Origin of the sequence: Streptomyces sp. 2131.1 (assembly GCF_900105515.1) — a bacterium.
Classification (GTDB): domain Bacteria; phylum Actinomycetota; class Actinomycetes; order Streptomycetales; family Streptomycetaceae; genus Streptomyces; species Streptomyces drozdowiczii.
On record NZ_FNSY01000001.1, the window covers coordinates 449670 to 503870 of the forward strand.

58 protein-coding genes, 3 pseudogenes and 2 riboswitches (2 of these 63 running past the window's edge) are annotated in these 54201 nt (G+C 71.6%); of the genes and pseudogenes, 27 read left to right on the forward strand and 34 right to left on the reverse strand.

Annotated features, from left to right (window positions below; translation table 11 throughout):
• The 7 genes from BLW14_RS02205 to cobF form a co-directional block, all read right to left on the reverse strand.
• Positions 1-259: the 5' portion of an aromatic ring-hydroxylating oxygenase subunit alpha gene (locus BLW14_RS02205; RefSeq protein WP_093703750.1), read on the reverse strand. The gene continues 902 nt to the left of window position 1, outside the view; only the first 259 of its 1161 coding nucleotides appear in the window; the start codon lies at positions 257-259; its stop codon lies off the left edge, out of view.
• A gap of 180 nt (positions 260-439) precedes the next feature.
• Entirely contained in the window at positions 440-604 is a 165-nt protein-coding gene (locus tag BLW14_RS02210) for an aldolase/citrate lyase family protein (RefSeq protein WP_305613956.1), read from the reverse strand.
• 126 nt (positions 605-730) lie between these two features.
• The gene (locus BLW14_RS02215; RefSeq protein WP_093703752.1) at positions 731-2779 is read right to left on the reverse strand and encodes a phosphocholine-specific phospholipase C; all 2049 of its coding nucleotides are present in this window, start codon (positions 2777-2779) and stop codon (positions 731-733) included.
• A gap of 32 nt (positions 2780-2811) precedes the next feature.
• Positions 2812-4299, reverse strand: coding sequence for a right-handed parallel beta-helix repeat-containing protein (locus BLW14_RS02220; RefSeq protein WP_256332648.1), 1488 nt, complete (start codon positions 4297-4299; stop codon positions 2812-2814).
• Between the two features lie 139 nt (positions 4300-4438).
• Entirely contained in the window at positions 4439-4768 is a 330-nt protein-coding gene (locus BLW14_RS02225) for a substrate-binding domain-containing protein (protein ID WP_093703756.1), read from the reverse strand.
• 21 nt (positions 4769-4789) lie between these two features.
• Complete coding sequence (locus BLW14_RS02230; protein ID WP_093703758.1) at positions 4790-5455, reverse strand: deoxynucleoside kinase; 666 nt, start codon at positions 5453-5455, stop codon at positions 4790-4792.
• 224 nt (positions 5456-5679) lie between these two features.
• Positions 5680-6462 carry a precorrin-6A synthase (deacetylating) gene (gene cobF, locus BLW14_RS02235; protein ID WP_093703760.1) on the reverse strand — a complete coding sequence of 261 codons (783 nt, stop codon included), beginning with the start codon at positions 6460-6462 and terminating at the stop codon, positions 5680-5682.
• Between the two features lie 66 nt (positions 6463-6528).
• Positions 6529-6670: riboswitch (cobalamin riboswitch) on the forward strand.
• 29 nt (positions 6671-6699) lie between these two features.
• On the opposite strand from cobF, the gene BLW14_RS02240 reads away from it, so the two are divergent.
• From BLW14_RS02240 to BLW14_RS02250, 3 genes are read left to right on the forward strand one after another with little or no spacing between them, the layout of a single operon-like run.
• Positions 6700-7767, forward strand: a complete 1068-nt coding sequence (locus BLW14_RS02240; RefSeq protein WP_093703762.1) for an ABC transporter substrate-binding protein — start codon at positions 6700-6702, stop codon at positions 7765-7767.
• A complete protein-coding gene (locus BLW14_RS02245; protein ID WP_093703764.1) occupies positions 7764-8855 on the forward strand; it encodes a FecCD family ABC transporter permease in 1092 nt (363 codons plus the stop codon). The genes BLW14_RS02240 and BLW14_RS02245 overlap by 4 nt, the downstream gene beginning before the upstream one ends.
• Positions 8852-9652 carry an ABC transporter ATP-binding protein gene (locus tag BLW14_RS02250; protein WP_093703766.1) on the forward strand — a complete coding sequence of 267 codons (801 nt, stop codon included), beginning with the start codon at positions 8852-8854 and terminating at the stop codon, positions 9650-9652. Before BLW14_RS02245 ends, BLW14_RS02250 begins: the two co-directional genes overlap by 4 nt.
• A gap of 10 nt (positions 9653-9662) precedes the next feature.
• On the opposite strand, the gene BLW14_RS02255 is transcribed toward BLW14_RS02250, so the two are convergent.
• The 3 genes from BLW14_RS02255 to BLW14_RS02265 form a co-directional block, all read right to left on the reverse strand.
• Positions 9663-10439 carry a (2Fe-2S)-binding protein gene (locus BLW14_RS02255; protein WP_256332649.1) on the reverse strand — a complete coding sequence of 259 codons (777 nt, stop codon included), beginning with the start codon at positions 10437-10439 and terminating at the stop codon, positions 9663-9665.
• A 160-nt stretch (positions 10440-10599) separates the two neighbouring features.
• Entirely contained in the window at positions 10600-10878 is a 279-nt protein-coding gene (locus tag BLW14_RS02260) for a hypothetical protein (RefSeq protein ID WP_093703768.1), read from the reverse strand.
• Between the two features lie 140 nt (positions 10879-11018).
• Entirely contained in the window at positions 11019-11336 is a 318-nt protein-coding gene (locus BLW14_RS02265; protein ID WP_256332650.1) for a TetR-like C-terminal domain-containing protein, read from the reverse strand.
• Between the two features lie 50 nt (positions 11337-11386).
• Between BLW14_RS02265 and BLW14_RS02270 the strand changes: the two are divergent.
• The 3 genes and pseudogenes from BLW14_RS02270 to BLW14_RS02280 all read left to right on the forward strand — a co-directional run.
• Positions 11387-11740, forward strand: a pseudogene (locus tag BLW14_RS02270) (CatB-related O-acetyltransferase); the annotation flags it as partial.
• Positions 11741-11863: 123 nt separating this feature from the next.
• Positions 11864-12016 (forward strand): annotated as a pseudogene (locus BLW14_RS02275) (VOC family protein); the annotation flags it as partial.
• A gap of 91 nt (positions 12017-12107) precedes the next feature.
• Positions 12108-12611 (forward strand): GNAT family N-acetyltransferase, encoded by a 504-nt coding sequence (locus BLW14_RS02280; protein ID WP_093703772.1) that lies wholly within the window; start codon positions 12108-12110, stop codon positions 12609-12611.
• 36 nt (positions 12612-12647) lie between these two features.
• On the opposite strand, the gene BLW14_RS34965 is transcribed toward BLW14_RS02280, so the two are convergent.
• Both BLW14_RS34965 and BLW14_RS02290 read right to left on the reverse strand, forming a co-directional pair.
• Complete coding sequence (locus BLW14_RS34965; protein ID WP_256332651.1) at positions 12648-13199, reverse strand: hypothetical protein; 552 nt, start codon at positions 13197-13199, stop codon at positions 12648-12650.
• Between the two features lie 139 nt (positions 13200-13338).
• Positions 13339-14304 carry a pirin family protein gene (locus BLW14_RS02290; RefSeq protein ID WP_093703774.1) on the reverse strand — a complete coding sequence of 322 codons (966 nt, stop codon included), beginning with the start codon at positions 14302-14304 and terminating at the stop codon, positions 13339-13341.
• 121 nt (positions 14305-14425) lie between these two features.
• Here BLW14_RS02290 and BLW14_RS02295 point away from each other — a divergent pair, with 121 nt between their 5' ends.
• Both BLW14_RS02295 and BLW14_RS02300 read left to right on the forward strand, forming a co-directional pair.
• Positions 14426-14773 carry a tetratricopeptide repeat protein gene (locus BLW14_RS02295; RefSeq protein ID WP_018523125.1) on the forward strand — a complete coding sequence of 116 codons (348 nt, stop codon included), beginning with the start codon at positions 14426-14428 and terminating at the stop codon, positions 14771-14773.
• A 66-nt stretch (positions 14774-14839) separates the two neighbouring features.
• A complete protein-coding gene (locus tag BLW14_RS02300) occupies positions 14840-15334 on the forward strand; it encodes a GNAT family N-acetyltransferase (RefSeq protein ID WP_093703776.1) in 495 nt (164 codons plus the stop codon).
• 64 nt (positions 15335-15398) lie between these two features.
• On the opposite strand, the gene BLW14_RS02305 is transcribed toward BLW14_RS02300, so the two are convergent.
• Both BLW14_RS02305 and BLW14_RS02310 read right to left on the reverse strand, forming a co-directional pair.
• The gene (locus BLW14_RS02305) at positions 15399-16178 is read right to left on the reverse strand and encodes a CbtA family protein (protein WP_093703778.1); all 780 of its coding nucleotides are present in this window, start codon (positions 16176-16178) and stop codon (positions 15399-15401) included.
• Positions 16179-16210: 32 nt separating this feature from the next.
• Positions 16211-16426 carry a CbtB domain-containing protein gene (locus tag BLW14_RS02310; RefSeq protein WP_018523122.1) on the reverse strand — a complete coding sequence of 72 codons (216 nt, stop codon included), beginning with the start codon at positions 16424-16426 and terminating at the stop codon, positions 16211-16213.
• Between the two features lie 45 nt (positions 16427-16471).
• Positions 16472-16565, reverse strand: a riboswitch (adenosylcobalamin (AdoCbl) riboswitch).
• 124 nt (positions 16566-16689) lie between these two features.
• Here BLW14_RS02310 and BLW14_RS02315 point away from each other — a divergent pair.
• Together BLW14_RS02315 and BLW14_RS02320 are read left to right on the forward strand one after the other, a co-directional pair.
• Positions 16690-17292: a histidine phosphatase family protein gene (locus BLW14_RS02315; RefSeq protein ID WP_093703780.1), complete on the forward strand. Its 603-nt coding sequence runs from the start codon at positions 16690-16692 to the stop codon at positions 17290-17292.
• A gap of 172 nt (positions 17293-17464) precedes the next feature.
• A pseudogene (locus BLW14_RS02320) lies at positions 17465-18328 on the forward strand (family 16 glycosylhydrolase); the annotation flags it as partial.
• Between the two features lie 65 nt (positions 18329-18393).
• Here the strand turns inward: BLW14_RS02320 and BLW14_RS02325 are convergent.
• Positions 18394-19830 (reverse strand): dihydrolipoyl dehydrogenase family protein, encoded by a 1437-nt coding sequence (locus BLW14_RS02325; RefSeq protein ID WP_177153881.1) that lies wholly within the window; start codon positions 19828-19830, stop codon positions 18394-18396.
• A 118-nt stretch (positions 19831-19948) separates the two neighbouring features.
• Here BLW14_RS02325 and trxA point away from each other — a divergent pair, with 118 nt between their 5' ends.
• Positions 19949-20332 (forward strand): thioredoxin, encoded by a 384-nt coding sequence (trxA, locus tag BLW14_RS02330; RefSeq protein ID WP_093703786.1) that lies wholly within the window; start codon positions 19949-19951, stop codon positions 20330-20332.
• Between the two features lie 33 nt (positions 20333-20365).
• Here trxA and BLW14_RS02335 read toward each other — a convergent pair whose 3' ends face one another.
• Positions 20366-20701: a hypothetical protein gene (locus BLW14_RS02335; RefSeq protein WP_093703788.1), complete on the reverse strand. Its 336-nt coding sequence runs from the start codon at positions 20699-20701 to the stop codon at positions 20366-20368.
• 52 nt (positions 20702-20753) lie between these two features.
• Entirely contained in the window at positions 20754-21776 is a 1023-nt protein-coding gene (locus BLW14_RS02340; RefSeq protein ID WP_093703790.1) for a LacI family DNA-binding transcriptional regulator, read from the reverse strand.
• Positions 21777-21865: 89 nt separating this feature from the next.
• On the opposite strand from BLW14_RS02340, the gene BLW14_RS02345 reads away from it, so the two are divergent.
• Positions 21866-22327, forward strand: a complete 462-nt coding sequence (locus BLW14_RS02345) for a type II toxin-antitoxin system PemK/MazF family toxin (RefSeq protein WP_093703792.1) — start codon at positions 21866-21868, stop codon at positions 22325-22327.
• 47 nt (positions 22328-22374) lie between these two features.
• Here the strand turns inward: BLW14_RS02345 and BLW14_RS02350 are convergent, their stop codons facing one another.
• Positions 22375-23205, reverse strand: coding sequence for a TIGR02452 family protein (locus tag BLW14_RS02350; protein ID WP_093703794.1), 831 nt, complete (start codon positions 23203-23205; stop codon positions 22375-22377).
• Between the two features lie 147 nt (positions 23206-23352).
• On the opposite strand from BLW14_RS02350, the gene egtA reads away from it, so the two are divergent.
• The 4 genes from egtA to egtD are packed head-to-tail and all read left to right on the forward strand — an operon-like array spanning position 23353 to position 27702.
• Positions 23353-24666 carry an ergothioneine biosynthesis glutamate--cysteine ligase EgtA gene (gene egtA, locus BLW14_RS02355; RefSeq protein ID WP_093703796.1) on the forward strand — a complete coding sequence of 438 codons (1314 nt, stop codon included), beginning with the start codon at positions 23353-23355 and terminating at the stop codon, positions 24664-24666.
• Positions 24663-25988 (forward strand): ergothioneine biosynthesis protein EgtB, encoded by a 1326-nt coding sequence (egtB, locus tag BLW14_RS02360; protein WP_093703797.1) that lies wholly within the window; start codon positions 24663-24665, stop codon positions 25986-25988. The genes egtA and egtB overlap by 4 nt, the downstream gene beginning before the upstream one ends.
• Complete coding sequence (egtC, locus tag BLW14_RS02365) at positions 25988-26743, forward strand: ergothioneine biosynthesis protein EgtC (protein ID WP_093703799.1); 756 nt, start codon at positions 25988-25990, stop codon at positions 26741-26743. Before egtB ends, egtC begins: the two co-directional genes overlap by 1 nt.
• Positions 26740-27702, forward strand: a complete 963-nt coding sequence (gene egtD, locus BLW14_RS02370) for an L-histidine N(alpha)-methyltransferase (protein ID WP_093703801.1) — start codon at positions 26740-26742, stop codon at positions 27700-27702. Before egtC ends, egtD begins: the two co-directional genes overlap by 4 nt.
• A 50-nt stretch (positions 27703-27752) precedes the next feature.
• Here egtD and BLW14_RS02375 read toward each other — a convergent pair whose 3' ends face one another.
• Positions 27753-29009 carry an extracellular solute-binding protein gene (locus BLW14_RS02375; protein ID WP_093703803.1) on the reverse strand — a complete coding sequence of 419 codons (1257 nt, stop codon included), beginning with the start codon at positions 29007-29009 and terminating at the stop codon, positions 27753-27755.
• Between the two features lie 200 nt (positions 29010-29209).
• Here BLW14_RS02375 and BLW14_RS02380 point away from each other — a divergent pair, with 200 nt between their 5' ends.
• Positions 29210-29425 carry a dodecin gene (locus BLW14_RS02380; RefSeq protein ID WP_093703805.1) on the forward strand — a complete coding sequence of 72 codons (216 nt, stop codon included), beginning with the start codon at positions 29210-29212 and terminating at the stop codon, positions 29423-29425.
• 37 nt (positions 29426-29462) lie between these two features.
• Here BLW14_RS02380 and BLW14_RS02385 read toward each other — a convergent pair whose 3' ends face one another.
• Positions 29463-29948: a phosphatase domain-containing protein gene (locus BLW14_RS02385; protein WP_093703807.1), complete on the reverse strand. Its 486-nt coding sequence runs from the start codon at positions 29946-29948 to the stop codon at positions 29463-29465.
• A 74-nt stretch (positions 29949-30022) separates the two neighbouring features.
• Here BLW14_RS02385 and BLW14_RS02390 point away from each other — a divergent pair, with 74 nt between their 5' ends.
• The gene (locus BLW14_RS02390) at positions 30023-32437 is read left to right on the forward strand and encodes an excinuclease ABC subunit UvrA (RefSeq protein WP_093703809.1); all 2415 of its coding nucleotides are present in this window, start codon (positions 30023-30025) and stop codon (positions 32435-32437) included.
• Positions 32438-32684: 247 nt separating this feature from the next.
• The gene (locus BLW14_RS02395) at positions 32685-34454 is read left to right on the forward strand and encodes a glycosyl hydrolase family 18 protein (protein WP_256332655.1); all 1770 of its coding nucleotides are present in this window, start codon (positions 32685-32687) and stop codon (positions 34452-34454) included.
• A gap of 69 nt (positions 34455-34523) precedes the next feature.
• Here the strand turns inward: BLW14_RS02395 and BLW14_RS02400 are convergent, their stop codons facing one another.
• From BLW14_RS02400 to BLW14_RS02410, 3 genes are read right to left on the reverse strand one after another with little or no spacing between them, the layout of a single operon-like run.
• On the reverse strand, positions 34524-35270 hold the full coding sequence (locus tag BLW14_RS02400) for a succinate dehydrogenase/fumarate reductase iron-sulfur subunit (RefSeq protein WP_093703813.1): 747 nt from the start codon (positions 35268-35270) through the stop codon (positions 34524-34526).
• Complete coding sequence (locus BLW14_RS02405) at positions 35267-37216, reverse strand: fumarate reductase/succinate dehydrogenase flavoprotein subunit (RefSeq protein ID WP_093703815.1); 1950 nt, start codon at positions 37214-37216, stop codon at positions 35267-35269. Before BLW14_RS02405 ends, BLW14_RS02400 begins: the two co-directional genes overlap by 4 nt.
• A gap of 1 nt (position 37217) precedes the next feature.
• On the reverse strand, positions 37218-37925 hold the full coding sequence (locus tag BLW14_RS02410; RefSeq protein WP_093703817.1) for a succinate dehydrogenase: 708 nt from the start codon (positions 37923-37925) through the stop codon (positions 37218-37220).
• Positions 37926-38020: 95 nt separating this feature from the next.
• Here BLW14_RS02410 and BLW14_RS02415 point away from each other — a divergent pair, with 95 nt between their 5' ends.
• Positions 38021-38923 carry a LysR family transcriptional regulator gene (locus BLW14_RS02415; protein WP_093703819.1) on the forward strand — a complete coding sequence of 301 codons (903 nt, stop codon included), beginning with the start codon at positions 38021-38023 and terminating at the stop codon, positions 38921-38923.
• 22 nt (positions 38924-38945) lie between these two features.
• Here the strand turns inward: BLW14_RS02415 and BLW14_RS02420 are convergent, their stop codons facing one another.
• Together BLW14_RS02420 and BLW14_RS02425 are read right to left on the reverse strand one after the other, a co-directional pair.
• On the reverse strand, positions 38946-41120 hold the full coding sequence (locus tag BLW14_RS02420; protein WP_093703821.1) for a putative bifunctional diguanylate cyclase/phosphodiesterase: 2175 nt from the start codon (positions 41118-41120) through the stop codon (positions 38946-38948).
• Complete coding sequence (locus BLW14_RS02425) at positions 41117-41935, reverse strand: SAM-dependent methyltransferase (RefSeq protein ID WP_093703823.1); 819 nt, start codon at positions 41933-41935, stop codon at positions 41117-41119. The genes BLW14_RS02420 and BLW14_RS02425 overlap by 4 nt, the downstream gene beginning before the upstream one ends.
• 570 nt (positions 41936-42505) lie before the next feature.
• On the opposite strand from BLW14_RS02425, the gene BLW14_RS34205 reads away from it, so the two are divergent.
• The 3 genes from BLW14_RS34205 (at position 42506) to BLW14_RS02440 (ending at position 44538) form a co-directional block, all read left to right on the forward strand.
• On the forward strand, positions 42506-43036 hold the full coding sequence (locus BLW14_RS34205; RefSeq protein ID WP_143051990.1) for a hypothetical protein: 531 nt from the start codon (positions 42506-42508) through the stop codon (positions 43034-43036).
• 15 nt (positions 43037-43051) lie between these two features.
• Positions 43052-43819 (forward strand): bestrophin-like domain, encoded by a 768-nt coding sequence (locus BLW14_RS02435; RefSeq protein WP_093703825.1) that lies wholly within the window; start codon positions 43052-43054, stop codon positions 43817-43819.
• Between the two features lie 164 nt (positions 43820-43983).
• Positions 43984-44538 carry a hypothetical protein gene (locus BLW14_RS02440; protein ID WP_093703826.1) on the forward strand — a complete coding sequence of 185 codons (555 nt, stop codon included), beginning with the start codon at positions 43984-43986 and terminating at the stop codon, positions 44536-44538.
• 95 nt (positions 44539-44633) lie between these two features.
• Here BLW14_RS02440 and BLW14_RS02445 read toward each other — a convergent pair whose 3' ends face one another.
• On the reverse strand, positions 44634-45290 hold the full coding sequence (locus BLW14_RS02445) for a hypothetical protein (RefSeq protein ID WP_093703828.1): 657 nt from the start codon (positions 45288-45290) through the stop codon (positions 44634-44636).
• A gap of 313 nt (positions 45291-45603) precedes the next feature.
• Here BLW14_RS02445 and BLW14_RS02450 point away from each other — a divergent pair, with 313 nt between their 5' ends.
• Complete coding sequence (locus tag BLW14_RS02450) at positions 45604-46263, forward strand: class F sortase (RefSeq protein WP_093703830.1); 660 nt, start codon at positions 45604-45606, stop codon at positions 46261-46263.
• Between the two features lie 8 nt (positions 46264-46271).
• On the opposite strand, the gene BLW14_RS02455 is transcribed toward BLW14_RS02450, so the two are convergent.
• On the reverse strand, positions 46272-47102 hold the full coding sequence (locus BLW14_RS02455) for a polysaccharide deacetylase family protein (protein WP_093703832.1): 831 nt from the start codon (positions 47100-47102) through the stop codon (positions 46272-46274).
• 163 nt (positions 47103-47265) lie between these two features.
• Here BLW14_RS02455 and BLW14_RS02460 point away from each other — a divergent pair, with 163 nt between their 5' ends.
• Both BLW14_RS02460 and BLW14_RS02465 read left to right on the forward strand, forming a co-directional pair.
• Complete coding sequence (locus tag BLW14_RS02460) at positions 47266-47727, forward strand: universal stress protein (protein ID WP_026243150.1); 462 nt, start codon at positions 47266-47268, stop codon at positions 47725-47727.
• A gap of 166 nt (positions 47728-47893) precedes the next feature.
• Positions 47894-48463: a sigma-70 family RNA polymerase sigma factor gene (locus tag BLW14_RS02465; RefSeq protein WP_093703834.1), complete on the forward strand. Its 570-nt coding sequence runs from the start codon at positions 47894-47896 to the stop codon at positions 48461-48463.
• On the opposite strand, the gene BLW14_RS02470 is transcribed toward BLW14_RS02465, so the two are convergent.
• The gene (locus BLW14_RS02470; RefSeq protein WP_093703836.1) at positions 48397-48594 is read right to left on the reverse strand and encodes a zf-HC2 domain-containing protein; all 198 of its coding nucleotides are present in this window, start codon (positions 48592-48594) and stop codon (positions 48397-48399) included. The two genes, BLW14_RS02465 and BLW14_RS02470, sit on opposite strands and share 67 nt — an antisense overlap.
• Positions 48595-48722: 128 nt before the next feature.
• Here BLW14_RS02470 and BLW14_RS02475 point away from each other — a divergent pair, with 128 nt between their 5' ends.
• A complete protein-coding gene (locus tag BLW14_RS02475) occupies positions 48723-49214 on the forward strand; it encodes a hypothetical protein (protein WP_093703838.1) in 492 nt (163 codons plus the stop codon).
• 6 nt (positions 49215-49220) lie between these two features.
• Here BLW14_RS02475 and BLW14_RS02480 read toward each other — a convergent pair whose 3' ends face one another.
• The 6 genes from BLW14_RS02480 to BLW14_RS02505 form a co-directional block, all read right to left on the reverse strand.
• Complete coding sequence (locus BLW14_RS02480; RefSeq protein ID WP_093703840.1) at positions 49221-50411, reverse strand: sensor histidine kinase; 1191 nt, start codon at positions 50409-50411, stop codon at positions 49221-49223.
• Positions 50408-51889 (reverse strand): sodium/solute symporter, encoded by a 1482-nt coding sequence (locus tag BLW14_RS02485; protein WP_093703842.1) that lies wholly within the window; start codon positions 51887-51889, stop codon positions 50408-50410. Before BLW14_RS02485 ends, BLW14_RS02480 begins: the two co-directional genes overlap by 4 nt.
• Positions 51886-52248 carry a hypothetical protein gene (locus tag BLW14_RS02490; RefSeq protein ID WP_051093502.1) on the reverse strand — a complete coding sequence of 121 codons (363 nt, stop codon included), beginning with the start codon at positions 52246-52248 and terminating at the stop codon, positions 51886-51888. The genes BLW14_RS02485 and BLW14_RS02490 overlap by 4 nt, the downstream gene beginning before the upstream one ends.
• 64 nt (positions 52249-52312) lie before the next feature.
• On the reverse strand, positions 52313-53065 hold the full coding sequence (locus BLW14_RS02495) for a LytR/AlgR family response regulator transcription factor (protein WP_093703845.1): 753 nt from the start codon (positions 53063-53065) through the stop codon (positions 52313-52315).
• Between the two features lie 39 nt (positions 53066-53104).
• Positions 53105-53965, reverse strand: a complete 861-nt coding sequence (locus BLW14_RS02500) for an Fpg/Nei family DNA glycosylase (RefSeq protein ID WP_093703847.1) — start codon at positions 53963-53965, stop codon at positions 53105-53107.
• Positions 53966-53998: 33 nt separating this feature from the next.
• Positions 53999-54201, reverse strand: the end of a protein-coding gene (locus BLW14_RS02505; RefSeq protein ID WP_093703849.1) for an amidohydrolase family protein. Its footprint extends 655 nt past the window's final position; 203 of the gene's 858 nt are visible here — the last part of the coding sequence; its start codon lies beyond the right edge, outside the window; it ends in the stop codon at positions 53999-54001.

Sequence of the window (54201 nt, forward strand, 5' to 3'; positions counted from 1 at the left end):
CCATGCTCAGCGGAACCTGCCGGTGCGCACACCGGTCCTCAAGCGCGTGGACCGCCCCGCTCCTCCCCCGGTAGAGCGCGAGACGCTCACCGGCGAACGCGGCCGCGACCACCTTCCCAACGCGCACGTCCCTGGCCCGGGCGACGGGGTACCAGTAGTCCGGACCCGCGCCGACGCGGCGCAGGTCCACCGCGTCGGAGAGGTTCTGGCTCGTCGGCGCCCGACCGGTCTCGACCGTGCCCACGTCGGTCTCGTTCATGCTTCTCCCTCTCAGATAGGCCGCTCCCTCATCCTGGCCGCGCTCGCTCCGGCTGCCCCTTCAAGCGCGTCCGGTCAAGTGAAGGGGCCGGGAGTGGCCGTCGCCGCGAACCCGTACGTCCCGCGGGCCGGGGGCCCGGTCCGACGACGCGCCGACAGAGGTGCCGGCGGAGGCGCACCCTCACCTGCGGTTCCAGCGGGCGGACCGTGCGAGGGCCGGCCCGATCCCGCGGTCGCCGCGCGGCGGGTAGCGCACCGCCCGTACGGCGGCCTCGGCCTGCTCCGCGGTGTCGATCACCGGCATCAGGATGTTCTGGGCGCCGAGATCGAGGATGTGCTTGATCATGACGGGCAGCAGCCCGGGTGCGGGGACCGGGTGGAGGACGCCCACAGGGGGTGGACCGGGATCGTCCGCCGCGAGGGACGCGTCGGCGAGGAGAGCCGGCGGCCCTCCTCGCCGAGGCGGGCCCTGTCAGCCGCTGACGCTGGGCAGGCCGTTCTCCAGGTGGCCGACGAACCGCTGCGACCATGTGGTGTCCGAGGACGCGGTGACGGTGTGGTCGTACCAGCCGGCACCGTAGGTGAGCGGCGAGAAGTCGTCCGTCACGGTGTTGCCGGCGGGCACGGTGTACGTCCAGGGCCCGCCGGTGCGGTACGCGTTCGCCCTGATGGTGAACGTCACGGCGGACGCGCCGCGGTTGGTCAGGGTGAAACGCAGCTTGACGGTCCCCGAGACGCTGACGACGGAGGCGGCCACGAGGAGGTCCTTGCCTGCCTTGGTGGCGTTGCCCTTGAAGCGGCGCATGAACCGGTTGGGGCCGAGGACGGTCAGGTCGTAGAGGCCGTCGCCGTACCCGGGGCCGCAGTTGTAGAAGTCGGTGGCACTGCCGCCCGCGGCGACCGTGTACGGCCAGGGGCCTCCCGAACGCTGCGTGCCGTTGGTGTAGACGGCGAAGTGGCAGGTCGCGCCTCCCCCGTTGGCCGTCCTGATGTTGGCCTGGACGGAACTGCCGGAGGTGGTGAAGGCGGTCAGGTCGGCCGTGGGCTGGTAGGGCAGGGCTCGTGCCTTGCGGGTGCCGGCTTCCTGGGTGGGCGGTTCGTTGTCCACCGGCGCGGGGTTGGGCAGGCCGGCGCACTGGCCCATGTCGACGGTGGTGGTGGCGGTGGCCGGCAGGGCGGGCAGGCCGTATACAGGGCTGGCGAAGTCGAACATGGTGGTGAGGTCGCCGCACACCGCGCGTCTCCAGGCGCTGATGTTGGGACAGGTGGCCGGCTTGCCGATCGCGGCCGTCCACTCCTCCAGGAACCGCAGTACCGATGTGTGGTCGCTGGTCTGGGAGTTGACGTAGCCGCCCCGGCTCCATGGGGAGATCGCGATCATCGGCACGCGGAAGCCGAGGCCGATGCTCGTCCCGCCGATGAACTCGTCGGCCGTGCCGGCCGCCGGGGTGGGCGGCGGAACGTGGTCGAAGTAGCCGTCGTTCTCGTCGTAGTTGAGGAAGAGGATGGTGGAGTTGAAGACGTCCGGGTCGGCGTTGAGGGCGTCGATGACCTTGTGGACGAAGTGGGCGCCGTTGGCCGGCGTCGCCATGGGGTGCTCGGAGTAGTTCTGGTCGGGGACGATCCACGACACCTGCGGCAGCGTGCCCGCCCGTACGTCGGCGGCTATCGCGTCACAGATGTCGGCGGCCACGTCGCCGGGCTCGGTGGTGCCCCGGGGGACCGTCGACATGCCCTTGCTCCGCAGCGGGCTGCCGGCCGGGGCCGAGGTGAACTGTGCGAAGTAGGCGAGCCCGTTGTCACCGTAGTTGTCCGTCGACTGGTAGACCTTCCAGCTGACGGCAGCCTTCTCCAGCGCCTCCGCGTACGTCTCCCAGGTCAGCCCGGACTCGCTGCCGCCGTCCTTGGAGGACTCGCTGATCTTTCCGCTCCACAGAAAGGTGCGGTTGGGGCCGGTCGCGCTCATCCCGGAGGCGTGGTAGGCGTCGCAGACGGTCCAGTTGTCGGCCAGGGCGTAGTGGAAGGGGATGTCCTCACGGGTCAGGTAGCCCAGGGAGCGCAGGCCCTTGGCGGAGACCCAGGAATCCATCCTGCCGCGGTTCCACGCCGCGTGCTGGCTGGCCCAGTCGTGGGCCAGGTCCCCGCTGCACTGGGCGAGCCGTTCGGGGTCGGCGCCACCTGAGGCCTGCGTCGCGCTGAGTTGCCAGGGGTAGTGGCGGCCGGTGCCGTTCGGCTGGTCGAAGACGCCGCGGCCGCCCGGCAGTTCGACGGTGCTCCGGTCGGAGAAGCCCCGTACGCCCTTGAGCAGCCCGAAGTAATGGTCGAAGCTGCGGTTCTCCTGCATGAGGATCACGATGTGCTTCGCGTCCTTCAGCGTCCCGGTCGCGGCCGTCTCCCCGGCGGGGGCGTTCCGCGCCTCGGCGGCTGCCGCGCGGTCCGCCCGGGGTCCGCTCATCCCTGCCGCTGCCGCCGCCGTCGCCGCGCCGAGGGCGATGAAGTCACGTCGATTTGGCTTGCGCATGACACTCCTAGAACGTCGGTACCGGACGTTGGCTACAGACCCGGGCCCTGGTATGCGCCCCGGTTGGGCTTCGTGGCCGACGGAACAGCGCTGCCCCAGTAGTCGCGGCCACCGTTGTCGGTGATGACGGCACCGTTGCCGAGGGCGGGCGAGGTGGACCTGAGCTTGTAGCCGTCGGCCTCGTGGATCGAGCTGCCGCCGGTGCCGGGTGCGACGAACTGCGGATCACCGGCGATACCGTTGGAGGTGGGCCGGGGCACACCCTGGAAGACGTTCCAGTACCACTGGATACCGGACTTGGCGGGCAGTTGGGAGTCGGACGTGCCGACGAAGATGTTGTTCTCGACGACACTCGTGCCGGGGAGTGTGACGTTGAACTTCTTGTCCGTGCAGTAGAGGACGTTGTTGTACATGTGCAGCGCCGACCGGCCCGCGCTGTTGCTGCTCATACGGCAGTCGTTCTCGGAGATGTTGTAGCGGATGACCTGCTTGGCGCCGCCGATGGTGCCGCAGCCGTCGCAGTCGAGGAAGAAACCGCCGATGTTGTCGCGGCTGTAGTTGTACTGGATCGTGCAGTAGCCGGTGTTCCCCCAGTCGCAGTCGAATGCCTGGCTGTCGGCGGCGGACATCTTGGTGGTGTCGTACACGGCGTTCTTCTGGATGGTCGGGTTGTGGTCGCCGAGCACCCAGATCCCGGCGAAGTTGCCGCCCGAGAAGGGGTAGACGCCGTTCCCGATGCCGGACGCGTCGTTGTACTGGATCATCGGGGAGTCGGCGTAGCTGACGATGACGCCGTCACCGCCGACGTCCTTGACGGTGTTGTACTCCACGAGGACGCCGCTGCCCTTGGCGGCCATGGAACCGGTACGGATCTTCAGACCGCCGCCACCGGTGTTGCTCACGGTGTTGTGGTGCACGTGTACGTCGTTGAGCGTGGAGTTCGCCCCGGTGGCACCGGTGACCACGCTTCCCGACTGGACGTAGTCCTCGGTGACCGAACCGGTCTTGTTGGTCTGGCCGGCCACCCGGTCGATGATCAGGTTGCCCACGTCGAACCCGGTGTGGGCCATGCCGTCGGTGGCGGAGATCCGCAGGCCGGTGCGCCGGGCGAGGGAGCCGGCCGGGTTGGTGATCCTGAGGTAACTGATCGTCCAGTGGTCCTGGTCGGTCAGCGAGACGGCGTCCGCGGCTCCGTCGCCGTTCAGGACGGGCAGTTCACCCGAGCCGTAGCGGGTGAGCGTGATGGGCCGGCTCGCGGTGCCGCTGCCCTTGGGGGCGAGCGCGCCCTTGCAGGTGGTTCCGGAGGCGAAGGCGAGGGTGTCGCCGGCCGCATAGGTCTTGCCGTTGGCCTGGACGATGCTGTTGAAGGGGCTGGCCTGGGTGCCGGTCCCCGCGGTGGACCGCGAGCAGTCGACGTACGTGGTGGAGTCGGCTGCCGAAGCCGGCTGGCCGGGCAGGACAGCGGAGCCGACGAGGGCGACGGATGCGGCGAGGAGCACACGACTGGCTCTGATGCTCATGCGAGAACCTCCTGGGGTGGGTGGCCCGAAAGTAGAGGTCACGATTGATCAGGTCAAGAGATTCGCTCAACGCAATCGCTCATTGATCGAATGATCGATACAAGGGGCAGAAAAGCCCGGTTACGTTCATCCGACACCGTCAGCGGGCCGGTCCACCACAGGAGTCGCGGACGGTGAGCGTGGGCAACAGCTGCACGTGCCGCACGGGCGGGACGAGGGCGCCGCCGCCTCCCGTCCTGCGCAGGAGCAGCTCGGCCGCCTCGGCCCCGACCGCCTTCTTCGGCGGGGCGACCGGGGTGAGCGGCGGGGCTCCCAGGGCGGCGAAGACGTCGTCGTAACCGATCACGGACAGGTCCTCGGGCACCCTGAGTCCTCGGGCCCGCGTCGGGCGGCCCAGAGCGTCATGACACTCCTCCCCCGTCACCGCCGAAGCACCGTCGCCGACGCCGGTGGCCCGGGAAGCCGTCATCCGACCACAGCTTGGTCTATCTCAGTTCCGCCGCGTCCTTGCCACGGACAGGGCGCCGACAACCTCCCGGACGACGCGCTCCGCGTCCTCGGGGTTGTTCACGACGTCGGTCCTGTTCATGTCGATCACGAGGACGTCGCTGGCGGAGTAGTGCTCGCGCACCCAGTCGTCGTATCCGGACCACAGCGTCCGGTAGTACTCGACGAGGCCCGTGTCCTGCTCGAAGTCCCGCCCCCGCAGACCGATGCGGAGCAGCACCGTCTCGAAGTCCGCCTTGAGGTACACCATGAGATCCGGCGCCTTGCGGTACGGCAGGCCGTCGATCTCCCGCATCATCTCGGCGAGCAGCCCCTCGTACACCTGCATCTCCAGGGCACTGATCCTGCCGAGGTCGTGGTTGACCTTGGCGAAGTACCAGTCCTCGTAGATCGACCGGTCGAGGACGTTGTCGTCCTGCCGGTACGCCTCCTTGATCGCGGCGAACCGCGTCTGGAGGAAGTAGAGCTGGAGCAGGAAGGGGTAGCGTTTCGCCGCTATCTCCTCGGGGCCGGCCGTGTAGAAGAGCGGCAGGATCGGATTGTCCTCCACGCTCTCGTAGAAGACCTTGCTCCCCAGCTCCTTGGCGATCAGCTCGGCCACGCTCGTCTTGCCGATCCCGATCATGCCGCCGACGCAGATCACTGCCATACCTCGCTTCTTTCCCGGGCGCCGTCAGCGGGGCGCGAGGCGATCTGGCACTCCTCTCCCGGGACGTCCGAAGGGATCATATCGGCGCGGTGGCGGCTGCCGGTCCCGGGCGCGGCCGGCCGGCGGCCCGGTCGTCCCGGGCGGCGGGGTACGGCACGAAGGTGCTGCCGGTCGCGTCGGCCCCGGGCGATCCACTCCGCGTCCGGGGCCGCTGGAGCGACTCCCTACGGCTCCTCCGTGATCCGCAGCAGGTACGTGTCCATGATCCAGCCGTGCCGCTCGCGGGCCTCGGCCCGGATCTGCCGGATGCGGTCGGAGACCTCGTGGAGCGGGCCGGAGACGAGGAGTTCGTCCGGGGTGCCGAGGTAGGCGCCCCAATAGATCCACACGTCGTCGCCGTCGACCTGGGTGAACGACTCGTGCGCGTCGAGCATGACGACGATGTCACCGTCGTCGTTCCGGCCGACGTCCCCGAGGCGGCGGGCCGGGGTGATGTGCACCGGGCGGCCCACCTGGTTGAGCGGGATGCGGTGTCGGGCGGTCAGCGATGCGACGCTCGTGATGCCGGGAATCACCTCGACGCCCACACTGAACGCGCCGCGGTCCTCGATGTCGCCGAGGATGCCGAGTGTGCTGTCGTACAGGGACGGGTCTCCCCAGACGAGGAAGGCCCCCGTCTCGCCTGCCGTCATCTCCTCGCGCATCGCCCGCTCGAAGATCTCTCCGCGCCGCTCACGCCAGTCCTGGACGGCCGCCGCGTAGTCGGAGCGGTCCATCGGGCGCCGATCGCGGCCGGGGTCCTCGATCTCCACGACACGGTACGAGCCCTGCGCGTGCTCCTCGATCATCCGGTGGCGCAGGTCGGTCAGGGACGCCTTGTCGGGTCCCTTGCCCACGATGAAGAAGACGTCGGCGCGGCGGATCGCCTTCACGGCCTGGAGGGTCAGGTGGTCGGGATCACCGGCCCCGATGCCGATGACGAGGACCGTGCGCTGTTCCGTACTCATGCCGGCAGTCTTCCAGGGACCTCTCCCGCGTCGCCGCGCCCGCCCCGGTCTCCGGGTGTACCTGGTCATTACGTACGATCACCAGGTCAAAGCCGCGGCAGGAGCCAGGAAGCCGGTGCGAATCCGGCACGGTCCCGCCACTGTGACCGCGCATGCCCCCGGGGTGTCCGCGGAAGTCAGGTCACTGACCTGCCGCGGGCCCGATCCGAGGAGCGCGGACTCCGCAGGAGGCTTCCCATGCACGACGGTCACAGCCGTCCCCCTTTCTCGTCCCCCTCGTCCCCCTCGTCGCCCGCGGCTTCACGCGGACGCGGTCCGGCACGCCTCGTCGCCGCCGTCACCGCGCTGTCGGCGCTCGTGCTGACGGCCGGCTGCGGCTCGTCCGGCACCACCGCCGACTCCCCGGAGCCGGGTACCTCGGCGGCGAAGGGCTTCCCCGTCACCATCGACAACTGCGGGGTCACGACGACGTACACCGAACCGCCGTCCCGCGCGGTGACCATCCACCAGCATCCGGCCGAACTGATGCTCTCGCTGGGGCTGAAGGACCGGATGGCCGGTACGTCGTACCCCGACTCGGCGGTGCTGCCCGCTCTGCGCGAGGACTTCGCGTCGATCCCGCAGCTGTCGAAGCAGGCGCCGTCCTTCGAGAAGGTCCTCGACAGCGATCCCGACTTCGTCTACGGCGGGTACGCCAGCGCGTTCGCGGAGAAGGAGGGCCGTTCGCGCAAGGCGTTCCGGGACGCGGGCATCGACACCTACCTCAACCGGGAGAACTGCGCCGGGAAGAAGGGGGTGACCATGCGGGACACGTACACCGAGATACGTACGATCGGCAGGATCTTCGGTGTCTCCGACCGCGCGTCCGCCCTCGTCTCCGAGCTGCGCACCCGGGTCGACAAGGCGAGCGCGGCCGTGAAGGAAGCGCGTGACGTCTCCGTGTTCGTCTACGACAGCGGCGACAAGTCCGCTTTCACGGCCGGCGGCAAGGGCCTGGGCAACGAGCTGATCGACCTGGCGGGCGGCAGGAACGTCTTCTCCGACCTGGACGACGTGTTCGGCGACGTCTCGTGGGAGCAGGTCGTCGACCGCAAGCCGGACGTGATCGCCATCTACGACTACGCGGGCACCACCGTCGCGCAGAAGAAGAGGTTCCTGCTCTCCCAGCCCGCCCTGGCGGACGTGCCCGCGATCAGGAACAAGCGTTTCGTGGTCCTGCCGCTGACCGACACCCTCGTCGGCATCCGCTCGGCGGACGCGGTGGGGGATCTGGCGCGCGGTCTGCACCCGGAAAGCTTCAAGTGACGGCGCTCGCCAAGAGCTCCGAGAACACCGCCGTGGTGAAGCCGCGCAACCGGGCCACGTTCGCTGTCACCCTGGTGGCGCTCGCCGCGCTCCTGGTCGTCTGCTCGACCGCGGGACTCGCCCTCGGCTCGGTGCACGTACCGCCCGCCGAGGTGTGGGGCATCGTCACGCACGCGCTCGGCGCCGACTGGACGGAGCCCACCTGGACCCGTGCGCGGGAGACGATCGTGCTCGACGTACGCGGGCCCCGCGTCCTGCTCGGCGCGGTCACCGGCGCGGGCCTCGCCGTCGTCGGTACGGCGCTCCAGGCGCTGGTACGCAACCCGCTCGCCGAGCCGTACCTCCTCGGCGCGTCCTCCGGCGCCTCGCTCGGCGCGGTCGCGGTGATCGTGTTCGGGTCGAGCTTCTTCGGAACGGTCTCCCTGTCGGCGGCCGCGTTCGCGGGGGCGCTGGGCGCACTCGTACTCGTCTACGCCGCAGCCCGCACCGGTGGCCGCATCACCTCGATGCGGCTCGTCCTGGCGGGGGTGGCGGTGGCGTCGGTGCTCAACGCGCTGCTGAACCTGCTGCTCCTGACGACGGACAACGGCAACGAGGCGCGCACGGTCCTCGCCTGGACCATGGGCGGTCTCGGCGGTGTGTCCTGGGGATCGCTCCGGCTGCCCGGTCTCGCGCTGCTGCTCGGCATCGCTGTCCTCATGGTGCAGGCCCCGAACCTCAACCTCCTGCTGGCCGGGGAGGAGGCCGCCGCCACCATGGGCCTGGACGTCGCACGGTTCCGGGCCCGCATGTTCGTGCTCGTGTCGCTGGTCACCGGTGTGCTGGTCGCCGCGGCCGGACCCATCGGCTTCGTGGGCCTGATGCTGCCGCACATCGTGCGGCTGCTCGTCGGCGGCGACCATCGGCGCGTGCTGCCGGCCGCCGCGCTGGGCGGTGCGTCCTTCCTAATCCTGTCCGACATCGTGGCGCGGACCGTGACGGCGCCGGAGGAGATCCCGGTCGGCGTACTCACCGCCCTGTGCGGCGGCCCGTTCTTCCTGTGGCTGATGCGGCGTGATGCGCGCAAGAAGGCGGGAGGCCCGGCATGACGGGGGCCGAACTGCGCGTCGAGGGCGTCACCCTCACGGCGGGCACACGACGACTGGTCCACGACGTCACGCTCACGGCCCATCCCGGCGAGACAATAGGCCTCGTCGGTCCGAACGGCAGCGGCAAGTCCAGCCTGCTGCGCGCCGTCTACCGCGTCCTGCGCCCGGAGGCCGGGACCGTCCGCGTCGACGGTGCCGACGCCTGGTCCCTGCCCCCGCGCCGACTCGCGCGCACGCTGGCCGCGGTCGTGCAGGACGCTCCGTCCGGCCTCGATCTGAGTGTGCGGGAAGTCGTCGCGATGGGCCGGACCCCGCACAAGCGGCTCCTGTCGGGCGACACGTTCGAGGACGCTGCCGCGATCGAGGCCGCACTCGCCTCGGTCGACGCCGTCGCCCTGGCCGACCGCCCCTTCGACCGCCTCTCCGGCGGCGAACGCCGGCGGGTGCTGATCGCCCGCGCCCTGGCCCAGGATCCGTCGCTGCTCGTCCTGGACGAACCGACCAACCACCTGGACATCCGGCATCAGTTGGAGGTCCTGACCGTCCTGCGCCGACTGCCCGCGACGGTTCTCGTCGCCCTGCACGACCTGAACCTGGCCGCGCACTACTGCGATCGTCTGTACGTGCTGCGCGACGGCGGCGTCGTCGCGTCCGGGCCACCGCACGAGGTGCTCACTCCGCGCCTGCTCGCTGAGGTCTACGAGGTGGCGGCCGAGGTCGCGGTGCATCCCCGCACGGGCCGTCCCCAGGTGACGTTCCTGCCGGCGGACGGGCCGTCGCCCGGCGCGGAGGGGTGACCGGACCCGGTCACCGGACCAGGCAGCAGTCCCCGCACTTCGAGCCGTTCGGTGCCCGGTAGTACAGGCAGCAGCTGCGGCGGCGGAAGGTGAGCCCGGGGCCGGTGATCCGGCCGGTCCCGGGCAGCCGCCCCGTCTCCAGGAGTTCGCGTGTCAGCCCGGTGAGCGGCGCCCGCAGACCGGGCCGGGATCTCAGCAGCTGCGCCGCGGAGCCGACCAGCGCGGATGCGGAGTTCCCCGCGAGCAGCCGGGGCGCCATCCTGACGGGCAGGTGGCTCTCCAGGCGCTGAAGGACGCCGTCGGCCTGCGCGGCCACGGCGTGCACCAGTGCTGACGTCGGCCGCGGGGCGCGGTTGCCCCGGGGGCCGGCCAGCCGGAGGGCCGAGCCCTCGCCGGCCCATTCCGCGGTGGCCATCACCGGCACGATGCCGTGGAGGAGCGCGCAGGCGAGGACCGGCGACCACAGCCGTGCCGCGAGTCCGAGGTGGGCGATGGAGACGCCGATACGGGTTTCGGCGGTGCCGTAGCGTTCGTTGACGGTCCCGGCCCGCGCCGCGAACCCTTCCCGCGTGAGATGCCCTCCGCCGGAGGCGGGCCCAGGAGCCGTATCAAGGGCGAAAAAGCCTCCCAGCCGCGCCACGTCGCGCAGCGCCTCGACGGTCTCGTCGGCTGGTACGTCATCCGCCGCGCCGGAGCCGCCGGTCACGAGGCCGAGACCCGGACTAGGCGGCGCGGGGGCCGTCCGGTCCGCTCGCGTCGCGTTCTCGCCGGCGGGCCGTTCCGGCATGCCGGGTCATCCTTTCGCCGGTCGCGGTGGCGGTACCGCACAGGATTCACCCCTCCGTGTCAGCGACGCCGGTCCCCGGTGGCGGACAGGGCGTCCGCAACCTCCGAAACGACGCGCTCCGCGTCCTCTGGGCTGTTCACGACGTCGGTTCTGTCCGATCCTAGGCGCGACAGGTCCGCAGCCCCTCCGCCTCAGTTGTGAAGGAACAGAGGTGCGGGCTGTCCGGGCCCCAGTCCGCCGCCACGGCGGCGAGGGCGCCGGCGAGGGCCGCTCCACGCAGGATGGCGGGGCGATGACCGCCGACAGGGTGCGCGGTGGACGGGTTCCCGGGCAGGCCCACCGTCCAGTGACGGTCGGGGAGCTGAGCCAGGAGCTGGGGGTGCCCGGGGCGGCACGCCACCGTGTCGACCACCCAGCGCGCGCCCGCCTCGGTGAGCACCGTCCGCAACTGATCGGTGGCCCCGACCGAGGTGGAGCCGGGTCATCACGGTCACGTCCACGGCGTCGTACGGCCAGGGGCGGCCCGTGCACGAGAACCCCGGACCGGCGCTCCCGTGGGGATTCCGACCGCTTCGGCCGTCAGGCCGAGTTCGTCCGGCCGGCTGTGCCCATTCCGGCGAAGAGGGCGTCGAGGATTCGGTCGACGTATGCGTGGGTCAGTGGCTCCTGCGTGATCAGCAGGCGGAAGTACAGCGGGCCGGAGAGGATCGCCATCGCCGGATCCAGGTCGAAGTCGGGCGACGGATCGCCCTTCTCCTGTGCCGTCTTCAGGCGCGCGACGGTCTTGTCCGCCTGTGGAGCGGTGAACCGCTCGTTGAGCGCGCCGGCCACCCCGGGGTCGTGCTGGGCCTCGCCGACCAAAGCCTGGAAGAGGGGAAGGAACGGTGCCCGGGCCAAAAGGTCGACGGCCGCGTAGATCTGCTCGCGCAGGTCTGCGACGACGTCACTGGGCCGACCACTTCGACCTGCTCACCGGCCTGCCCAACCGCGGGGACACCGTCGTCGGCAACGACGTCTGGTTCGGCCACGGCACGACCGTCATGCCCGGCGTACGCATCGGCCACGGCGCGATCATCGCCGGCGGCTCCGTGGTCACCAAGGACGTCCCCGACTACGGCCTCGTCGGGGGCAACCCGGCCCGGCTCCTGCGTACCCGCCACAGCGACGCGGACATCGCCCGGCTGCTCGCGCTGGCCTGGTGGGACTGGCCGGCGGAGCACATCAGCAAGCACGTACGGACCCTCATGTCCGGCACTGTCGACGAGCTGCAGGACGCGGCTCCCCGTATCCCGCACCCCTGATCGTCTTCGACGGACACCTCACCGGGCTCCCCACGGGCCGGAGCGCCCACCAACACACCCCTGTCGTCGACGCGTTCGACGGCATTCTCAACAACCCCACCTCCACCACGACTTGGAGAAGCCATGACCAGCAGATTCACCGAATTGGTTGTCGACCGCCACGACCCGGAGCGCCTCGCGGCCCTCTGGTGCGCGGTCCTGGACTTCAGAGTCCTCGACCGCGGGGAAAAGATGGTCGAGATCGGCTCCTGGGGCAACGAATTCGATGTCGTACGCACCCTGGCAGCCACCGCCCACGCCATGCCCGCCGCATAGCACGGGAAAATCGACGGAGGCGGACCGCCGCGCGCTGCTACGGTCGGGCGCCATGAGCTGGCTTCCCGATGATTTCGTCCACCCCGTCGTCGTACCACTGCCGGGTGGTGGCCACCACCTGCGGCCGATCCGGGAGGCTGACACCCCGCTCGACTATCCGGCTGTGATGGGTTCGCGCAAGCGGCTGTGGAGCATCTTCGGGCCGGCCTGGGGCTGGCCGGCCGCCACCATGACCTACGAGGCCGACCAGGCCGACCTGTTGCGACACGAGCGGGAGATCGCCGCACACCAGTCCTTCAACTACGCGCTGTTCGACGCGGCGGAGACAGCTCTGCTCGGCTGCGTCTACATCGACCCGCCGGAGAAGGCCAACGCGGACGGCGAGATCTCCTGGTGGGTGGTGGACGAACTGGTGGGCAGCAAGGTCGAGCAGGCCCTCGACACTCTGGTGCCACAGTGGATCGCCGCCGACTGGCCGTTCGAGCAGCCGCGCTTCATCGGCCGCGAGATCACCTGGTCGGACTGGCTCGCCCTGCCGGAGCACACCGGCAAGTAAGCGGACGGACTTCCCTCGGAGACACAAAAGCGCGGCTCAGCGCACCCGCCTCCGCGGCTTCGGCGCCATCTCGCGCCCCGGTCCGGGAGGCGCGGCGGCAGAGGTGAAGTTGCTCCTGCAGAGGTGGTCGTCGTCAGCCGCGATACCGAGGGGCGGCCCCGCGTTGAGCCTGCCCTCTTCGTCGGCCGCGCGACGGTGACCGCTCCCGGCGCGGGAGCCCCCAGCGGGCTCAGTTGAGGCGCCCCCGCGGAAGGTGGAGCCTGGCCCTCGCAGGGGTTCCGGCAGGGCCACCTCATCGGCGCCCTCGCGTGGGGCGCGTTCGGCCGCTTCCGCGTCGGCGCCCGCGGAGATCAGGATGTCCTGGACCACCAGCCGCACGTTCTCCCGCATCGCGACGGTGGGCGCCGGCCCGGCGTCCGGGGCGTCCCGGACGACCCCGAGCGCCCACCGCGTCGCGTGTCGGCGCACCGGCCGGCTGCCTGGGGCCGTCGCGAAGAAGGCCGGGACGCCCGACAGGTCACGCAGTACGGGGGCGAACTCGTTCTGACACACGGCGTGCAGGGACAGCGCGCGGCGCACGAGGGTCAAGCAGCTGTTGCCGAGCAGGTCCAGGTGGAGGGCGCCCCTGCCATCTCGCGGGAAAGAGGCCGCCGGTCGCTGCGGCGGTGGAGGGTTGATGATGACCGGCCGCCACACGCCGCACCCCGCGCAAGCGAGGAGTCGCAGCTCAGCGCACCCGTCCACGAGGTTTCAGCGCCACGTCCGGCAGCGCGGGCGCGGGGATAGGCGGCCCGTCGTAACCGTGTACGGTGCCGAACCGGTCGCCGTTCATCCAGTCCTCGCGGGCCCGCGTGATCTCCTCCTGGCTGCGGCCCACGAAGTTCCACCACATCACCAGCTCCTCCTCGAACGGCTCGCCGCCCAGGAGCATCAGGCCGGCGTCCGACTCCGCGCGCAGCGGGAGTTCCGTGCGGCCGCAGCCGAGGTAGAGCATGGAGCCGGGGAGCACCGGGACACCGTCGACCTCGGCCTCGCCGGACATCGAGAGCACCGCGTACTCGAAGTCGGGGTCCAGCGGGAGCCGCGCCCGCGCCCCCCGGGCCAGGGAGAGGTCTGCGCCCACGATCGGGGTGTACGCGGTGCCGGGCGAGGTGGCGCCGTCGAGGTCGCCCAGGATCACCGTGGCCGTGAGGCCGGGCGCGGTGACTGTGGGCAGATCGCTGTGGTGCTGGAAGTGGGGCTCGGTGAAGCGGTGGGCCTCGGGCAGCGCCACCCAGAGCTGGGCGCCGTGGAGCAGGGCCGCGTGCTGCTTCGGGCTCTCCTCGGAGTGGCTGATCGCGCGGCCGGAGGTCATCAGGCCCAGTTCGCGCGGGCGGACCGTCTGGAGGCTGCCGAGGCTGTCGCGGTGGAGCACCTCGCCCTCGTGCAGCCAGCTGACGGTCTGGAGGCCCATGTGCGGATGGGGCGGCACCTGCATGCCCGGCTCGTCGGCGATGTCGTCGGGACCATAGTGGTCGACGAAGGCCCAGGCGCCGACCATCCGGCGGCCCAGGTTGGGCAGCAGCCTGCGGACCTCGGTGGACTCGCCGAGCCGCACCTTGCGCGGGGCGAGCAGTTCACGTACGGGTTCGGCGACGACGAAGCCCCGGCCCCCGCAGACGGTGGGGACGGCCTGGCGATCGAGATTGCTCATGGCGCTCAACCTATTCCGCTGCGGATGGGGGTGGGTGGTGCCCACGCCGGATAATTAGTGGAATGTTAAACCACTTGTGGATGTTGTGCTGATCGGACGCCCGACCGAACGAGGAGACGACATGAGCGACAGCTACTACGAGTTCGGTACCGCCGCCGAGCGCTGGGAGCGCGCGGGGTTCTTCTTCGACGCGAAGGAGTACACGACCGCGGCCCGCATCCTGGACGGGCTCGTCGCGGAGGTCCCGGAGCAGGTGGCGCCCCGGCTGCTGCTGGCCCGCGCCTACTACCACTCGGCGAGCCTCGGGCGCGCCGAGACGGAGCTGCGCGCGGTCCTGGAGCGCGACCCGGTGGAGCACTACGCCCGCCTGATGCTCGGCCGGACCCTGGAGCGCCAGGGGCGGCAGGCCGAGGCCGACACGCAGTTGCGGCTGGCCGCCGCGCTGTCCGGCGATCTCGGGGCCGCGTAGCCGTGTGACGGCACCCGACGAATTCCGGGTGCCGGAGGCGGCGGCCGCGTGATACTCCACAGGACCATGACCGACCTTGAAACGCCGCGCCTGGTCCTGCACCCGATGACCCCCGCCGACGCCGAGCACGTCGCCGCCGGTTCGCCGCCGCCCGGGGCGCGCTGGGCCCCCGGCTACCCCTCCCCCGGTGAGCGGGGGGCCGCCGCGCGCTTCCTCGCCACGTGTGCCGGGAGCGGCGACCCGAGCCCCTTCGGTTCGTACGAGATACGGCTCCGCGCCGACGGCGTCGTCATCGGCGGCATCGGCTTCCACGCCGCGCCGGACGAGCGGGGCGGCGTGACCATCGGCTACGGGCTCGTGGAGTCGGGGCGCGGCAAGGGGTACGCCTCCGAGGCGCTCCGGGAGCTGCTCCGGTTCGCCCGGGAACAGGGCGTCGCCCGGGTGCGGGGGGACGCCGACACCGGCAACGTCGCCTCGCAGCGCGTCATGGCGGCGGCCGGGATGCGCCTCGTGGCCGAGGACGCTTCGCTGAAGTACTACCTGGCCGAGTGGGCGGCGTAGAACGGGTGGAGCCCGCCGGCAGCCATCCGGCGGGCTCCACCCGTTGCGGCGCGTACGGCGGCCGTCATCCCACGGCCGCGGCCGTCCGGTTCGTCCGGCCGCCCGCGAGCGCGTCGGACCTCGGCACGAGCAGGCGTTCGGTGAGGTGGCCGAAGACCAGGCCGAACGTGGTCCAGAGCGTGACCTGCACGGCGAGCGTGGCCAGGCGGAACTGCCACAGCAGCGTCGCCGGGAAGTCTTTGCCGACCTCGTTGAACGAGGGCAGGAACACGTAGGCGAGGCCGATGAGCAGGACATAGCCGGCGGCCGCCGCGACCGTCGCGTTCCAGTTGCCCAGGCGGGGTGCAAGACGCTTGCCGATGATGACGGCGGCGACGGCGAGCAGCACGCTGAGGGCGACCATCAGGAAGAACAGCGCGGTGCGTCTGCCGATGGTGTCGGGGTTGCCGACGGCCGGCGGATTGGCCGGGTACTTCAGGAACGGCACCACGTACACGCTGAGCAGCGCGGCGCCGGCGATCAGCGCGGCCGTGGCGCGCGGGCCGAACCGGCCCATCCGGCCCAGCGCGTAGCAGAAGACGAGCGCGGCGATACCGCCGACCGCGACGCCGAAGACCAGCACACCGGTGGCCAGGCCCGCGGTGGACTGCATGCCGCGGCTGACGAGTTCCTCGCCGGCGCCGTGGTCGTGGCCATGGGCGCTGTGCGCCGCTTCTTCGAGCGCGATGGCCGCGTCCACGCGGGACTCGCCGAGAAAGTAGGCGACGACCAGGGCGAGAGCGCCCGCGACCAGGCCGGCCAGCATGCCGCGGACCAGCAGGGCCCTGACAGATATGGAGTTCATGAGGGATTCCCCTGGATCAGCCGAGATGACGTTCAGTGGCAGGGGAAACCGAGGAGGTGACGGCCGTCGTGCACCCACTCGTGGACGCCTTCGCCCGAGATGAGGGCGGTGGCGCCCTGCTCGGCGCCGACGAAGTAGAGCAGGACCAGCATGAGGATGCCGAAGAAGACCGCCCAAGGGGCGATGGCCTTCAGGGAGATGGGGGTGATGGCGGATGCGCCGGTGGCGGGGGCAGCAGTCTGCGCCATGGCAGAACCTCCTGTGGGAACACGCGTCCCGATCGTGGTGCCTGAGACGAAGGTGCCGGGTCTGACTTCCCGCACGCGGGCGGGTACACAGTGGCGCGACCGTGCCGGATTCTCACCGGACTTCCGTCACACCCTCGTCATGTCGCCGCGACCATACCCCCTGGACACCGCCAACCGCCATGCCCCTTACAAGTGGCCGGAGGTGTCCGGGTGCCATGGTGTGCTTGGCCGTGCGGCCACTGTTGCGGGAGTTGAGGGCGGGTATGACGGTACGGGTGATGTTGATCTCACCGGCGATGAACGCTGCGCTGCGCGAGGCCCGGTTCGCCGGGGACGCCGCGCTCGACGCGTCCGGCGCGCGTGCGGCCCGGCTGGCCGCGCCACACGTCCCGGACGCGGACTGGACGGTGCACGGGCCGTCGGAGCGGTGCATCCGGACGATGGAAGCGCTGGGTCTGCAGTCGGTGGACGAACCATCTCTGCGCGACTGGGAGTTGGGGCGGTGGTCGGGTGCCCGGCTGGACGAGGTGAGCGCGCGGGAGCCGGAGGGGGTCACGGCCTGGCTGGGCGACCCGTCGGCCGCCCCGCACGGCGGCGAGTCGCTGCTCGGTCTGTGCGCCAGGGCCGGGGCCTGGCTCGACTCGCTGACCGGCGACGTCCGGGTGCTGGCCGTCGCCGAACCGTCTCTGGTCCGGGCGGCCGTGGTCCACGCGCTGGCCCTCCCGCCCCAGGCGTTCTGGCGGCTGGACGTCGCCCCGCTCACTCTGACGGAACTGACCGGCCGCTCGGGGCGCTGGAACCTCCGCGTCGGGCGCCCGCTCACCGGCGGGCCCGGCGACCGAGAGGCGGAACGGGGTGCTCCATGAACCGGATGTGCAAGAACTGTTGTGCGTACCGGAGCCTTGACACCCCGATGGTTCACTTCTTAAATCACGTAGTGAACTAAAGCACCATCATCCCCCCACGTGATGGCCATGCCCCCACTTGTCATATGCATGACGCATCACATGTCCCCGTCCCGCACGGGAAGGAACGTTCATGAACTCCCCCCACCGGGCCAGGCGTCTCCTGGTCCCCGCTCTCTCCGTACTCGCCCTGGTCGCCACCACGTCGGGCCTGGCGTCAGGTGCCCCCGTCCGGCCGGACACGGTCTCCGCCGCCGCGACGACGTTCTCCGACGAGTTCGACGGGGCGGCCGGTTCGGCCGTCGACGGCAGCAAGTGGCAGATCGAGACCGGCGACAACGTCAACAACCATGAGCGGCAGTACTACACCTCGGGCAACAAGAACGCCGCGCTGGACGGCCAGGGCCACCTGGTCATCACCGCGCGCAAGGAGAACCCCTCCAACTACCAGTGCTGGTACGGCACCTGCCAGTACACCTCGGCGCGGCTGAACACCTCGGGCAAGTTCACCCAGGCGTACGGGCACGTCGAGGCGCGGATGAAGATCCCGCGCGGCCAGGGCATGTGGCCGGCGTTCTGGATGCTCGGCAACGACATCGGGCAGGTCGGCTGGCCCAACTCCGGTGAAATCGACATCATGGAGAACGTCGGCTTCGAGCCCTCCACCGTGCACGGCACCCTGCACGGGCCCGGCTACTCCGGCTCCGGAGGCATCGGCGCCGGCTACACCCTGCCGAACGGCCAGGCCTTCGCCGACGCCTTCCACACCTTCGCCGTCGACTGGGCCCCCGACTCGATCACCTGGTCGGTCGACGGCAACGTCTACCAGCACCGCACCCCCGCCGACACCAACGGCAACGCCTGGGCCTTCAACAAGCCCTTCTTCCTCATCCTGAACCTCGCGGTCGGCGGCTACTGGCCCGGCGACCCCGACGGCAACACGGCCTTCCCCAGCGAACTGGTCGTCGACCACGTCCGCGTCACCACGAGCGACAGCGCGCCTCCGGCCTGATCGCGGAGGTCCCGCCGGGCGACGGCCCGGCGGGACCTCCGCGTCCTGCCCTACCCCCGGTACGTCTCCAGCAGCCTCAGCCAGATCTCGCTGATCGTCGGGTACGACGGGACGACGTGCCACAGCCGGGCGACGGGGATCTCGCCCGCGACCGCCATCGTCGCCGAGTGGAGCAGTTCGCCGATGCCCGGGCCCACGAAGGTGACGCCCAGGAGGACTTCGCGGTCGAGGTCCACCACCATGCGGGCGCGGCCGCGGTACCCGTCCGCGTACAACCCCGCGCCGGCCACGGACGCGAGGTCGTAGTCGACGGCGCGGACCCGGTGCCCGGCCTCTTCCGCCTCGGCCAGGGACAGGCCCACCGACGCGGCCTCCGGGTCGGTGAAGACGACCTGCGGGACGGCGGCGTGGTCCGCGGTCGCCGAGTGCGCGCCCCAGGGGGCGGTGTCCAGCTGCTTTCCCTGGGCGCGGGCGGCGATCGCGTCGCCCGCGATGCGGGCCTGGTACTTGCCCTGGTGGGTCAGGAGCGCGCGGTGGTTCACGTCGCCCGCCGCGTAGAGCCAGTCCGTGCCCTCGACCCGGCAGGTGTCGTCGACGGTGAGCCACGACCCGGGTTCCAGGCCCACGGTCTCCAGGCCGAGGTCGTCGGTGTGCGGGGCCCGGCCGGTGGCGAAGAGGACCTCGTCGGCCTCGACACTCTCACCGTTGTCGAGTTCCACGGTGACCGGCCCGTCGCCACCCGCCCGGCGTACGGCGGTGGCCGACACGCCCGTACGGATGTCCGCGCCGGCCTCGGTGAGCGCCTCGGCGACCAGCTCACCCGCGAAGGGCTCCATCCGCGGCAGCAGCCCCTCGCCGCGTACGAGCATGGTGACGTCCGAGCCGAGCGCGTTCCACACCGTGGCCATCTCCACGCCGACGACTCCCCCGCCGACGACGACGAGCCGGCCGGGGACCTCCTTGGCGCTCGTCGCCTCGCGGCTGGTCCAGGGGCGGGCCTCGTCGATCCCGGGCAGGCCGGGGACCACGGCCCGGCTGCCCGTGCAGACGACCACGGCGTGCCGGGCGGTGAGCCGGCGCTCCGTGCCGTCGGGGGCGGTGACGGTGACCTCCTTGGGGCCGGTCAGCCGGCCGTGGCCGCGGAGGATGTCGGCGCCGATCCCGTCGAGCCAGGCGACCTGCCCGTCGTCCTTCCAGTGCGAGGCGTACTCGTCGCGGTGGGCAAGTACGGCGGCCGCGTCCAGGGGCCCCTGCACGGCGCCGCTGAGGCCGGGGACGCGGCGGGCATCGGCGCGGGCGACGACGGGCCTCAGCAGGGCCTTGCTGGGCATGCACGCCCAGTAGGAGCACTCCCCGCCGATCAGTTCGGACTCGACGACGGCGGTGGTCAGCCCGGCGGCCCGGGCCCGGTCCGCCACGTTCTCGCCCACCGGCCCGGCTCCGATGACCACGACGTCGTACGCGACTGGCTCCGCTGCATGTGTCATGCGCCCATTCTTGCCATGGGTGTGGGCGTCGGCCACATGGGCAGGGGCGGAATAGCACGAAGAGGGGCACCGTTGTCCCGGACACGTCTCATACGGGCACAGGAAGAGGTAGGAACGCATGAGCACCGTAGAGCTCACCAAGGAAAACTTCGACCAGGTCGTCAGCGACAACGAGTTCGTCCTGATCGACTTCTGGGCTTCCTGGTGCGGCCCGTGCCGGCAGTTCGCCCCGGTCTACGACGCGGCGTCCGAGCGCCACACGGACCTGGTCTTCGCGAAGGTGGACACGGAGGCGCAGCAGGAGCTCGCGGCGGCCTTCGAGATCCGGTCGATCCCCACACTGATGATCGTCCGGGACAACGTGGCGGTCTTCGCGCAGCCCGGCGCGCTGCCGGAGGCGGCCCTGGAGGACGTCATCGGCCAGGCCAGGAACCTGGACATGGACGAGGTCCGCAAGTCGATCGAGGCCGAGCAGAAGGGCAAGGCGGAGGGGCAGCAGTGAGCAGCCGCGGCCCCTGCCGCGCGGAGCCCGGATTCAGCCGTTCGCGTCCCGCTCGGTGACGCGGGCGGCGAGCCCGTAGGCGAGTTCCGAACCGTCGACGAGCAGGCCCTCGACGGCCCGGGTCCTGGGGTCGATGTCGGCCACCATGCCGTCCCCCGCGTACCGGGGGTAGCCGGTTTCGCCGGTCTCGCCCGTGGCGGTGACGACGGCGGACCGGACGGCGGCGCCGGGGCTCCACCCCCGGGAGCCCTTGGCCGCCGCTCCCCTGACACTGGCTCCCGTGGCGCCGTTTCCGGTCCCGGGGGCCTTGTCGTCGGTGAACTCGGGGACGATGAGGATTTCGTAACTCTGCGGATGGCTCATGGTCATGACGCTAGGCACGGGCCGTGCGCGGCGCACGTCGCCGCGCTGGCCCGTCCGTTCAGCTGGATTCGCGGTGCACGGCGCGGGCGCGCAGCAGTTCGTGGCGTTCGGGCGGGGTCCTCGGGTGCCGTACGAGGCGGTCCACCAGGTCCGCGAGGGGCTGTGCGATGGCCAGTTCCATGCGTACGCTGCTGAGCCTCGGCCGCAGCAGCCGCCCGAGCATCGAGTCGTCCGCGCCGACCACGGCCGCCTCGGCGGGCACCTCGGTCCCGGCGTCGTGCAGCGCCCTCATCAGGAGCATCGCGTAGGTGTCGTCGTACGCGAAGACGGCGTCGAGGCCGAGCGCGGGCCAGCGGGCGGCCAGGGACGCGGCCGACTCCTCGTCGTACCGCAGCGGCAGTGCCTCGACGTGGGCGCCGCCGGACAGTGCGGCTTCCCGGGCCCCGGCGAGTCGCGGGGCGGCGAACAGGGCGGTGCCCGGGTCCTCGGGCATCACCACGCCGATGCGGCGCCGGCCGCGTTCCAGCAGGTGGCGCACCGCGCAGCCGCCGACCTCCCGCTGGTCCATGATCAGGGCGTGGGCCCCCTCCACGGGCTGGGGCCCCAGGGTGATGACGGCTTTGGCTCCGGAGCGCCGGAGCACGGCTATGCCGGCCGGGGCGAGCGGGACCGAACCGGGCACGATGACGGCGGCCGGGCGCAGTTCGGCCCAGGCGCGGGCGGCGTCGTCGGCGCCGAGACCGAGCGAGCCGTACTGGACGACCGTGTAGTCGAGGCGCCGTAGCCCCGCCTCCAGTTCGCGCAGGAACCGCAGGTGCAGGGGCCCGGTCGGCAGGTGGCCGGTGGGCAGCAGCACCATGCGGGAGTGGCCGGCGCGCAGGGTGCGGGCCGCGGCGTGGGGCACGTACCCGAGTTCGTCGGCGGCCTCCCGTACCCGGCGGCGGGTCTGATCGCTGATCCGCACCTGCGCGTTGTTGTTGAGGACGTAGGACACGGTGGCCCGGGAGACGCCTGCGAGCCGCGCCACATCGGCGCTGGTCGGGACGGGGCCTTCGGTGGGCTGCTCGGGTAACTGACTCATGGCTGCGGGCAGTCTTCCAGACCCGGGCGACGCCCCGACGCGGCAGCCCTGCGCCGAGGGTACGCGGGGGCAGGACCTAGGGTGTTGCGATGACGATCCAGCACCGTACCGACAGCAATGAGGCCGGTTTCCACGGCCGGACCGGTTCCGCAGCCACCGCCCAGGCCGACCCGCGCGACGTGGGCCCGGTCCGCACCTCGTACGCCCCCGACCGGGACGGCGCACCCGACCCCGGGGAGATCGTCTGGACCTGGGTGCCGTTCGAGGAGAACGACGGGCGCGGCAAGGACCGTCCGGTCCTCGTCGTCGCGCGCGAGGCGGCGGGCACGCTGCTGGCCGTGCAGCTGTCCAGCAAGCAGCACGACATGGACCGGGAGTGGGTCTCCCTGGGCGCGGGCCCCTGGGACAGCTCGGGCCGCCCGTCCTGGGTGGACCTGGACCGGGTCCTGCGGGTCCACGAGGACGGGATGCGGCGTGAGGCGTGCGCTCTGGACCGGGGCAGGTTCGACCTGGTCGTCGGGCGGCTGAGGGAGCGTTACGGCTGGGCGTGACGGCGTCCGGCGAGCGCTGACCCTCACGGTCGACTTCAGGGTGAGGGTCAGCGCCGGTCGGCGAACACCCGGTCGAATGCCACTCTGGTGGGCGAATCCTCCTCCCGGCCGAGGATGCCGAAGGCGACCTGCTCGAAATGGCCCGCGAACCGGCCCTCGCCGGTGAGCAGCGTGTGGAACGCCCCGGCCACCGCCGCCGGGTCGTTCTGGAAGACGCCGCAGCCCCAGGCGCCCAGGACGAGCCTGCGGTAGCCGCAGACCGCGGCGACCTCCAGCACCCGTTCGGCCCGTGCGGCGAGCGCGGCGGGGACGCGGTGCGCCTCCTGCGGGGTCCGGGCGCGGATGACACCGGCGTTGGGGGCGGGTGAGGTCAGGAAGCCGACCGTGTACGGCGTGTCGAGGAGCCGGCCCCGGTCGTCACGGAAGACCGGCACGCCGGGTGAGTGGATGACCCGGTCGGTGTAGAACACGCTGCGCTCGGCACGGTGGTGGGCGTAGAAGTCGGGCACCCGCAGCAGCGTGGCGTACAGCGCGGAGGCCCGGCACAGGGCCTCCTCCTGCGCCTGGGCGCCGTTGAGGTAGCCGCCGCCGGGGTTGCGGGCGGAGGCGTAGTTCAGGACGGCGATCCGGCCGGACCGCTCGCGGGTCATCCGGGCGGCCGCCTCCAGGCTGCTCTCGCCGGTGACCGCGATGGCCGGTGTCCGGTCCCGGTCCAGCGCGGCGACGGCAACCGGGTCGGGGCCGTACAGCCGCGTACCCGTGAGGGCGGCGGCCACGTCCCTTTCGATGCTGATTTCCCGGCCGTTCACCGTGCGGTACGAACCCGCCTCGACGATGTTCTCCGTCTCGCGCGCGATCCCGCGCAGCCGGGCGCTCACGGCGCCTCCCCCTTATGGTGCATACGGGACATGATCGTCGCCCCCGCGTGAGCGACGCAATCGAATATCCGGCTCACGAGGCACTCTTGTGCGATCTCTTTGCAGCGGTTTGGGTAGGACGGACGCACCGGAAAGAGGAGGCCCGGCATGTCATCCGACACTCCCGGCGGCCACGGTCCGCCCGGCCTCGCACCGCCCCTCACGGAGGGCGCGGCGGAGGATTTACTGCGCGGCATCTGTTTCAAGACGGGTCCGCCGCGCACGGTCGGGGTCGAACTCGAATGGCTTCTGCACGATCGCGACCACCCGCACCGCCCCGTCCCGCCCCACCTGCTGGAGGCGGCCGCGACGGCCGTCCGGGCGCTGCCCCTGAGCGCGGCACTCACCTTCGAACCCGGCGGCCAGCTGGAGCTCAGCTCACGCCCCGCCCCTTCCCTGACGGCATGTGTCGACGACATCGCCGCCGATCTCACCACCGTACGGTCCGCCCTGGACGGTCTTGGCCTGGCTCCCGCCGGTTACGGCGTCGATCCCTGGCAATCACCGCGCCGGCTCCTGCGCGAGCCCCGGTACGAGGCCATGGAGCGGGCGCTCGACCGATGGGGCCCGGCCGGCCGCGCCATGATGTGCACCACCGCCTCCGTCCAGGTCTGCCTGGACGCCGGGGAGGAGGAGCCGGGCCCGCTCGGGTACGCGCGGCGCTGGCAGCTGACCCATCTGCTGGGCGCGGTCCTGGTGGCGGCCTTCGCCAACTCGCCGTTCCGGGAGGGCCGGCCGACACCCTGGCGGTCCGCGCGCCAGTCCCTCTGGGCCGCCCTGGACCCGAAGCGGACGCTGGCCCCGGACGGGCAGCTGCCGCCCCGGGACGCCTGGGCCGCCCACGTCCTGGACACGCCCGTGCTCTGCGTACGGGGAGACGGGCCGTGGGCCGTGCCGGACGGGCTCACGTTCCGCGACTGGATCCGGTCCGGGGTGCCCCGGCGGGCGGACCGGAGCGACCTCGACTACCACATCACGACGCTGTTCCCGCCGGCGCGGCCGCGCGGGCACCTGGAGCTGCGCATGATCGACGCGCAGCCCGGTGACGACGGCTGGATCGTGCCGCTCGCCGTCACGACCGCCCTGTTCGACGACCCGGAGGCCGCCGAGACGGTGTACCGGACCGTCAAGCCGCTGGCCGAGACCGCCGGTACGGGCGCAGCTCCGCGCAATCCGCTGTGGACCGCCGCCGCCCGGGACGGCCTGGCCGAGCCCGAACTGCGCCAGGCGGCGGACGTCTGCTTCAGGCTCGCCCTGGAGGCCCTGCCCCGGCTGGGCGCGAGCGTCGCGGTACGGGACGCGGTGGCCGGCTTCCACGACCGCTACGTCGCCCGGGGCCGATGTCCGGCCGACGATCTGCGGGACGTCCTCACCACGGGCGGGGCGCGCCGCCCGGCCCATCCGAAGGGGAACCTCTCATGACCGAATCCCCCGCTCCCCCGCACGCCGGGGACGACGAGGCGCTGCGCGAGCGCGCGCTCGCCGCGCTGCTGACCGCGCGTGAACGCACCACGCTCCTCACCGACAGCGTCGACGACCACGACCTCACCGCCCAGCACTCGCCTCTGATGTCGCCGCTGGTCTGGGACCTGGCGCACATCGGCAACCAGGAGGAGCTGTGGCTGCTGCGCGGTGTCGCCGGCCGGGAGGCGATGCGCCCGGAGATCGACGGCCTGTACGACGCCTTCGAGCATCCGCGCGCCACCCGGCCCTCGCTGCCGCTGCTGGCGCCCGGCGAGGCCCGCTCGTACGCCTCGGAGGTGCGCGGCAGGGCGTTGGACGTGCTGGAATCCACGCCGCTGGGTGACGGTCCGGCGCTGGTCAGGTCCGGTTTCGCCTTCGGGATGATCGCGCAGCACGAGCAGCAGCACGACGAGACGATGCTGATCACGCATCAGCTGCGTTCGGGCCCGGCGGCGCTGACGGCCCCGGAGCCGCCGCGTGCCGTGGACGCGCCGCCGGCCGAGGTCCTGGTGCCGGGCGGCCCGTTCACCATGGGTACGTCGGCCGAGCCGTGGGCCCTGGACAACGAACGCCCCGCGCATCAGCGGGACGTCCCCGGGTTCGTCATCGACACCGCCCCGGTGACGTGCGGCGCCTACCGGGCCTTCATCGAGGACGGCGGTTACGGCGAGCGGCGCTGGTGGGCGCCCGAGGGCTGGGCGATGGTCCGGGAGCACGAGCTGGCCGCCCCGCTGTTCTGGCACCGGGACTCCGGGCAGTGGCTGCGCCGCCGGTTCGGGGTGACCGAGCCGGTGCCGGACGACGAGCCGGTGCTGCACGTCAGCTGGTACGAGGCCGACGCGTACGCGCGCTGGGCGGGGCGGCGTCTGCCGACCGAGGCGGAGTGGGAGAAGGCGGCCCGCCACGACCCCGTGTCCGGGCGCTCCCGCCGCTATCCGTGGGGCGACGAGGACCCGACACCGGAGCGCGCCAATCTGGGGCAGCGCCATCTGCGGCCCGCGCCCGCCGGGGCGTACCCGGCCGGGCGGGCGCCGTGCGGGGCGGGGCAGCTGATCGCTGACGTGTGGGAGTGGACGGCGAGCGACTTCCTGCCGTACCCGGGGTTCGCGCCGTTCCCGTACCGCGAGTACTCCGAGGTGTTCTTCGGCCCTGAGCACAAGGTGCTGCGGGGCGGTTCGTTCGCGGTGGACACCGTGGCGTGCCGGGGTACGTTCCGCAACTGGGACCTGCCGGTCCGGCGGCAGATCTTCTCCGGGTTCCGTACCGCGAGGGATCTCTGATGTGCCGTCATATCGCCTATCTGGGGCCGCCGGTCGCCCTGGGCGAGATGGTCTCGCGGCCGGCGCACTCCTTGGTGCGGCAGTCCTGGGAGCCCCGCCGCCAGCGGTACGGCACGGTCAACGCGGACGGCTTCGGGGTCGGCTGGTACGCGGAGGGGGACCCGGTCCCGGGCCGCTACCGGCGCCAGGGCCCCGTCTGGGGCGACCAGACCTTCGCCGACCTGGCCCGGGTGGTCCGCAGCCACGCCCTGCTCGCCGCGGTCCGGGACGCGACGGGGGCCGACCCGGACGGCGAGGCCGCGGCGGCGCCGTTCGCCGCGGACCACGTCCTGTTCAGCCACAACGGCGCGGTGAGGGACTGGCCGGGTTCGATGGCGTCCGTGGCGGCCACCCTGCCCCCGGCCGAGCTGCTGCGGCTGACCGCCCGGAGCGACTCCGCCCTGGTGTGGGCCCTGGTCCGGCACCGGCTGGCGTCGGGCGACCCGCTCGCGCAGGCCGTGGCGGACACCGTGCTGGAGGTCGCCGAGGCCTCCCCCGCGTCCCGGCTCAACCTGCTGCTGACCGACGGCCGGTCCGTCGTGGCGACCGCCTGGGGCGACACCCTGTGGCATCTGACCGAGCCCGGCCGGCACACGGTCGTCGCCTCGGAACCGTACGACGACGATCCCCGCTGGTACGAGGTGCCGGACCGCACCCTGCTGACCGCGACCCCTGGCGACGTCCTGCTGACCCCGCTGAAGGAGCCCCGCACGTGAGTCCCTTCCTGCTGACCCGCACCCTGCCCGAGGACGCGACGGACGCGGCGCTGCGCGCCGACGTCCTGAACGGCCTGACCCGGGCCCCGAAGACGCTGCCGCCCAAGTGGTTCTACGACGCGCGGGGCAGCGAGCTGTTCGAGGAGATCACCCGGCTCCCCGAGTACTACCCGACGCGCGCCGAGCGGGAGATCCTGATCGACCGGGCCGTGGAGATCGCGGCGGCGTCGGGCGCGCGCACCCTGGTGGAGCTGGGTTCCGGCTCGTCCGAGAAGACGCGGTACCTGCTGGACGCGCTGACGGACCTGGAGAGTTACGTGCCGGTCGACGTCAGCGAGAGCGCACTGCGCGGCGCCGCGGACGCGCTGCTGAAGGAGCGGCCGCGCCTCTCCGTGCACGCGCTCATCGCCGACTTCACCGCCGGACTCACGCTGCCCGAAACGCCGGGGCCCCGGCTGGTGGCGTTCCTGGGCGGCACCCTCGGCAATCTGCTGCCGAGTGAGCGGGCGGTGTTCCTGAAGTCGGTGCGCGACCTGCTGGCGCCCGGGGACACGCTGCTGCTCGGCACGGATCTCGTGAAGGAGGAGGAGGTGCTCGTCGCGGCGTACGACGACGCGGCGGGGGTGACTGCGGCGTTCAACCGGAACGTGCTGTCGGTCGTCGACCGCGAACTGGGCGCGGACTTCGTGCCGGAGGACTTCGCGCACGTGGCGCGGTGGAATCCGCAGGAGGAGTGGATCGAGATGCGGCTGCGGGCGCGCCGGTCGCTGACGGTGAAGATCCCGGAACTGGATCTCGTGGTGCCGTTCGACGCGGGCGAGGAGCTGCGCACCGAGGTGTCGGCGAAGTTCCGTGAGGGCGGCGTGCGCCGCGAACTGGCCGCCGCGGGACTCCGCCTGGCCCATTGGTGGACGGACTCCGAGGACAGGTTCGCCCTGTCGCTGTCCAGGGTGGACTGACCGGGGTGCGGGGCGGGACCGGATGTCCGGTCCCGCCCCGCACCGGCGGGTCAGCTGCCGGCGAGCAGTTCGGTGATCTTGTCGGACGCGGTCTTCGCCTCGGTCGCCGGGTCGCCGCCCTGGAGGACCGCCGTCATGTAGGGCTTGATCGGGTTGTCGGCCTCGACCGCCGCCCACTGCGAGGAGTTGGGGGTGGCGTGGCCGCTCCTGGCGCCCTCGGCCATCGCGGCGGTGCTCTCCTGGCCCTCGACGACGCGGGCCAGCGCCGGCTTGTTGGGCACGTAGCTCATGGTCTTGGCCAGGTCCTCCTGCCACTTGGCCCCGGCCAGGGCCTTGATCACTTCGTAGCCCGCGCTGCGCTGGTCGGCCTTCTGCGGCACGATCAGGTCCGAGCCGCCGGTGAACACCGAGCCGGGAGCCTTCGCGGTCTTGCCGGGGATCGGGAAGTAGCCCAGTTTGCCCTTGAGTTCGGGGTTCTTCTTCTCGATGAGCGTCGCGGTGCTGGGGGTGGAGATGATCTGGGCGACATTCCCCTCGGCGAACACATTGCCCTGCGGGGGCTTTTCCTCGTCGGCGTTCTTGGGTCCCTCGCCCAGCGACTGGAGTTGGGAATAGAACTGCATGCCCTTGAGTGCGGCGGGCGAGTCGAGGGCGCCCTGCCAGTCGCCCCCCTTGTCGCTTGCGAGTTCCCCGCCCTCGTCCCAGATGAACCCGGCGAGCACGTACCAGTTCTGTCCCGGCAGATACATGCCCTGGATTCCGTCGCCGTTGAGTTTCTCGGTGTCCGCGATCCACTCCGCACGCGTCTTCGGCGGGTTCTTGATACCCGCCGCCTCGAAGAGATCCTTGTTGTAGATGACCACCCGGTTGGCCGCGTACCACGGGATTCCGTACTGGACGCCACCGATGCTGCCCGGCTCGGCGAGACCGGGGATCCAGTCCTCGCTGCCCAGGTCACGCATGGATTCCAGGGTCAGGTCGCGCAGGTTGCCGCTCGCCGCGTACTGGGCGACCTGGGTGTTGCCGACCTCGATGACGTCGGGGGTGTCCTCGCCGGCGAGCGCGTCCATGACCTTCGGGCCGATGCCGCCCCATTCCTGGATCTTGAACTCCAGTTCGACCGAGGAGTGCTCCTCCTCGTACGACTTCTTGAAACGGTCCAGGAAGTCGGCGGTAACGCTGTCCTTCATCAGCCAGATCGTCACCTTCTTGTCACCGGAGCCGCCCGTGCCGGGGATCAGGCCGCACCCACCCAGCGCAACGGTGGAAATAAGGGCGACAGCTCCGAAGAGCATGCGGTTCTTCACGGATTCACCTTCTGCGAAACGGCAGGACGATATGCGGACCCGGTGTGGGGGACTGCGGGCTGCGCTCGCACGGGTGTGGCTGGATTTTGGTATGGACCAATACTTTGGTCAAGGGCCGTTCCGGACATGCGTGACGACTGCGACCCCTCGCGAACCGGGCCGAGGTAGGGCACCTTGGTAAGGGCGAGAGGAGACAAACCATGCCAAATCACACGTATCGCGTCACCGAAATCGTAGGAACCTCCCAGGAGGGTGTGGACGAGGCCATCCGCAACGGCGTCGCAAGAGCCTCGGAAACGTTGCACAATCTCGACTGGTTCGAGATCACCCAGGTGCGCGGGCAGATCGAGGATGGCCGAATCGCGCACTATCAGGTCGGCCTGAAAGTGGGCTTCCGGCTCGACGACCCGCAGTGACGCGAGGGGCCGTCGCCGCACGGCGAACACGGCCGGGTCAGGTGCGCCCCTCCCGCTCCTGCGCGTCCTTCAGCTCGGGCGAGGCCGGCGTCCAGCGGGCGCGCACCACGGTGAATCCGGCCAGCTCGGCGCCGTCGCAGACCAGTTCGTCGTCGTCGACGAGCATGCGTACCGTACGGTCGCGACCCAGCCGTTCCAGGATCTCCAGCTTGGTCCGGCGCGCCGGCCGGCGGTCGTCATTGCGCCGCATGTGCAGCGGCCCCTCGGGCAGCCCCTGCCGGGACAGCCAGGCCAGGGTGTCCTTGCGGCAGCGCTCGGGCCGCCCGGTGAGGTAGACGATCTCGCACTCCCCGGCGCTGCTCAGCACCAGGCGTACGCCCTCGTCCAGCGGCGGGTCGTCGACCGCGGCGGCGAAGAAGGCCGCCCAGTCGCGGCGGCCCTCCAGGAAGTGCTGGCGGTGGGCGGTGTCGGCGAGCGTACCGTCAAGATCGAACACGGCCACGGGCCGGACGTCGTTTGTCATGCGGCCAGCAAACCAAGTGGCAGTCCCGTCCGGCGAACCGGCACGACCACCGAGCGCATGGAGACCCCGCCCCCATGACCTCCCCCCACGATCCGTACGTCCGGGTCCGAGGCGCCCGCGAGCACAATCTGCGGAATGCCGATGTCGACATCCCCCGCGACACCCTCACCGTCTTCACCGGCGTCTCCGGCTCGGGCAAGTCCTCGCTGGCCTTCGGCACGATCTACGCGGAGGCACAGCGCCGCTACTTCGAGTCCGTCGCCCCGTACGCCCGGCGGCTGATCCATCAGGTCGGCGCCCCCGCGGTCGGCGAGGTCACCGGGCTGCCTCCCGCCGTCTCGCTGGAGCAGCGCAGGTCGGCGCCCGGCGCCCGGTCGTCCGTGGGCACGGTGACCACGCTGTCCAACTCGCTGCGGATGCTGTTCTCCCGGGCCGGCGACTACCCGGAGGGGGCCGAGCGGCTGGACTCGGACGCGTTCTCGCCGAACACCGCCGTCGGCGCCTGTCCGCGCTGCCACGGCCTCGGGCGGGTCCACCGCACGAGCGAAGAACTGCTGGTCCCGGACCCGGGCCTGTCGATCCGGGAGGGCGCCATCGCCGCGTGGCCCGGTGCCTGGCAGGGCAAGAACCTGCGCGATGTGCTGGACGCGCTCGGTTACGACGTGGACCGGCCGTGGCGGGAGCTGGAGGCCGCCGACCGGGAGTGGATCCTGTTCACCGACGAGCAGCCGGTGGTGACGGTCCATCCGGTGCGCGAGGCCGGCCGGATCCAACGGCCTTACCAGGGCACGTACATGAGCGCGCGACGCTATGTGATGCACACCTTCGCGGACTCCAGGAGCGCCACCCTGCGGGCGAAGGCCGAGCGCTTCCTCACCAGCGAGCCCTGCCCGGTGTGCGAGGGCAGCCGGCTGCGGCCCGAGGCCATGGCGGTGACGTTCGCCGGACGTACGATCGCTCAGCTCGCGGGCCTCGCGCTGACCGAACTGGCCGACGTGCTGACGGCGGCGGGCGGCGGCGGGACCGCCCGGGTGCTGACGGCGGACCTCCTCGCCCGGATCGCGACCGTCACCGAACTCGGCCTCGGCTACCTGAGTCTGGACCGCACGGCGCCCACGCTCTCCTCGGGCGAGCTCCAGCGGCTGCGGCTGGCGACCCAGCTGCGGGCCGGCCTCTTCGGTGTGGTGTACGTCCTGGACGAGCCGTCGGCCGGTCTGCACCCGGCGGACACGGAGGCGCTGCTCGCGGTGCTGGGGCGGCTGAAGGAGTCCGGCAACACGGTCTTCGTGGTGGAGCACCAGATGGACGTGGTGCGGCGGGCGGACTGGCTCGTCGACGTCGGACCGCTGGCCGGCGAGCACGGAGGCCGGGTCCTGCACAGCGGGCCGCCCGCCGGCCTCGCCGAGGTCGCGGACTCGGCCACCCGGCGCTTCCTGTTCCCCGACGCCCCTCCCCCGCCGCGCGAGGTCCGCGCCCCCTCGGGCTGGCTGCGGCTGTACGGGGTGGACCGTCACAACGTGCGCGGGGCGGACGCGGCGTTCCCGCTCGGGGTCTTCACGGCGGTCACCGGGGTCTCCGGCTCCGGCAAGTCGACGCTGGTGGGGCAGGTCCTGGCGGGCGCGCCGGCCGACCGGCGGGCCGCCGCGGAGGACCAGGAACGGCCCGTGACCGGATACGCCCGCGCCGACGGGCTGGAGGCGGTGGACCGGCTCGTCCAGGTCGACCAGCGCCCCATCGGCCGTACGCCCCGGTCCAACCTGGCCACGTACACCGGTCTCTTCGACGTGGTGCGCAAGCTGTTCGCGGCCACGCCCCTGGCCGGGGAGCGGGGGTACCGGGCCGGGCGGTTCTCGTTCAACGTGACCGGTGGGCGGTGCGAGACGTGCCAGGGCGAGGGCTTCGTCTCGGTGGAGCTGCTGTTCCTGCCGAGCACGTACGCGCCCTGCCCGGACTGTCACGGGGCACGGTACAACGCCGAGACGCTGGAGGTCACTTGGCGCGGGCTGAACATCGCCCAGGTGCTGGACCTGACCGTCGAGTCGGCGGCCGGGTTCTTCGCGGACACCCCGGCCGCCGCGCGCAGCCTGCACACGCTGCTCGACGTGGGGCTCGGCTATCTGCGGCTCGGGCAGCCGGCGACGGAGCTGTCCGGCGGTGAGGCGCAGCGGATCAAGCTGGCGGCGGAGCTCCAGCGGGCCCGGCGGGGCCACACGCTGTACCTGCTGGACGAGCCGACGACGGGTTTGCATCCGGCCGATATCGAGGTGCTGATGCGTCAGTTGCACGGGCTGGTGGAGGCCGGCTCCACGGTGGTGGTCGTGGAGCACGACATGGCGGTGGTCGCGGGAGCGGACTGGGTGATCGACCTCGGTCCGGGCGGTGGTGACCGGGGGGGCCGGATCGTCGCGGCGGGGCCGCCGGTGGAGGTGGCGCGGGCGCCCGAGAGCCGTACGGCGGGGTATCTGCGGGCTGCCATGGGCCTGGCCTGAGCGTCTGGCCCCACCCAACTCCGCGTCGTCGCAGTCAGGTTGGCGGCGGCCACGAGGAAGGGGAATGAAACAGTAAAGAATGTTGACAGTTAGCTGGTCCATACCAATCATGGGCATGCCACGCGGTCGTTCGTCGCCGCGCGGCATGTGACCCCCGGCCGGGAATCACAGGAACGGGCCGCGCCCCTCACCGGGCGCGGCCGAGCCGTGCATCCGCCCGTTGTCCCACCCCGCTGGGAGCTGCCCCATGAGACGTCCAAGAACAGTCGGCGCCGTCCTGAGCGCCTTGGCCACCGTCGTCGCGTCCGCAGGACTGGTCCTCGGATCAGGCGCCGGCGCACAGGCCGCCACCACCGCCGCCACCCCCATGCCCGCGCACGTCTTCGCCCCGTACTTCGAGGCGTGGAACGGCGACAGCCCGGCCGCCCTCGCACAGGCGTCCGGTGCCAAGTACCTGACGATGGCCTTCATCCAGACGGAGTCCCGCGGCTCCTGCACCCCGTACTGGAACGGCGATTCGAGCATGCCGATCGCCCAGTCCGAGTTCGGCGCCGACTTCACCACGATGCGGTCGCGCGGCGGCGATGTGATCCCGTCGTTCGGCGGCTACACCGCGGACAACACCGGCACCGAGATCGCCGACAGCTGCACGAACGTCGACTCGATCGCCGCCGCGTACGAGAAGGTCATCTCGACCTACGACGTGTCCCGCCTCGACATGGACATCGAGGACAACTCACTGGACAACAACGCCGGGATCGACCGCCGCAACAAGGCGCTCAAGAAGGTCCAGGACTGGGCCGCCGCCAACGGCCGCCCGCTGCAGATCTCGTACACCCTGCCCACCACCACGCACGGTCTCGCCGAGTCCGGGCTCGCGGTGCTGGAGAACGCGGTGTCCAACGGCACCAAGGTCGACGTCGTCAACCTCATGACGTTCGACTACTACGACGGCGCCGCGCACGACATGGCCAAGGACACCCAGACGTCCATCACCGGTCTGAAGGGCCAGCTGGCCTCGCTGTACCCGTCGAAGACCGAGGCCCAGCTGTGGGGCATGACCGGCATCATCGAGATGCCCGGCATCGACGACTACGGACCGGCCGAGACCTTCACCACGGCCAACGCACCCGTGGTGTACGACTGGGCGGTCTCCAAGGGCGTCAACACCCTGTCGTTCTGGGCGCTCCAGCGTGACAACGGCGGCTGCCCCGGCACCGGCGGGAGCGACACCTGCTCCGGAATCGCGCAGGACACCTGGTACTTCACCCACACCTTCGCGCCGTTCACGAGCGGCGGCAGCGGCCCGGTGACCGACGACTACTCGGTGGCCGTGACCCCCTCCTCGGCCACGGTCGAGCCGGGCAAGTCGACGACCGCCACCGTGAAGACCGCGGTGACCTCGGGCGCCGCGAAGACCGTCGCGCTGACCACGAGCGGTGCCCCGGCCGGGGTGACCGCGACGCTCAGCCCGACCTCGGTGACGGCCGGCGGCTCCTCGACGCTGACGCTCAGCGCCTCGGCGTCGGTGGCGCCGGGCACGTACACCGTCAACGTCACCGGCACCTCCGGCACGCTCAGCCACTCGGCGTCCTTCACCCTGACGGTGCCGGGTTCCGGTGGCGGTACGGGGTCACTGGTCAACGGTGACTTCGAGACCGGTGCGCTCGGCCCCTGGACCTGTGAGTCCGGTGGCGCGGTCGTCTCCTCACCGGTGCACGGCGGTACGCACGCGCTGTCCGTCGCGGCGACTTCCTCGCAGACGGGCGAGTGCGCGCAGACGCTCGCCCTCTCCCCCAACACCAAGTACACCCTTCAGGGTTATGTGCAGGGGAACTACGCGTACCTCGGTGTTCGGGGCGGCGCGACGGCGAGCACCTGGGGCCTCTTCAGCGGCTACACCAAGCAGTCGGTGTCCTTCACCACCGGTTCGAGCGGCTCGGTGACGGTCTACCTGCACGGCTGGTACGGCCAGGGCACGGTCTACGGCGACGACCTCTCGGTCACCAAGGCCTGACCCGGTACGTGTGAGGCATTGAGGGTCCCGGAGGCGGGCGGCCTCCGGGACCCTCGGCCGTACGGCGGCTCAGCGGCGCGCCTTGCGGGTGGCCCGCAGCCACTCCTTGTTCATCGCCGAGATCGAAGGCAGCGGGATGCCCTTGGGGCAGGCGGTCGCGCACTCCCCGGTGAGCGTGCAGCCGCCGAAGCCCTCGCTGTCCATCTGCTCCACCATGTCGAGCACCCGGGTCTCCCGCTCGGGGGCGCCCTGCGGCAGCACGTTCAGGTGGTTGACCTTCGCCGAGGTGAAGAGCATCGCCGAACCGTTCGGACAGGCGGCGACACAGGCGCCGCAGCCGATGCACTCGGCGTGCTCGAAGGCGAAATCGGCATCCGGCTTGGGCACGGGCGTGGCGTGCGCGTCCGGGGCCGTACCGGTCGGAGCGGAGATGTAGCCGCCGGCCTGGATGATCCGGTCGAAGGCCGAGCGGTCCACGACCAGGTCCTTGACGACCGGGAAGGCCGAGGCCCGCCAGGGCTCGATGTCGATGGTGTCGCCGTCGTCGAAGGACCGCATGTGCAGCTGGCAGGTGGTGGTCCGCTCCGGGCCGTGGGCGTCGCCGTTGATGACGAGGCTGCACGCGCCGCAGATGCCCTCGCGGCAGTCGTGGTCGAAGGCCACGGGATCGTCACCGGCGAGGATCAGTTCCTCGTTGAGGGTGTCGAGCATCTCCAGGAACGACATGTCCTGCGAGATGCCGTCCACTTCGTAGGTGGACATGGCGCCGGGGGCGTCGGTGTTCTTCTGGCGCCAGACGCGCAGGGTGAGCTTCATGCGTAGCTCCGCTGGGTGGGGTGGACGTACTCGAAGACGAGGTCTTCCTTGTGCAGGACGGGTGCTTCGCCGGTGCCGGTGAACTCCCAGGCGGCGCCGTAGCAGAACTCCTCGTCGCGGCGGGCCGCCTCGCCGTCCGGGGTCTGGGACTCCTCGCGGAAGTGGCCGCCGCAGGACTCGGCGCGGTGCAGGGCGTCGAGGCACATCAGCTCGGCGAGCTCCAGGTAGTCGACGACGCGGTTGGCCTTCTCCAGCGACTGGTTGAGTTCGTCGCCGGTGCCGGGGACCTTGATGCGGCGCCAGAACTCCTCGCGGATCAGGGGGATCCGGGCGAGCGCGGTGCGCAGCCCCTCCTCGTTGCGGGCCATCCCGCAGTACTCCCACATGAGTTCGCCGATCTCGCGGTGGAATGAGTCGGGGGTGCGGTCGCCGTCGACGGCCAGCAGCAGGTTGAGCCGGTCCTCGGTCTCGGCGACGGCCTCCTCCACGGCGGGGTGCGAGGCGTCGACCTCGTCGTGGTGCGGGTTGCGGGCGAGGTAGTCGTTGATGGTGGAGGGCAGGACGAAGTAGCCGTCGGCGAGGCCCTGCATCAGCGCGGACGCGCCGAGCCGGTTCGCGCCGTGGTCCGAGAAATTGGCCTCACCGATCGCGAAGAGACCCGGCACGGTGGTCTGGAGGTCGTAGTCGACCCAGAGCCCGCCCATCGTGTAGTGCACGGCGGGGTAGATCCGCATCGGCGTCACGTACGGGTCCTCGGCGGTGATCCGGGCGTACATGTCGAAGAGGTTGCCGTACTTCTCCTCGACCTTCGGCCGGCCCATCCGCCCGATGGCCTCGGCGAAGTCCAGGTAGACGCCCTGGCCGCCGGGTCCGACGCCGCGCCCCTCGTCGCAGACGTTCTTCGCGGCGCGCGAGGCGATGTCGCGGGGCACGAGGTTGCCGAAGGAGGGGTACTGGCGCTCCAGGTAGTAGTCGCGCTCGTCTTCGGGGATCTCGTTGGCCGGGCGGGTGTCTCCCTTGGCCTTCGGGACCCAGATGCGGCCGTCGTTGCGCAGCGACTCGCTCATCAGCGTCAGCTTGGACTGGTGGTCGCCGGTGCGCGGGATGCAGGTGGGGTGGATCTGGGTGAAGCAGGGATTCGCGAAGAGGGCGCCGCGCCGGTGTGCCCGCCAGACGGCTGTGGCGTTGGAGTTCATCGCGTTGGTCGACAGGTAGAAGACGTTCCCGTAGCCGCCGCTCGCGAGGACCACGGCGTCGGCGAAGTAGGTTTCGATCCTCCCCGTGACGAGGTCCCGGGCGACGATCCCGCGCGCCCGGCCGTCGACGACGATCAGGTCGAGCATCTCGGTACGGGGGTGCAGCTCGACGTTGCCCGCGGCGATCTGCCGGGACAGCGCCTGGTAGGCGCCGAGGAGCAGCTGCTGTCCGGTCTGGCCTCGGGCGTAGAAGGTGCGGGAGACCTGGACGCCGCCGAAGGAGCGGTTGTCGAGGAGTCCGCCGTACTCACGGGCGAAGGGGACGCCCTGCGCCACGCACTGGTCGATGATCTCGACGGAGATCTGGGCCAGGCGGTGCACGTTGGACTCGCGGGCGCGGAAGTCGCCGCCCTTGACGGTGTCGTAGAAGAGGCGGTGCACCGAGTCGCCGTCGTTGCGGTAGTTCTTTGCCGCGTTGATGCCGCCCTGCGCGGCGACGGAGTGCGCGCGGCGGGGCGAGTCCTGGAAGCAGAACTGGACGACGCGGTAGCCCTGTTCGGCCAGGGTCGCGCCGGCCGAACCGCCGGCCAGGCCGGTGCCGACGACGATGACGGTGTGCTTGCGCCGGTTGGCGGGGTTGACCAGCTTGGCCTCGAAGCGGCGGGTGTCCCAGCGTTCCGCGACGGGGCCCGCGGGGGCCTTGGTGTCGGCGACGGGTTCGCCGGTCGTGTAGTGCGTGTAGTCGTTCATGTCAGCTCACCACTCCGGTCATGACGGCGACGGGTACGGAGATGAAGCCCACCGTCAGCACCAGCGCGAGGACGTTGGCGAGGGTCTTCAGGGCGCGGTCGCGGCTCGCGCGGCCGGCGCCCAGGGTCTGCGCGACGCTCCAGAACCCGTGCTGGACGTGGAGCCCCAGGGCGAGCATCGCGACGATGTAGATGACGTTGCCGTACCAGGTCGAGAAGGTGTCGACGACGTTCTGGTACGGGTGCCCGTGCTGGAAGCCGCCGGAGTGCACGGTGCCGGTCGTCAGGTCCAGGATGTGCCAGACGATGAACAGCCCGAGGATGATCCCGCCGTAGCGCATGGTGCGGGTGGCGTAGCTCGCGCGCGGCCGCTTGTGCACGTAAGTGATGGGCCGGGCCCGCAGGTCGCGCCTGCTGAGCTGGTACGCGGAGACCGCGTGCAGCACCACGGCGGCGACGAGCACGACGCGCACGATCCACAGCGCCCACTCGTGGTGCAGGAACGGCTCGCCCATCACGCGCAGCCAGTGCGCGTAGCCGTTGAACTCGTCGGACCCGAAGAAGATCTTCAGGTTTCCGATCATGTGGACGACCAGGTAGAGGAGCATGACCAGTCCGCTGACGGCCATGATCACCTTCTTGCCGACGGTCGAGTCCCACAGCGTGCGCGTCATGGACGGCCGTCGGTCCGTCCGGGTTGCCAATGCCATGGACACGACGCTAGGTCCGGAGGGGCCGATCAGTCCAAGTCATGGAATGGCTGCTGTCCATAGGCAGTCCCTATCAGGCGGGGTAGCGTGGGGTGATGCAGTTCCAGCAGCTCACCTATTTCGTGGCCGTCGCCGAGGCCCGGCACTTCACACGCGCCGCCGAGGAGGTGCACGTCTCGCAGCCCTCGCTCTCCCAGCAGATCCGGGCCCTGGAGAACGAGCTGGGCGCCGAGCTGTTCAGCCGGGCGCGGGGCAACATCACGCTGACGGACGCGGGCGAGGCACTGCTGCCGCTCGCCCGGCGCATCCTGGCCGACGCCGACACCGCGCGCCACGAGGTGCAGGAGCTGGCGCAGCTGCGCCGGGGCCGGGTGAGGCTGGGGGCGACGCCCAGCGTGTGCACCGGGCTGCTGCCCGAGGTGTTGCGCGCCTTCCACGACCTGCACCCGGGCATCCAGCTGCTCCTGGAGGAGGGCGGTTCGCACGACCTGGTACGGGAGCTGGCGCGCGGGGCGCTCGACCTGGCCCTGGTGGTGCTGCCGCTGCCCGCCGCCTCACCGGCGCTCACCACGGTCGAGCTGCTCCAGGAGGACCTGGTGGTCGTCTCGTCGGCGCAGCGCCCCCGGCCGGGCCGGGGCGGCCGGGTCCGGATCGCCGACCTGGAGGGCGAGCCGCTGGTGATGTTCCGGCACGGCTACGACCTGCGGGAGCTGACGGTGGCCGCCTGCCGGGCGGAGGGCTTCGAACCGTCGTTCACGGTGGAGGGCGGCGAGATGGACGCGGTGCTCGGCTTCGTCCGGGCGGGCCTGGGCATCGCGGTCGTCCCGCACATGGTCGCCGCCCGCGCCGGGGCGGACCTGCGCGCGACGCCGCTGGCCCGCCCGGGGCTCCGCCGCACCATCGCGCTGGCCCACCGCAGCGACGTGGCCCCGCCGCGCGCGGCCCGCGAGCTCCAGCGGGTCCTGCTGGCGCGGCGGGCGGACACCGCGACCCCGTGAGAGGGCACGGCGTCCGTCCGGCTCACACCGCGTCGGCCAGCAGCAGCGAGTGGATGCGGTCCGGCGCGCCCGGCCGGGCGTAGTACCAGCCCTGGGCCGTGTCGCAGCCCAGCTGCCGCAGCTGCTCGGCCTGGGCGCCGGTCTCCACGCCCTCCACGGTGACCGCGAGGTCCAGGCTGTGCGCGAGCGAGACGATCCCCTCGACGATCTTGAGGTCGACCGGGTCCGCCGGGTGGTGCTGCATCCCCTGGGTGAAGGACCGGTCCAGCTTCAGCACGCTCACCGGCAGCCTGCGCAGGTTCGCGAGGTTGGAGTATCCGGTGCCGAAGTCGTCGAGCGCGATGTCGACGCCCATCTCGGCCAGCTGGCGCAGCGGTTTGAGCAGGTCCTCGTCGGCGCCGATGAGCGCGGACTCGGTGACCTCCAGGCACAGCGCGCCCGCTTCGAGTCCGGATCGTTCCAGGACGTCGACGGTCTCCGCGACCAGTTGAGGGTGGTGCAGCTGGGCCGGCGAGAGGTTGACGTTGATGCGCAGCGGACCGCCGTCGGTGTGCCGCTCCTGCCAGAAGTTGGCCTGCCGGACCGATTCCTCCAGGACCCAGCGGCCGAGCGGCACGATGAGCCCGGTGTGCTCGGCCAGCGCGATGAACCGGTCGGGCCCCAGCACCCCGTGCTGCGGGTGGCACCAGCGTACGAGGGCCTCCGCGCCGTGCACCGTACCGTCGCCGAGGTGGACCAGCGGCTGGTACTCGATGAAGAACTCGCCGCGTTCCAGGGCGGCCGGCAGGGCCGTGGTCAGCCCGTGCCGTGTGATGGCCCGGGCATCCGCCTCCGCGTCGGCCAGCTCGAAGCGGTTGCCGCCCGCCGACTTGGCGCGGTACATGGTGATGTCGGCGCTGCGCAGCACCTCCGCGGCGCTGCGCTCCCCGGCGGGGCCTTCGACGATCCCGATCGAACCGCGGACGGTCAGCTCGCGCCCGTCGAGCCGGATGGGGGCGCCGAGCACGCCGAGGATGCGGCAGGCGAGTTCGTCGACCTCGGCGGGCGAGTCGAAGCTCGTCGTGAGGGCCACGAACTCGTCGCCGCCGAGCCGGGCGACCATCTCGCCGGGCGCGGTGGCACAGCTCTGGAGGCGGTCGGCGACCTCGACGAGCAGCCGGTCGCCCGCGGCGTGGCCGAGGCTGTCGTTGATCGCCTTGAAGCCGTCGAGGTCCAGGTAGCAGAGCCCGAAGCGGCTGCCGTCGCCGGCTGAGAGCGCTTTCTCCAGGCGCTCGAAGAAGAGCGTCCGGTTGGGCAGGCCGGTGAGGGCGTCGTGGGTGGCCTCGTAGCGCAGCCGCAGGTTGAGGAGCCTGCGCTCGGTGGTGTCCTCCAGCAGCGCCAGCTGGTACTCGGGCCGGCCCTCGGAGTCGCGCAGCAGCGAGACCGTCAGGTTGGTCCACAGGACGGTGCCGTCGTTGCGGTAGTACGGCTTCTCGACCCGGTAGTGCTCGCGTTCGCCGCGTACCAGCTCGTTGTAGTACTTCCAGACCTGCGGGGAGTCCTCGGGGTGGACCCACTCGTTGACGCGGTGGCTGAGGACGTGGTTCTCCAGGCCGCCGAACATCCGCGTGAGGGTGTCGTTGACCTCCAGCACGTTGCCGTCCAGGTCGGCGATGCCGATGCCGATCGCCGCGTCCTTGAAGACGGCCCGGAAGCGCGCCTCGGTGGCGTGCAGGGCCTGTTCGGCGTGGGAGCGGGCGGCGAGCGCCGAGCGGGCGATGGCCTCCTGCTCGGCCAGCGTCCGTTCGCGCAGGGCCTGGGTGAAGCCGGCCGCCACCGCGTGCTGGACGCGGGCGCAGCGGGAACGGCTGTCCTCGGTGGTCAGGGCCACCGGACCGTTGCTGCCGCAGTAGAGCACCAGGTAGGAGTCGACGACGCCGAGCGTGGAACTCAGCGCGTCCGGATCGGTGCAGTGGGCGGCGACGAGCGCGCCGCCCACCGACGCCGCCGCCGCCGGGTCGAACGGGCGGGCGTGCAGGGTCTCGCTGAGCGTGCGGGCCAGCGGGAGCAGGTGCTGCTCGAACTCCGGCCGGGTCATGGAGGTGGCCGTCGACGGGAAGATGGCACGGCTCCAGATGGTGGCGAACCTCCGGAGCCGGTCCTCGGGGCCGTCGGGTGCCGCGTCCGGGGCGCCGGACGGCTGGGCGGGAATGCTCACGCCGTGCGTCCCACTCCCGCGATGCCCGAGAAGGCGTACGGGTCCTCGTTCTCCGGCGCCGCCGTGCTCTCGGGGCGCCACTCCGGCATCGGGACGAGGCCCGGCTCGACGAGCTCGAAGCCGTCGAAGAAGCCGGCGATCTCCTCGCGGGTACGCATGACCAGCGGGTTGCGGATGTTCTGGTACACGCCTACCGTGCCGCCGGCCTCCTCGCGGGACAGCGGAATGCCCTCGTACGCGGCGTGGGTGACGACCAGGAGGCTGCCGGGCGCCAGCATGTCGCGGAGTGCGGCGACGGCGGCGCGCGGGTCGTCGGAGTCCTCGATGAAGTGGAGGACGGCAACGAGCAGCAGAGCCACGGGGCGGTCGAAGTCGAGGAGCTTGGCGACCTCGGGGCTGTCCCGGATCTCCTGGGGCCTGCGCAGGTCGGCGGCGGATATCGTCGCGCCCTCGTTGCCATCCAGGACCGCCTGGCTGTGCGCGACCGCGACCGGGTCGTGGTCGACGTAGGCGACCCTGGCCGCGGGGTCGATGGCCTGGGCGACCTCGTGGACATTGCCGAACGTGGGTATCCCGGAGCCGATGTCGAGGAACTGGGTGACGCCCTCGCTCAGGGCGTATCGCACCGCCCGTCGCATAAACGCCCGGTTCGCCTGCATCGCCTTGGGAAGTCCCGGCATGAACTCCATGGCCTTCCGGGCCGCTTCCCGGTCCACCTCGAAATTGTGCGAGCCGCCCAGATAGAAATCATACATTCGGGACACGCTCGGCACCGAAATGTCAATGCCTTGCGGTGCCCAGGCGGGACGCTCCATCGATGTCTCCAACAAGTCGCCACGGCGATCCGGCCATGTTCATGGTCAGTGTGGACCAGAGGCTACTGATCCATCGCCAAGAGAGCGAGTAGAAACGGAAATTAGCCGTCCGTTATTGGTCACACTCGCATGGCATGTGCAACCGCCTCGTCGCTGCCCGTCACATTCGGCGAACGGAAGGCATCAAATAGTTCACTCCCGGACTACTTTGGCGCACTGCCGGACTCAGCGCCCACGGACGCCGGCGTCATGTGCCGCGGGAGCCTTGGCCGTTGGCGTCCGCTGGGCGGATGCGCCGGGAAGGGTACGGGCGGCCGCGGCTCCGGCAGGCCGTCACCCCTGACCCCGACGCCGTTCCCGCCGTGGAATCCGCGGATCCGGTGTCGGCGCCTTGGCCGCCATTCTCGGCAGAGGGGGTCGACAATCGGCCATTCCCGAAGACAGAGACCCGGCACCGGCCCGTTCCTTTTCATCGCCTCTCCAAACCCTCCGCACCCCAGGTCCCCTCCATCAGGCGAATCACCACGGCGCCCGGCGTGCCTCCGCGCGGCCCGGAACATGCTCCCCGTCGTGTACGGATCACTCTTCTGGCGGCTGGCCGCGGCGCTCGCACTCACCTGGCTGCTGACCGCGCCCACCCCCGCGAGCGCCGACAGCTGCGCATACGCGTCCATCGGGGACGACGACGGCGGGACGGCCGTGGCCGTGAGCGGCGACGGCAGCTGCTTCGCCGGGCCGGTGCCGGAGCCCACCCCGACGCCCCCGCCGAAACCGAAGCCGCCGCCACCGCCGCCGCCCCCTCCCCCGAAACCGGCACCACCCCCGCCACCGCCCCCGCCGCTCCCTCCGGCACCCGAACCCGAGCCGGCACCCCCGCCTCCGCCGCCTCCTCCTCCGCCACCCGCCCTCGCGCCGAAGCCGGTGCCGAAGCCCTCTCCGTCCGTACGCCCTTCGCCTTCCGTCGCCCCCATCGCGCTCCCCGCCTACCGCAGACCGGTGCGCAAAACACCGGAGCGCCACACCTCGTTGGTCTCGCTCACCTTGGTGGTCACCGCGCCCGCGGTGTTCGCCGTCGCCGTGCTGCGGCCCCGTTCCCGCTGAAACCCGGAGACGCTCATGTCGGAATGGCTCGTTCTCACTCTCGCCATGGTGGCGGCCACGGCCGTCGTCCTGACCATCGCCGTCCTCAGCAACCGCAGACTCCCGGAGGACGACGACCCGTCCGAAACCCCCGACGTCATCGAGTACATGACGATGATGATCGGCGTGATCTACGCCATCGTGCTGGGCCTCGCCATCGCGGGTGTCTGGGAGGGCCGGAGCGCCGCGCAGGAGTACGTACGCCAGGAGGCCCAGGCCCTGCACGAGGTGAGCGCGCGCTCCTCCGTCTACCCGCAGGAGGTACGCACCCGCATCCGGGCCGACGTCGACGCGTACGTGAGCTACGTGGTGCACGACGAGTGGCGGACCATGACCGAGCACGGGGCGCTCGGCGACCACGGGGCCGAGCTTCTGGACAAGGTCCGGGCCGATGTGACGGACTACCGGCCGAGGACGGACCACGAGGGGCAGGCGTACCAGCCACTGGTCGACCAGGTGGCGGCCGCCGACGACGCCCGCAGCGCGCGGGGGCAGAGCGCCGGCGCGACCATGCCCGGGGTGGTGTGGTTCGGGCTGATCATCGGCGCCCTGGTCACCGTGGGGCTGATCTTCACCCTCCAGATCCGCCGGACGTTCCGGGAACTTTTGCTGGCCGGGCTCTTCAGTGTGCTGATCGCCTTCCTCCTCTTCCTGATCTGGGACTTCGACTCACCGTTCGGGCGGGGCTTCTCGGCCACCGCCGCTCCCTTCCTGGAGCTGTTCCCTGGGGCCGCGGGCGGGTAGCAAACACCCCGTCCGCCGCCCGGGGGACAGGGGTGCCCCATTCGCCGGACCCCGATCGCGGCCGAAATGCACCACTTCTAGCGTGGGCCCCATTCGAGGTGCATTTATGACGCTTTGTGGAAATCCGTTCCGCAGCTGCTCCTCGGGGACCCGGAGGATTCACCATGCGCGCAATACGTGTCGCCCCCGTCGCTCTGCTCGGCGCCGCAGCACTCGCCCTGACCGCCCCGGCCGTGACGGCTTACGCCGCGACCGCCGGCGGTCCGTCGGGCGGCGGGAACGGGTACACCGTGACGCCGTCGGTGGTCGCGCCCGGGGGCAAGGTCACCCTGGCGGCCCGGGGTTGCTCGACGACGGCCACGGCGTCCTCAGGGGTGTTCGACACCGTCACCATCCCGGTGAACGGCAGCAGCCAGGCCACCGTCGACTGGGACGCCAAGCCGGGCGCCGCCTACGAGGTGACGTTCATCTGCAACACCTCGCCCAGCTCCACGGCCAAGGTGAATCTCACCATCAGCGCGGCCACGGGCACGCCCACCACCAGCTCGACGAGCACCGGCGCCGCCCCGGCCTCGCCCGCCGGGGTGCAGGGCGGTCTCGGCGGAAGCATCGACAGCGTGAACTCCGGTGAGATCGTGGCGGGCACCACGCTCGCCGTGGCCGCCGGTGCCGGTGTCGTGTTCTTCGTGCGCCGCCGCAGGGAGAGCCGTTCGCACTGACCGGTACGAGCGGATGGGCAACGAGAGTCGCCCCGGGTCCTGTCTCAGGACTCGGGGCGACTTCGGATATCGGTCCGGCGGGGGCGTCCTTACGGTCAGGCCGCCCCATGACCCGTCCTCCGGCGGCGCATGACGTACATGCCTCCGCCGAGGGCCGCCGACGCGACGAGACCCGCGCCGACACCCATCTCCGCCGGTGTGGCGGCCATCGAACCGCCGAGCCCGCCCTGGGCGCCGCGGCTGTCGAGCACGGTGAAGCGGTGGCCGGCCGTCCGGTCGGTGCCGTCGCAGCGGACCGTCAGGTTGTACGTGCCGGGTGTCGCGTCGTTGAAGATGCGGACCCGGGCGTGGCCGACCCGGCCGGCCGAGAGCCGGGTGGTACGGAAGGCGTTGGACGAGACGCTGCCGCCCCGGCCGCAGCCCTCGGCACTGACCTGCATGGCAGCGCCCTGGTGCACGCGCTCCGGGTCGACGGTCACGTTGTTCGGGCCGTTGTTGCGCCCGTTTCCGTTGCCGTTGTTGTTCCCGTTGCCGTTGTTGTTGCCGTTCCCGTTGTTGTTGCCGTTGTTCCAGCCGTCCTGGTCGTTCCAGTCGTTCTGGTTGTTGCCGTTGTTCTGGTTGTTGTTCTGGTTGTTGTTCTGGTTGTTGTTCTGGTTGTTCCCGACGTCTCCGCCGGCGGCAGCCATCGGGGCGCCGACCCCGAGGGCGGCGACGGCGGCCGCGGCGACAACGAGAGCGCGTGTAGCACGCATCGTTCGAACCTCCACCGGGAAGCGCCCCGGGGCTCTGTGCGCCGGGATGGATCGACGAGAACGCCTCCCATGACGAACCCTCACCAGAACCTTGATCCACCGCATTTCGGCACTGCTCCGGACCGGTGATCCGACACGCCGCGCGAAGGGCCTCGGAACTGACGGAGCCGCAGGTCACAGAAGGTCAGAAGTTTTATCCGCCCGCTACTCCGATAAGCATCCGGGTGGCCCGCCGCCACCCGTTCGCCCTTCTCTGATCGCCGCCCGGTGGCGCCGCGCCTACCGTTCTGCTCGTCGCGACGAAGGGAGAACCATGGGCCGGGACAACTGGCGACCGGAACGGATCAGACACTCGCCCTGGGGCGCGCTCGCCCTGGCGATGCTCACCGGTCTGGCACTGATGCGCAACGGTGCCGACCTCTCCCCCGGCCCGCCGCAGCCGGTCGCGGCCGCCTCGGTGGGCCACCTGAAGAACGCCCCCGCGGCCCCGGCGGCGGGCCCGGCCGTCAAGCCGCTCCCGTACGCACCCGTCAGCCGCGTGGCGATCCCGTCCATCCAGGTCGACGCCCCGGTCATCGACGTGAACCTGGACCCGGACGGCTGGATCGAGACCCCGCCACCGGAGGACCCGAACCTGGCCGGCTGGTACCAGAACGGCATCGCCCCCGGCCAGGCCGGCACCTCCGTCATCGTCGGCCACGTCGACAACAAGGCGGGTCCGGCGGTGTTCTACGGACTGGGCTCGCTGAAGAAGGGCGACCACGTCGAGATCGACCGCAGCGACGACCGGGTCGCGGTCTTCGAGGTGTACGGCGTCGAGGTCTTCGCCAAGAACGACTTCCCCGGCGCCCGGGTGTACGGCGACACCGGTCAGCCGGAACTGCGGGTCATCACGTGCGGCGGCGGCTACACCAAGGCCAACGGCTACGACGGCAACGTGGTGGTCTTCGCCCGCCTGGTGGACACCCGCTGACGCGGGGGTCAGCGCCGCGGCACCGTGAGCCGGTATCCGTCGTCCAGCAGTTGCGGCAGATACCGGCGCAGCGCCGCCACGCTCTGCGAGCGGTTGCCGCCCGCGTCGTGCGAGAGCACCACCACTCCGGGGCCCGCCCCCCGCCTGACCCGGCGGACGATGGTGTCGGTCCCCGGGACGGTCCAGTCGAGGGTGTCCACGGTCCAGGCCATCGGCTCCATGCCCATGGCGGCACCGATCTCGAAGGAGTTGCGGTTCCACGCCCCGTAGGGCGCCCGGTACCAGAGCGGCGCCGCGCCGGTGATCTCCTCGATGACGTCGCTGGTGCGGCCGAGCTCTTCGATGACCCCGGCCCTGGAGAGCTTGGTGACCAGGGGGTGCGTCCACGTGTGGTTGCCCACGGTATGCCCCTCGTCGGCGATGCGGCGTACGAGGTCGCGGTTGTCGTTCGCCATCTCCCCGCAGAGGAAGAACATCGCCCGTACGTCGTGCTTGCGCAGGGTGTCCAGGATGTGCGGGGTGTAGAGCGGATCGGGGCCGTCGTCGAAGGTCAGCACCATGGCGTGCCCGATGTCGGTCAGCTGCTCGAACGGCCGGGTGCGGACCGGCGGCGCCGCGGGGCGGTAGCGGGGCGGCGTGTGTCCCGTCATGGGCCGCAGCCTATAGGCGAGCGGCCGTGTCCGGAGGGCGGCGGCCTGCGATCCGGCCGCCCCCGCCGGGCGGCGGGCCGGGGATGTTCCCGGGTCCGCGACGACGAGACCCACGGCAGTGGCGGCGCCCAGGCCGGTGGCCAGCCGCAGGACCGTTCTGCGCAGGGGCAGCCTGTGATCACTCTTCATCCCCCACTGCTCGCATGTCCGCCCGGCCGCCCGTCCCTGCGACACCGCGCACCGGGGGTTTTGCACCCGGATGGCGGGAACGCGTCCGCGCACGTGGTGGGTGGTGCGCGGCTCCCGGGAGGCCGGGCCGGGGGCCGCCGGGCGAGCCGATAACCTCACTGCCGTGACAGATCAGCACTCCCATCAGTTCGAACGTGGCACAGACGGACCGAAGGTGATCGTCGCGGGCCTCGACGGTTCCGAGTCCTCGATGCGCGCCGCGGCCTACGCCGCCGGGCTCGCCCGTCGCCAGCGGGCCATGCTGGCCCTCGTGTACGTGCAGCCGGTACTGGCGGCCGGCGCGGCGCTCGGCGCCCCGGTCGGCGACGCGACCGCCGAGGTGGCCGAGGGACTGGTCGAGGAGATCCGGGCGTCCACGGCCCGGATGAAGGACATATGGGATGTGCGCTGGGAGTTCCACACCTTCCGCGGTGATCCGTACAACGGTCTGGTGACCGCCGCCGACGAGCTCAAGGCGGACGCCGTCGTCGTGGGCGCCTCGGAGTCCGCCGGGCACCGCTTCATCGGCTCGGTGGCCGTCCGCCTCGTGAAGGCGGGCCGCTGGCCGGTCACCGTGGTGCCGTAACGCACCCGCTCGGGGTGCCGCCCGACCGTTCGCCGCACCATTCGCCGCTCTGAGCGACCGCTCGTCGCACGGGGCGGTGTTTGTCCTGTTCCTCGTGGCCTGAATGCGCTCGTATACGCCAGGTCGGCAGCGAGGCGACGGGAACTTGGCGGGAAGGGCGTTCACCATGACCACGACGACGACCGATGAGCGGGCCCTCACGGAGCTCCAGCGCGAGCACGGTGCCGCCCTGTTCCACTTCCTGCTCGGCCTGACCTTCGGCGACCGGCAGCGGGCCGAGGACCTGCTCCAGGAGACGCTGGTGCGGGCGTGGCAGCACCCCGAGGCGTTCGACGGCCCGTACGACTCCATGCGTCCATGGCTGTTCACCGTGGCCCGGCGGCTCGCGATCGATGCCCGGCGCTCGCGGCTGGCCCGGCCCGCCGAGGTCAGCGACGTGGTCCTGGAGTGTGCCCCGGCCGGGCCGGACACCGCGGAGTCGGCCGTCGCGGCGCTCGATGTGCGCGAGGCGGTGCGCGCCCTGAGCCCGGAGCACCGGTCGGTGCTGGTCCAGATCTACTTCCGCGGGCTGAGCGTCGGCGAGACCGCGGAGGTGCTCGGGATACCCGCGGGCACGGTGAAGTCGCGTTCGTACTACGCGCTGCGGCTGCTCTCGCGCCGGCTGCCCGGTTACTCCGACAGGTCGTCCTCCCGCAGCAGCGCCAGCAGTTCCACCGCCTCCGCGGTCGCCGCGTAGTCGGCGGTGCACCGGTCGCAGCCGCGCAGGTGGCGGGCGACCGTGCGGGCCTCGCCGGGGGTCAGCGCGTCCAGGACGTAGGCGCCCAGCAGTTGCCGTACATGCGGTCCCTCCCCGGGGTCGGCGGTCATCGCAACCTCATGTCTGTGACGGATCGGTCCGGCGGATCCTGCACTTCTGGCCACGCGGGGCGCGCTCCCCCGGTTCAATGCTGCGTGGGCCGTGCGGCCCACGGGAACGAGAAATGAGGCGATACGGGATGCCTCCGGAACATCACGAGGGGTCCGGCGGGGCCGAGCTGCCGGTCCCGATGGCCTGGATGTACGCGGAGTACCTCGCCGACGAGTTGCTGCGCACCGGTGACCTGATGGAGCCGGCGACGCTGGAGTACCGGGCGGGCCGGGACGCGCTGGCACTGACCATCTTCCTGCTGGACGGTGCGGTGGCCGGGGCGCTGCCGGCCGCGCGAGTGGACGAGCTGCGGCTGCTCACCGCGTACGGGCCGCAGTGGCGCCGCTGGGTGTGCGAGCGGCTGCGCTCCCCCGTGCGGGGCTGCACGGACTCGGACCTTGCGCTGGCCCGGGCGGCCTGGCGGTGGCTGGAGGAGACCGAGCTGCTGGCGGCCGATCTGGAGGCCATCGGCCCGCTGCCCTGGGAGCCGGTGGAGGGCGTGGAGGAGGAGTCCCAGGTGTGGACTCCCGCCTGGCAGTTGGGGCTCCCACTGGGGCACCTCGCGGTGCACCTGTACTGAAGCCTCTCAGGAACCGTGCACTCCGGCGCGGTACTTCGGCAGCCGTACGGTGATCCGCATCCCGGCGCCGATGCCCGTCTCGATGACGAGTCCGTACTCGTCCCCGTACACCTGGCGGAGCCGTTCGTCGACATTGAGCAGGCCGATGCCGGTGGATCTGCCTCCCTCGCCGCGCAGGATGTGGCGCAGCCGCTGGGGGTCCATGCCGGTGCCGTCGTCCTCGATGACGACCTCGGCCTCGGAGCCGGCGTCCAGGGCGCTGATGGTGATGCGGCTGGAGGTGACGGCGCCTTCGAGGCCGTGTTTGACGGCGTTCTCGACGAGCGGCTGGAGGCAGAGGAAGGGGAGGGCGACCGGCAGCACCTCGGGGGCGACCTGGAGGGTGACGGAGAGCCGTTCGCCGAAGCGGGCGCGGACCAGGGCGAGGTACTGGTCGATGGAGTGCAGTTCGTCGGCGAGGGTGGTGAAGTCGCCGTGGCTGCGGAACGAGTAGCGGGTGAAGTCGGCGAACTCCAGGAGCAGTTCGCGGGCCTGCTCCGGGTCGGTGCGGACGAAGGAGGCGATGGCGGCCAGTGAGTTGAAGATGAAGTGCGGGGAGATCTGGGCGCGCAGGGCCCTGATCTCGGCCTCGATGAGCTGGGTGCGGGAGCGGTCTAGTTCGGCCAGTTCCAGCTGGACGCAGACCCAGCGGGCGACTTCGCCCGCCGCGCGGGCCAGGACGGCCGATTCGCGCGGGGCGTAGGCGACGAGGGTGCCGAGGACGCGGTGGTCGACGGTGAGGGGCACGGCGACGGCCCACTTCAGCGGGCAGTCCAGGTCGTCGCAGTCGCTGCGGAAGGCGGTGTCCCGGCCGGTCTCCAGGACGCCCGCGACCTGCTCCATGACGTGCCGGCCGTGGTGGTCGCCCTCGCCGTCCCAGACCAGGACCCCGTCGCGGTCGGTGAGGCACAGCGCCTCGGTGCCCAGCAGCGAACGCAGCCGGCGGGCGGACCTGCGGGCGCTGTCCTCGGTGAGCCCGGCGCGCAGCGGGGGCGCGGCCAGGGACGCGGTGTGCAGGGTCTCGAAGGTGGCGTGTTCGACGGGCGTACCGACGTCGCTGGTGCGCAGCGGCCGGGCGGTGCGGCGGCCTAGCAGGAGCCCGCCGCCGAACAGCAGCAGGGCGAGCACGACGATGACGGCGTATCCGGCCCCGGTCACCGGTGCCTCCCGGTGGTGAGCGCTTCGGGCAGGTGGAAGCGGGTCATGGCGGCGTTGGTGCCGGGGGGTATCCGGCTCTGGGTCGCGAGCGAGACCAGGATCATGGCGAGGAAGCCGACGGGCACGGACCAGACGGCGGGCCAGGCGAGCAGGGCGTGCGGCCAGCCGGGCGGGCGTACCGCGCCGCTGACCGTGATGGCGACGGACAGCAGCGCGGAGCCGCCGCCGAGCAGCAGGCCGGCCACCGCGCCGGGCGGGGTGAGCCTGCGCCACCAGATGCCGAGGACGAGCAACGGGCAGAACGAGGAGGCGGAGACGGCGAAGGCCATGCCCACGGAGTCGGCGACGGGGACTCGGCTGACCATCAGCGAGCCGGCCAGCGGCACGGAGATGGCGAGGACGGTGGCCAGCCGGAAGTGGCGCACGCCGCGCGAGGGCAGCACGTCCTGGGTGATGACCCCGGCGACGGCCATGGTCAGCCCGGAGGCGGTGGAGAGGAACGCGGCGAACGCGCCGCCCGCGACGAGCGCCCCGAGCAGGTCGCCGCCTAGGCCGCCGATGACCCGGCCGGGCAGCAGGAGCACCGCGGCGTCCGCGTCGCCGCCGTGGATCAGCTCGGGGGCGTACAGGCGGCCCAGCGCGCCGTAGACGGGCGGCAGGAGGTAGAAGACGCCGATGAGGGCGAGGACGGCGACGGTGGTGCGGCGGGCGTCGCGGCCGTTGGGGCTGGTGTAGAAGCGGACGACGACGTGCGGCAGGCCCATCGTGCCGAGGAAGGTGGCGATGATGAGGCCGTAGGTGGCGTACAGCGGATGGTCGGCGCGGAAGGCGGAGAGGTGCTCGTCGAAGGTGATGCGGGGCGATCCGTCACCCTGCCAGGCCAGTACCAGGAAGATCGCGGGGACGAGGAGCGCGGTCAGCTTCAGCCAGTACTGGAAGACCTGTACGAAGGTGATCGAGCGCATGCCGCCGGCGGCGACGGCGAGTACGACGACGGACGCGACCAGCACGTCGCCGAGCCAGCCGGGCGCCCCGGTGAGGATCTTGAGGGTGAGTCCGGCGCCCTGGAGCTGGGGCACGAGGTAGAGCCAGCCCGCGCCGACGACGAGGACGCTGACAAGCCGGCGCACCTGCCGGGACTCCAGGCGCCCTTCGGCGAAGTCGGGCAGGGTGTAGGCCCCCGAGCGGCGCAGGGGTGCGGCGACGAAGACCAGCAGGACGAGATAGCCGGCGGTGTAGCCGACCGGGTACCAGAGCATGTCGGGGCCGTGGACGAGGACCAGTCCGGCGATGCCGAGGAAGGAGGCGGCGGAGAGGTATTCGCCGCTGATCGCGGCCGCGTTGAGCCGGGGGCGCACGGTGCGGGAGGCCACGTAGAAGTCGGAGGTGGTGCGGGATATCCGCAGGCCGAATCCGCCGACGAGGACGGTCGCCAGGACGACCACGGCGACGGCCGTCACCGCGTACGTGCGGCTCACGGGGCGGGGCGGCCTTCCACGAGCCGGGCGAAGTCGCGCTCGTTGCGCTCGGCGCGGCGCACGTACCACCAGGCGAGCAGGGTGAGCGGCGGGTACGCGGCGAAGCCGAGGACGGCCCAGACGACGGCGGAGCTGTGCAGGGCCTCGAAGACGAGGGGCAGGGTGCCCACGACGGCGGCGAGGACCGCGAAGGCGGTCAGCCCGGCCCGCAGCTGTCCGCGCATCAGCGAGCGGACGTAGGCGCCGCCGAGCGCGGTCTGCTCGTCGATCTCCGACTGGGTGCGGTAGCGCGGCAGCGGGCGCACCCGTCGGGGCTCCCCCGTCACCACTTCGCGCCGGGGTGTGGGCTCTGCGGACATGGGGCCGGAGTGTAGGCGGCGTCCTGCCCTGCTGGGAAGGGGTTTCGGGCCCGGTAGCCGCTGGTCAGCGGCCGGTCCCGCGCATCAGCAGATCGCGCAGCGCGCGGGTGTGGCGGCGGCTGACGGCGAGTTCCGCGGTGCCGATGCGCACGCTCATGCTGCCCGCGTCCAGGCGCAGTTCGTCGATCCGGCCGAGCGCCACGAGGTGGCGGCGGTGGATGCGGACGAAGCCCCGGGTGCGCCAGCGCTCCTCCAGGGTGGTCAGGGGGACGCGGACGAGGTGGCTGCCGGCGGCGGTGTGCAGCCGGGCGTAGTCGCCCTGGGCCTCGGCGTAGGTGATGTCGTCGATCGGGATGAAGCGGATGACGCCGCCCAGTTCGACGGGGATCTGGTCGTATGCGGTGTCGTGGACGGGGGCGGAGCGGTCCCCGACCTGCTCGGCGACGCGGCGGACGGCCTCGGCCAGGCGTTCGCGGCGGACCGGCTTGAGGACGTAGTCGACGGCCTTGAGGTCGAAGGCGTGCACGGCGAAGCCCTCGTGGGCGGTGACGAAGACGATGAGCGGGGGCGCGGCGAAGCCGGCGAGGAGCTGGGCGACATCGAGGCCGGTCAGGCCCGCCATGTGGATGTCGAGGAAGACGACGTCGATGGCGGACGGGTCGTCGGGCCCGGCGTCGACGGCGCCGCCGATGCGGCGCAGCGCCTCGGTGGCCCCGGTGGCTCCCTCCGCGCTGCGGATGCGGGGGTCGGCGCGCAGGAGGTAGAGGAGTTCCTCCAGTGCGGGTTCTTCGTCGTCGACGGCGAGTACGCGGAGCATGAGGCCGGAGTGTAGGGCCTGGTTCCCCGGATGGCGCCCCTACTTGAGCAGCCTGGACAGGCGGCGGTCGGCGAGGGGTTTGCCGCCGGTCTGGCAGGTCGGGCAGTACTGGAGCGAGGAGTCGCTGAAGGAGACCTCGCGGATGGTGTCCCCGCAGACCGGGCACGCCTTTCCGGTACGTCCGTGCACGCGCATCGCGCTCTTCTTCTCGGCCTTCAGCCGGCCCGCCTCGACACCGCCCGAACGGGCCACGGCGTCCTCCAGGGTGGCGCGCATGGCCTCGTGGAGCCGGGTGACCTCGTCGTCGGTGAGGTTCGCGGTGAGCTTGAACGGCGACATCTTCGCGACGTGCAGGATCTCGTCGCTGTAGGCGTTGCCGATGCCGGCGATGAGCGACTGGTCGCGCAGGGCGCCCTTGATCTGGCGGCGTTCCCCGTCGAGCAGCGCGGCGAACGCGTCCCGGTCGAACTCCGGGCCGAGCGGGTCGGGCCCCAGGCGGGCGATCCCGGGCACCTCGGCCGGGTCGCGCACGAGGTGGACGGCGAGGCGCTTGGTGGTGCCGGCCTCCGTCAGGTCGAAGCCGTCGCCGCCGGTGAGGACGGTACGCAGGGCGAGCGGGCCCTTGCCGGGGCGCGGCGGGGCCGCCGGGAAGGCGTCGTTCCAGCGGAGCCAGCCGGCCCGGGCGAGGTGGGTGACGAGGTGGAGCGGGCCGACGCCGATGTCGAGGAACTTGCCGTGCCGCCGTACGTCGGTGACCGTGCCGCCGTGCAGGGCGGTGAGCGGCGGGTCGTACGTCTTGAGGACGCTGATGGCGACGGGCAGGACGCGGTCGATCTCCTTGCCGACGAGGTGGTCGTCGAGGAAGAGCCGCAGGGCTTCGACTTCCGGCAGTTCGGGCATGCTCCCAGCCTGCCGCAGCCCCGCCCGGGACGCCTACCGAAGGCCGTACACGCGTTCGGCGGTGGTGGCGAGCACGGCCGCGCGCTCCTCCTCGCCCAGGTCCTGGATCAGGGCGCGGGCGGTGTCCAGGACCTCGGTGTACGTGGCGGCGAGCCGGCACACCGGCCAGTCGGATCCGAACATGAGCCGGCCGGGTCCGAAGGCGTCGATGACGGTCTCGGCGTAGGGGCGCAGGT

Coding starts and splice junctions, on each gene's coding strand:
- egtC (WP_093703799.1), top strand. CDS start 25,988: ATGTGCCGTCATATCGCCTATCTGGGGCCGCCGGTCGCCCTGGGCGAG.
- BLW14_RS02450 (WP_093703830.1), top strand. CDS start 45,604: ATGGGCCGGGACAACTGGCGACCGGAACGGATCAGACACTCGCCCTGG.
- BLW14_RS02215 (WP_093703752.1), bottom strand. CDS start 2,779: ATGCGCAAGCCAAATCGACGTGACTTCATCGCCCTCGGCGCGGCGACG.
- BLW14_RS02295 (WP_018523125.1), top strand. CDS start 14,426: ATGAGCGACAGCTACTACGAGTTCGGTACCGCCGCCGAGCGCTGGGAG.
- BLW14_RS02490 (WP_051093502.1), bottom strand. CDS start 52,248: ATGTCCGCAGAGCCCACACCCCGGCGCGAAGTGGTGACGGGGGAGCCC.
- BLW14_RS02305 (WP_093703778.1), bottom strand. CDS start 16,178: ATGAACTCCATATCTGTCAGGGCCCTGCTGGTCCGCGGCATGCTGGCC.
- BLW14_RS02380 (WP_093703805.1), top strand. CDS start 29,210: ATGCCAAATCACACGTATCGCGTCACCGAAATCGTAGGAACCTCCCAG.
- BLW14_RS02405 (WP_093703815.1), bottom strand. CDS start 37,216: ATGAACGACTACACGCACTACACGACCGGCGAACCCGTCGCCGACACC.
- BLW14_RS02395 (WP_256332655.1), top strand. CDS start 32,685: ATGAGACGTCCAAGAACAGTCGGCGCCGTCCTGAGCGCCTTGGCCACC.
- BLW14_RS02210 (WP_305613956.1), bottom strand. CDS start 604: ATGATCAAGCACATCCTCGATCTCGGCGCCCAGAACATCCTGATGCCG.
- BLW14_RS02470 (WP_093703836.1), bottom strand. CDS start 48,594: ATGACCGCCGACCCCGGGGAGGGACCGCATGTACGGCAACTGCTGGGC.
- BLW14_RS02290 (WP_093703774.1), bottom strand. CDS start 14,304: ATGAGCAATCTCGATCGCCAGGCCGTCCCCACCGTCTGCGGGGGCCGG.
- trxA (WP_093703786.1), top strand. CDS start 19,949: ATGAGCACCGTAGAGCTCACCAAGGAAAACTTCGACCAGGTCGTCAGC.
- BLW14_RS02475 (WP_093703838.1), top strand. CDS start 48,723: ATGCCTCCGGAACATCACGAGGGGTCCGGCGGGGCCGAGCTGCCGGTC.
- BLW14_RS02255 (WP_256332649.1), bottom strand. CDS start 10,439: ATGCCGGAACGGCCCGCCGGCGAGAACGCGACGCGAGCGGACCGGACG.
- BLW14_RS02310 (WP_018523122.1), bottom strand. CDS start 16,426: ATGGCGCAGACTGCTGCCCCCGCCACCGGCGCATCCGCCATCACCCCC.
- BLW14_RS02340 (WP_093703790.1), bottom strand. CDS start 21,776: ATGAGTCAGTTACCCGAGCAGCCCACCGAAGGCCCCGTCCCGACCAGC.
- BLW14_RS02435 (WP_093703825.1), top strand. CDS start 43,052: ATGTCGGAATGGCTCGTTCTCACTCTCGCCATGGTGGCGGCCACGGCC.
- BLW14_RS02325 (WP_177153881.1), bottom strand. CDS start 19,830: ATGACACATGCAGCGGAGCCAGTCGCGTACGACGTCGTGGTCATCGGA.
- BLW14_RS02465 (WP_093703834.1), top strand. CDS start 47,894: ATGACCACGACGACGACCGATGAGCGGGCCCTCACGGAGCTCCAGCGC.
- BLW14_RS02300 (WP_093703776.1), top strand. CDS start 14,840: ATGACCGACCTTGAAACGCCGCGCCTGGTCCTGCACCCGATGACCCCC.
- BLW14_RS02280 (WP_093703772.1), top strand. CDS start 12,108: ATGAGCTGGCTTCCCGATGATTTCGTCCACCCCGTCGTCGTACCACTG.
- BLW14_RS02230 (WP_093703758.1), bottom strand. CDS start 5,455: ATGGCAGTGATCTGCGTCGGCGGCATGATCGGGATCGGCAAGACGAGC.
- BLW14_RS02445 (WP_093703828.1), bottom strand. CDS start 45,290: ATGCGTGCTACACGCGCTCTCGTTGTCGCCGCGGCCGCCGTCGCCGCC.
- BLW14_RS02220 (WP_256332648.1), bottom strand. CDS start 4,299: ATGAGCATCAGAGCCAGTCGTGTGCTCCTCGCCGCATCCGTCGCCCTC.
- BLW14_RS02410 (WP_093703817.1), bottom strand. CDS start 37,925: ATGGCATTGGCAACCCGGACGGACCGACGGCCGTCCATGACGCGCACG.
- BLW14_RS02400 (WP_093703813.1), bottom strand. CDS start 35,270: ATGAAGCTCACCCTGCGCGTCTGGCGCCAGAAGAACACCGACGCCCCC.
- BLW14_RS02335 (WP_093703788.1), bottom strand. CDS start 20,701: ATGACCATGAGCCATCCGCAGAGTTACGAAATCCTCATCGTCCCCGAG.
- BLW14_RS02385 (WP_093703807.1), bottom strand. CDS start 29,948: ATGACAAACGACGTCCGGCCCGTGGCCGTGTTCGATCTTGACGGTACG.
- BLW14_RS02390 (WP_093703809.1), top strand. CDS start 30,023: ATGACCTCCCCCCACGATCCGTACGTCCGGGTCCGAGGCGCCCGCGAG.
- BLW14_RS02345 (WP_093703792.1), top strand. CDS start 21,866: ATGACGATCCAGCACCGTACCGACAGCAATGAGGCCGGTTTCCACGGC.
- BLW14_RS02415 (WP_093703819.1), top strand. CDS start 38,021: ATGCAGTTCCAGCAGCTCACCTATTTCGTGGCCGTCGCCGAGGCCCGG.
- BLW14_RS02250 (WP_093703766.1), top strand. CDS start 8,852: ATGACGGGGGCCGAACTGCGCGTCGAGGGCGTCACCCTCACGGCGGGC.
- BLW14_RS02240 (WP_093703762.1), top strand. CDS start 6,700: ATGCACGACGGTCACAGCCGTCCCCCTTTCTCGTCCCCCTCGTCCCCC.
- egtB (WP_093703797.1), top strand. CDS start 24,663: ATGACCGAATCCCCCGCTCCCCCGCACGCCGGGGACGACGAGGCGCTG.
- BLW14_RS02495 (WP_093703845.1), bottom strand. CDS start 53,065: ATGCTCCGCGTACTCGCCGTCGACGACGAAGAACCCGCACTGGAGGAA.
- BLW14_RS02315 (WP_093703780.1), top strand. CDS start 16,690: ATGACGGTACGGGTGATGTTGATCTCACCGGCGATGAACGCTGCGCTG.
- BLW14_RS02425 (WP_093703823.1), bottom strand. CDS start 41,935: ATGGAGCGTCCCGCCTGGGCACCGCAAGGCATTGACATTTCGGTGCCG.
- egtA (WP_093703796.1), top strand. CDS start 23,353: ATGTCATCCGACACTCCCGGCGGCCACGGTCCGCCCGGCCTCGCACCG.
- BLW14_RS02455 (WP_093703832.1), bottom strand. CDS start 47,102: ATGAAGAGTGATCACAGGCTGCCCCTGCGCAGAACGGTCCTGCGGCTG.
- BLW14_RS02440 (WP_093703826.1), top strand. CDS start 43,984: ATGCGCGCAATACGTGTCGCCCCCGTCGCTCTGCTCGGCGCCGCAGCA.
- BLW14_RS02500 (WP_093703847.1), bottom strand. CDS start 53,965: ATGCCCGAACTGCCGGAAGTCGAAGCCCTGCGGCTCTTCCTCGACGAC.
- cobF (WP_093703760.1), bottom strand. CDS start 6,462: ATGAGTACGGAACAGCGCACGGTCCTCGTCATCGGCATCGGGGCCGGT.
- BLW14_RS02225 (WP_093703756.1), bottom strand. CDS start 4,768: ATGACGGCTTCCCGGGCCACCGGCGTCGGCGACGGTGCTTCGGCGGTG.